The sequence below is a fragment of the Bacillus sp. JJ864 genome, from assembly GCF_036963045.1.
In the GTDB taxonomy this organism is placed as follows: Bacteria; Bacillota; Bacilli; order Bacillales; family Bacillaceae_G; genus Bacillus_A; species Bacillus_A pseudomycoides_C.
Genome location: NZ_JBALLY010000057.1, coordinates 1 through 57,671, shown reverse-complemented (window position 1 = coordinate 57,671; position 57,671 = coordinate 1). Strand labels below are relative to the sequence as shown.

Here is a 57,671-nt window from a genome sequence, read left to right as displayed (position 1 = left end):
GGTTACGATGAATATATTAAACAGCACAGCAAATAAATACGATATTGATACATAAGTCACTCTTTTTTTCTCTTAAAAAGAAAGAATTTTTTAATATAAATAGTAGTTTTTAGGGCATATGAAGAGTTCATTTTTTACCATTTTATTAATATATTATACAAAGGAATTATTAATATATTTATAAGAATATATATATGAATGAAGGGGTGTAAATGGCAAGAAGGATTTATAAAATGTATGTGCCGAGATTTAGAACGATTTCTGTTAATGGAGCAGTTTTAGATGTAGATGTGTCTCAAGAAGAATTTGCTAATGAGTTTTTGAAGTGGGTAGAGTCAAAGGATTGGTCATTTATCGGGGTAACTGAGGAGATAACGGAAGAGGAAGCGAAAAAAAGATTTATGGATCTTTTAAGTGATGAGGAAGATAAGGAGGAGTGATTCCTCCTTTTTTTATTCATTGTTTTTCTGTCTTTTTTTGTAAAATTATGATATACTGAAAAACGGTGAATAAAAGGTAGTGTCGTATTCCTTTTGATTTTTATAATAGAAAACGTATATATATAGAGTTAAGAAAAGGGAGAAGTGTATGTTTAATTGTAAGAAAATTTCGGCTCTTATTATTGCGAGTTTGTTATTTTTACTTGCGCCTGTTAAGTTGTATGCCGAGAATGTACCAGCGCCGGAAGTGTTCGGGCAGTTTGCGGTAACAATTGATGCGAAAACAGGTGATGTTTTGTATGACAAGAATGCGCATCAGCATGCTTTTCCAGCTAGTATAACGAAAGTGTTAACAAGTATTTTGTTGATGGAGAATGTGCAGCCTGGAGAGCAAATTGCTTTTTCTCAAAAAGCTCTTGAACAGGAGAAAAGTAATTATCAAATTGAATTTCAACAAGGTGAAACGATAGATCGTGATACGGCGCTTATGATCTTGATGGTGCTGAGTGCAAATGATGTAGCGTACGCGATTGCGGAGCATGTGGCAGGAAGTCCGGAAAATTTTGCGAAGATGATGAATGAGAAGGCAGTGCAGTTAGGTGCAAAGGATAGTCATTTTGTTACGCCAAATGGGCTTCATGATCCAAATCATTATACAACAGCGTATGATATGGCCATGATTACAAGAGGTGCGATGAAGCATCCGGAAATTATGACGGCAATGAATACGAAGCGAACAAATGTTACAACGTCAAGACAAAGTGCTTCTATTTTTAATAAAGGACAATATTTTGAAAATCCAAATTGTATTGGCGGGAAAACTGGTTTTACAAATGAGGCGCATAATACACTTGTACAAATGAATGAAAAAGATGGGAATCGTATTGTGAATGTCGTAATGGCTTCACAAAAACCAGAAATTTATGAAGATATGAGAAAGCTTGCTGATTATGCATTTCCACAGTTTGCAAAACAGCAAGTGTTAGATAAGAACAATTGGACAAAGCAAATGCTTTACTTGAATAAATCAGTAGATGGTGAGTTGGAGCGAAGCGTTGATCTTGTATTAAAGCAAGGTGAGGCTAAAAATGTCCAAGCTGTTTTTAAAGAAAAGCATGTTGATGAGGCGAATTTATATCAAACAGGTCTTCGCCGCGGTGATGTGGTTGGGACTGTAGATCTGAAAAAAAATGATCAAACGATAGAAAGTATTAATGTTCTTTCGAAAGAAAATGTTGTGTTTGAGAAGCCGAAAGAGAATAGTATAACAAAATCTACTTTTTCGTATGAGATAATGGCTGGTATTGGTGCGGCTATTCTTATTGTCTTTAGTATTGGGGTATTTCTTTGGAATCGTAAAAGACAGAAGATGTTGTCGCGATGAAAATAGGCAAATTCATTTTGCCTATTTTTTATTGTATTTTTTGAATATTCGTTATAATATAGTTGTGAGTTCTTTAAAAAGAACGTCGAATATGAATGTTTTTTGCGATTTGCTTATATAAAGACGAAATAAAAGAAAGGAAGGAAACAGATGAAGTTAGTATGGAAAGTGATTAGTAATATCATTTCTTTTGTTTTGTTTACGATTATGGTTGTTTTAGCGTTTGTTGTTATTTCGTCAAAGGCGAGTGGCAGTGATCCAACGGTGATGGGATACCAATTCAAGGCGGTATTATCAGGGTCGATGGAACCTACGTTTTTAACAGGATCTGTTATTGCAATTGAACCGACAAAAGATGGTTCAAAGTATAAAAAAGGCGATGTTATTACGTTTAAAGAGAAAGATAACAAGATTGTGACTCACCGCATTATTGATGTGAAAAATATAAATGGAAAAGTGGCCTATGAAACAAAAGGGGACAATAATAATGGACCTGATTTAAACCCGGTTCTTGCTGAAAATGTAATTGGGAAATATGCGGATATTACTGTTCCGTATGTTGGTTATTTATTAAGTTATGCAAATTCGAAAGCCGGGGCAGCATTGTTATTAATTATTCCAGGTGTTTTATTGTTAGGATATTCTGCGGTTACTATTTTTGGAGCAATACGTAACATTGATTCTGAAAAGAAAAGTAAGTCTTCCGATGCAGGGCAATCAGTATAAAGTGGTTATACTCTTCAGTTATTGAAGGTTAACAAATATATGTAGAGCTTAGGGGGAAATTGGAATGACATTAAAAAAGAAGTTAGGAATGGGCGTAGCGTCAGCAGTACTTGGAGCAGCACTAGTTGGCGGAGGAACATTTGCGTACTTTAGTGACAAAGAAGTGTCAAATAATACGTTTGCAGCAGGTACGCTTGATTTAGTAGCAAATCCAACGACAATTGTTAATGTAGACAATCTTAAACCTGGTGATACAAATAAACGTGATTTTAAATTAGAGAATAAAGGTTCTTTAGATATTAAAAAAGTACTACTGCAAACAGATTATAGTGTAGTAGATATAAAGGGAGACAATAAAGAAGATTTTGGTAAACATATTAAAGTTACTTTCTTGAGAAATATTGATAAACATGAAACAATCGTAAAAGAAACAACGTTAGATAAATTAAAGAAAGACACGCTTACAGCTGTAGATAATGATCTTATTGCTTGGTTCTGGGATGAGAAAGGTATTTCTGCAGGGAATTCTGATAAATTCACTGTGAAATTTGAATTTGTTGATAATGGTAAGAATCAAAACGAATTCCAAGGCGATAAACTTCAATTGAAGTGGACGTTTGATGCGCAGCAAACTGCTGGTGAAGAAAGATAAAGTTTAAGGAATTCACAAGACTATCTTTATTAGATGGTCTTGTTCTTTATATAGAATGTTATAATTCTTTATAAGGAATGTAAATTCATCTAATGGCAGGTGTGTATATGAAAAAATCAACAAAGAAAGTAAGGAATATACTTATATTACCATGTGTTTGTTCTATAGCTTTTTATATGGGATCTCAAGTTGTGACACATACGGAAGCCTCTTATGTGAATCAACAAAAAGTAGAGGCAACATTATCAACTGCGATAGTTTTTCCAAAAACAATTGAAAAGTTAACAGGGGAAGCAAAACAACATAAAGAAGCGATTTTTAATCATTTCAATGCGATCAATCATGCAGGAAAGGGAACTGCTGCAGAATTAGAAGGTAAGCTCGTTGCGTGGAAGCAGCACCGCGAAGCAATCAAGACGGAAATCGCAGCGCTGCAAGCTAACTTTACGGAGATCGAATCCTATTATAAAACAGCGGTAGAAGATGTAAAGAAAAATAAAGAGAGTTCTGCACAAGAAGTATTAAAATATGTACAAACTGGTTTTAATGAAGTGCAAAGTATTCGCAGTGAAGTTGAGAAACAAGCAGTTTTACAAAAAGTAGATGAACGTATTGGGGCATTAGAAAAACAAATAAATGAAGAGAAAAAGAAACAAGCAAACAGTGTTCAAATCATATCACCTGTACAACCTTCAAATTCTTCTCAGCAAACAGAGCAGCCTCCAAAACAAGAAGAGAAAAAGCAGGAGAATCATTCAAATGAAGAGCAGTTGAAACAAAAACAATCAGTTACCCCACCAGCACAGCCTGAGGAAAAGAAAGAAGAATCAGCTGTGGAAACAAAGCAGTAACACATACTCGTAAGGAAAGGCTAAATAATAGATTTCACGAGAATGTAGATACGACTGAAAATATCTTCCAAGATGAAAACAGAATTTAAATGTACATTTCATACATCATAAGATACAGGCAAAGATAGCGTTTTTAATCGAAAAGGCGAGTCGCCTTGCCTTTTCTTATTTCATATTTTATGAGGGATGATTATGAAACGGAAAAAGCTGTGGTATATCGTGATCGTATATTGTATAGTTGCATTCATCATTGGAATTACAACAAGTATGGAAAAAGTGCTCGCTAAGGAGCGTAAGGAAATTGATTTAAGTTTAACACCAAAAGAGATGCTATTTGATGTAACGAAGGATATGAAGCCTGGGGACTGGGCGAAGCGGAGCATTCGTGTGAATAATGAAGGGGCATCGGAATTTTTATATACGATGTCTGCTGAGTTTACAGAAGGCTCGAAAAAGCTATATGATGGATTAACATTAGAGGTAATGGATCAGCAAGAACATGTTCTTTATAAAGGGAGTTTAAGTGGTTTTACAAAGCTAACAGGACGTACATTATCTGCAGGGCAGAGTGAACAGTTACAATATATTGTGCGCTTTCCTGAGGAACTAGGAAATGAGTATCAAGGATTAGAAACACAAGTTAAGTTTGTATTTTATGCTGAAGAAGACGGTAGTCATATTGGAGAACCGAAAGATTCTAATGGCAGTACGAATGGAAATGATTCAGCATCTCATATAAAACTATTACCGCGTACAGGTGCTGATTATATGTATTATTCCATCTTAATCGGAATTGGAATGATGATGATGGGATTCTTTGTATACGGAAAACGAATGAAGCGAAAATAAAGGAAAGTATTATATATGTATAAAAAAAGAGAAATTGTAAGGAAAGTGACGAAAAAGACAGAAAAGTGAATTAAAACGTTAAAAAAACAGAAAATACAGAACTTTTTGAGGTTTTATTTTTACGCTTCATGTTCTTTATAATGAACGTAAGGGACTTAGTAAAGAACATACATAGAGCTATTTGGGTAGCAGACGTGCAACGGTTATGTCGAAACGAAGCAATTATTTTATTAGTTACATCTCTTATCTACATAAGAGCTAACAATAAAAAGAAAATTGGGGGAATTTAGAATGGGTCTTAAGAAAAAGTTAGGCATGGGAGTAGCATCAGCAGCATTAGGGTTATCTTTAATCGGTGGAGGAACGTTTGCATACTTTAGCGATAAAGAAGTATCCAACAATACATTTGCGGCAGGTACGTTAGATCTTGCGCTTAATCCAAAAACTATCGTTGATATCGACAACTTAAAACCAGGCGATTCCGTTAAAAAAGAATTTTTATTACAAAATAAAGGTTCATTAGCAATTAAAGATGTAAAGCTAGCGACTAAATATGCAGTAATCGATAGCAAAGGCGATAATAATGGTGAAGATTTTGGTAAGCACATTAAAGTGAAGTTTATCTGGAACTGGGATAAACAAAGCGAGCCAGTTTATGAAACAACGTTAGCTGACCTGCAAAAAGCAGATCCAGATGTAGTTGCAAAAGATGTATTTGCTCCTGAATGGGCTGAAGAAGGCGGCTTAAAAGCTGGTACAGAGGATTACCTATGGGTGCAATTTGTTTTCGAAGATAATGGACAAGACCAAAATATCTTCCAAGGCGATAAATTGAATTTAGAATGGACTTTCAATGCTTCACAAACTGATGGTGAAGAGAAGTAAGCAATATAATGAAAGCGGAGGATTTCCTCCGCTTTTTATAATACAAATAAAAAGAGCACCTTCATAGAAAGTACCCTTTCCGCATCATTTTTGTTTCTGTTTCCACTTATTAAAATCTAAAAATTCACGAAATTCCTCTTTTAAACATAAAATATTGGTTAGCTCTGTGATAATTGATTTCCATGTCTCAAAACGTTAAATACTTCCGCACTGCTCATACTCATATCTAAAGCTTATTACAATAAATCAATCCATTCTAAAACAAGTACTTCTTTGTTATCCGTTTGTACAAATGACGCCCCTTATTTTATCAATACTTTCTAAAAATTATTTAATTTATATATATAATCATATAGAAAAAACGTAATTTTTCAAAAATATTACAAATTGAGACGGTATATTGCAAAATAATAGAATTTTCTTTATTATCGAAATATTGGTACGTATTTTAATTTGGGGAGGAATAGGGATGAAGAAAAAGCCTTTTAAAGTGCTGTCTACGCTTGCGGCGACAGCTGTACTTAGTTGCACATTTGGGTTTGGTAGTCAATCTGTTTATGCGGCAACACCGTCTAATGTAGGAGCTTTAAGTCCAATCGACGATCATTTAATTCCAGACGATCGTTTAGCAGACGCGCTCAAGAAACGCGGTGTAATTAGTGAATCTGCGTCGAAAGAAGACACATTAAAAGCTGTTGAAAAATACGTAGAGAAGAAAAAAGGCGAACATGCTGGAAAAGAACCAGCAGCGGGAGATAGTGTTACGCAAGAAGCGTCTGACTTTTTGAAAAAAGTGAAAGATGCAAAAGCGGATGCGAAAGAAAAAGCAGATCAACCTGCTGGAGGGCCAGCAGCTGGGCAAGCTCCGGTTAAAGGGGGATTAAACGGAAAAGTACCAACAAGTTCAGCGAAGCAAAAAGGATATAATGGTGATGTTCGTAAAGATAAAGTACTTGTATTACTAGTAGAATATGCTGATTTTAAACATAACAATATTGATCAAGAACCGGGTTATATGTATTCAAACGATTTTAATCAAGAACATTATCAAAACATGTTATTTGGTGATGAGCCATTTACACTCTTTGATGGTTCAAAAATTCCAACATTTAAACACTATTATGAAGAGCAATCTGGTGGTAGTTATTCGGTCGATGGAACAGTAACAAAGTGGTTAACAGTTCCAGGTAAAGCAGCGGATTACGGTGCAGATGCTGGCGATGGCGGTCATGATAATAAAGGACCAAAAGGACCACGCGATCTTGTAAAAGATGCATTAAAAGCAGCTGTAGATAGCGGTATTGATTTATCTGAATTTGATCAATTTGATCAATACGATATCAATCAAGACGGAAATAAAAATCAGCCAGATGGTCTTATTGATCATTTAATGATTCTTCACGCTGGAGTTGGGCAAGAAGCAGGCGGTGGTAAATTAGGTGATGACGCAATTTGGTCACATCGCTGGAATCTTGGAAAACCATATCCAATTGATGGCACAAAGGCAAAGGTTGATAACTGGGGCGGTAAAATGGCTGCATACGATTATACAGTTGAGCCAGAGGACGGAGCAGTCGGCGTATTTGCACATGAATATGGTCATGATTTAGGTCTTCCAGATGAATATGATACAAAGTATTCTGGTGCAGGTGAGCCAATTCAATCTTGGTCTATTATGAGTGGCGGCAGCTGGGCAGGTAACATTGCGGGGACAACACCAACAAGTTTCTCACCGCAAAATAAAGAGTTTTTCCAAAAAACAATTGGTGGGGACTGGGCAAATATTGCTGAAGTCGATTATGATAAGTTAAATAAAGGTATTGGTTATGCAACGTTCTTAGATCAAAGTGTTACGAAATCAGCTCGTCCTGGTCTGATTCGCGTTAACTTACCAGATAAAGATGTAAAAGGTATTCAGTCTGCATTTGGTAAGAAATATTACTATAGTACAAAAGGCGATGATCTTCATACAACATTAGAAACGCCAGTGTTTGATTTAACAAACGCGACAAATACGAAGTTTGATTACAAATCATTGTATGAAATTGAAACAGGTTATGACTTCCTTGAAGTACATGCAGTGACAGAAGATGGTAAGAAAACGTTAGTGGATCGAATTGGTGAAAAGAATGTGAAAAATGGTATGGACACAACAGATGGTAAATGGGTAGATAAGTCATATGACTTAAGCCAATTTAAAGGTCAAAAAGTAAAACTAGTATTCGAATACATTACAGATGGTGGTTTAGCACCAAACGGCTTTACTCTTGATAACGCAATATTAACTGTTGATGGAAATGTTGTGTTCTCTGATGATGCAGAAGGCGAAGCGAAATTGAAATTAAACGGTTTCGTTGTATCAGATGGTTTTGATAAGAAAAAGCATAACTACTATTTAGAGTGGAGAAACTACGCTGGTGCAGATGAAGCATTAAAACATGGTCGTGGTCCAGTGTACAATACAGGTCTTGTTGTATGGTATGCAGACACTAGTTACACAGATAACTGGGTTGGTGTTCACCCTGGGGATGGATTCTTAGGTGTTGTTGATTCTCATCCAGAGGCAATTGTGGGAACGTTAAATGGCAAACCATCTGTTGCAAATAGCACACGATATCAAATTGCAGATGCTGCGTTCTCCTTTAACCAAACGCCAGCGTGGAAAGTTGTATCTCCATCACGCGGAACATTTGATTACAAAGGGTTACCAGGTGTAGAAAAGTTTGATGATTCTAAAACGTATATGAACAATTTAATCCCAGATGCAGGACGTAAAGTACCGAAGCTTGGATTGAAATTTGAAGTAGTTGGACAAGCAGATGATAATTCTGCAGGTGCAGTTCGTTTATATCGTTAATAATGGAAAAGCTGTTGAAGGGGATTCCTTTCAACAGCTTTTTTTTGTGTCTGAACATCTTTTTTATCTGTCCACACTGATAAAAAAGATGTTGGTTTTTCAATTTGCATTTATATATAAATAAAAAGAGCACCTTCATTGAAAGCACTCTTCCCGCATCATTTTTGTTGTTGTTTCCACTTATTAAACTCTAAAAATTCACGAAATTGCTCTTTTGAAACACCGGAATGCATGGCCTCTTTAACGAGTTTGATCCAATCAGAGTCCATTGTATGTTCCTCAGTTGGTTCATCATGAAGAAGTACATCAACAGGAACGTGCAGAACGTTAGAAATCTTTTCGAGAAATTGGATCGAAGGATTTTTTTGTAAGTTTCGTTCAATGGAACTAATATATGACTTTGCAACGCCTGCTTTTTCGGCAAGTTCTGTCAAGGAGATGCCTCTTTGTAGACGCAGTCGTTTTATACGTTCTCCAATCATATTAGCGCACCTTTCTTACTGTATGTATTCGACTTAAGATGTAATTTATTATAACACATTTTTCTCTAAAAAGAACAATGTCGGTTAGTTCTGTGAGGGTTGATTTCCGTGTTTCAAAAAGTTAGATACCTCTGTACTGGTCATATTCATATCTAAAGCTTCTAATAATAAATCAATCCATTCTGAATCAAGTATTTCTTTGTTATCCGTTTGCACAAATGACGCCTCCCTAATAATTGCGATTATAAAAGCTAGAAAACTAATTCATTAACACTATTATAATATGGAAAAAAATCACGTTAAAATAATGTAAAATTTGTATATTTTTAGAAAATTTATCAAGCAAGACTAATATCTTGCAATTACATACAGAAATTTTAATAGTTTTATCAACTTTTATCAATATTTTCTGAAAACATTACTAAATCCGAATATATATCAATCCAAAACAAAGGATTTTTTAAAAAATATTACAAATTAAGACAATATATTGTAAATTGAGTGAATCTTTTTTATTATCTAAATATTGGGACGTGTTTAATGTTGGGGAGGAATAGGGATGAAGAAAAAGAAAAAGCCTTTTAAGGTGCTGTCTACGCTCGCGGCGACAGCTGTGCTTAGCTGCACATTTGGGTTTGGCAGTCAATCTGTTTATGCGGCAACGCCGTCTAATGTAGGAGCTTTAAGTCCAATTGATAAAAATTTAATTCCGGAGGATCGTCTAGCAGACGCGTTGAAACAACGTGGTGTAATTAGTGAATCTGCATCGAAAGAAGACACATTAAAGGCTGTTGAAAAATACGTAGAGAAGAAAAAAGGCGAAAATGCTGGAAAAGAACCAGCAGCAGGGGACAGTGTCTCGAGAGAAGCTTCTGACTTTTTGAAAAAAGTGAAAGATGCAAAAGCAGATGCGAAAGAAAAAGCTGATCAACCTGCTAGTGGTCCGGTAGCTGGACAAGAGCCGGTTAAAGGGGGATTAAACGGCAAAGTACCAACAAGTTCAGCGAAGCAAAAAGGATATAATGGGGATGTTCGTAAAGATAAAGTTCTTGTATTGCTAGTAGAGTTTGCTGACTTTAAGCATAACAATATTGATCAAGTACCAGGTTATATGTATTCAAATGATTTTAATCCAGAACATTATCAAAACATGTTATTTGGTGATGAGTCGTTTACACTCTTTGATGGTTCAAAAATCCCAACATTTAAACAATATTATGAAGAGCAATCTGGTGGTAGCTATACAGTCGATGGGACAGTAACAAAGTGGCTGACAGTTCCTGGTAAAGCAGCGGATTATGGTGCAGATGCTGGCGATGGCGGTCATGATAATAAAGGACCAAAAGGACCTCGTGATTTTGTAAAAGAGGCATTAAATGCAGCTGTAGAAAGTGGTATTGATTTATCTGAATTTGACCAATACGATCAATATGACAATAATGGAGATGGAAATAAAAACGAACCAGATGGTCTTATTGATCACTTGATGGTCATTCACGCTGGAGTTGGTCAAGATGGAGGCGGTGGTAGATTAGGTGATGACGCAATTTGGTCACATCGCTGGAACCTTGGAGCACCATATCCAATTGATGGAACGAAGGCAAAGGTTGATAAATGGGGCGGTAAAATGGCAGCATACGATTATACAATTGAGCCAGAAGACGGAGCAGTTGGTGTATTCGCACATGAATTTGGTCATGATTTAGGTCTTCCAGATGAGTATGATACGAAGTATTCTGGTGCAGGTGAGCCAATTCACTCTTGGTCTGTTATGAGCGGCGGCAGCTGGGCAGGTAGAATTGCAGGTTCAACGCCACCGAGTTTCTCCCCGCAAAACAAAGAGTTCTTTCAAAAAACAATCGGTGGAAACTGGGCAAATCTTGTAGAGGCTGACTATGATAAATTAAATCGCGGTATCGGTTTTGCGACGTTCTTAGATCAAAGTGTAACGAAATCAGCTCGTCCTGGTCTGATTCGCGTTAACTTACCAGATAAAGATGTAAAAGGTATTCAACCTGCATTTGGTAAGAAATATTACTATAGTACAAAAGGTGATGATCTTCATACAACATTAGAAACGCCAGTATTTGATTTAACAAATGCAACAAATGCAAAGTTTGATTACAAATCATTGTATGAAATTGAAACAGGTTATGACTTCCTTGAAGTACATGCAGTGACAGAAGATGGTACAAAAACGTTAGTGGATCGAATTGGCGAAAAGAATGTGAAAAATGGTCTAGACACAACAGATGGTAAATGGGTAGATAAGTCATATGACTTAAGCAAATTTAAAGGTCAAAAAGTAAAACTAGTATTCGAATACATTACAGATGGTGGTTTAGCACCGAACGGCTTTACACTTGATAACGCAACATTAACTGTCGATGGAAATGTTGCATTCTCTGATGATGCAGAAGGCGAAGCAAAATTAAAATTAAACGGTTTCGTTGTATCAGACGGTTTTGATAAGAAGAAGCATAACTACTATTTAGAGTGGAGAAACTACGCTGGTGCTGATGAAGCGCTAAAATATAGCAGCGGTGTACCGTATAATACAGGTCTTGTTGTATGGTATGCAGACACTAGCTTCATAGATAACTGGGTTGGTATTCATCCAGGCGAAGGTTTCTTAGGGGTTGTTGACTCTCACCCAGGGGCAATTGTTGGAACGCTAAACGGCAAACCAACTGTTAAAAATAGTACACGATTCCAAATCGCAGACGCTGCGTTCTCCTTTAACCAAACGCCAGCATGGAAAGTTGTATCTAAAACACGCGGAACATTTGATTACAAAGGGTTACCAGGTGTAACGAAGTTTGATGATTCTAAATCGTATATGAACGATTTAATCCCAGATGCAGGACGTAAAGTACCGAAGCTTGGATTAAAATTTGAAGTAGTTGGACAAGCAGATGATAATTCTGCAGGTGCAGTTCGTTTATATCGTTAATGATGGAGAAGCTGTTGAAGGGGATTCCTTTCAACAGCTTTTTTTATAGGAACATATATTTCAAGTAATTAATAAAATTTTACATATCAGTTCATTTTTAATAAGAATAAACAAGAAATGTATTATAATATATGATGAAGTAAAGGGGGAAAGCTTTATGACGATTGTTTCTATTGTGGAACGACAAAAATCCTACTTTTATAGTGGGAAAACAAGAGGAATAGATGAAAGAAAGAAACAGTTGCGAGCGTTATATGAAAGTATTCAGCGCTATGAGTCTGAAATTTTTGAGGCGCTAAAGCTGGATTTAAATAAATCAGAGCATGAATCGTATACAACAGAGATTGGCTATACATTAAAAGAAATTTCTTTTATGATAAAAAATCTTTCGAAATGGAGTAAACCAAAGCGCGTGAAAACGGCAATGACTCATATTGGATCAAAAGGGAAAATTATTCCGGAGCCGTATGGCGTAACGTTAGTAATTGCCCCGTGGAATTATCCGTTTCAACTGGCAGTTGCGCCGTTAGTTGGAGCGATTGCGGCTGGAAATACAGTTGTCTTAAAACCTTCAGAGTTAACACCAAATGTTTCGAGCATTCTTGCAAAAATGTTAACGGAGTTATTTCCACCAGAGGTTGTCGCTGTAATAGAAGGCGACGCCCAGGTGAGCACAGCTTTGCTGAAAGAGCCGTTTGATTATATTTTCTTTACTGGTAGTGTGGGAGTTGGGAAAATTGTTATGGAGGCAGCTGCAAAACAATTAACGCCTCTTACACTTGAGCTTGGTGGCAAAAGTCCGTGCATTGTACATAAGGATGCAAAGCTTGATGTTACAGCGCGGCGAATTGTCTGGGGGAAATTTTTAAATGCGGGGCAAACGTGCGTGGCACCTGATTATGTATACGTTCATTCTTCAATTAAAGATCAATTTATAGAAGCGATGAAAAAAGCTGTGCATGAACAATACGGAGAGAAGCCATTACAAAATGAGAAATATGTTCGAATTGTGAGTGGGCGGCATTTCGAAAGATTATGTTCATTTTTAAGAGATGGTCAGGCTGTCGTAGGTGGGAATTATGATCAAGATAAACTGTTAATTGAACCAACAGTACTTACAGATGTATCATGGAATGATACTGTTATGGAAGATGAGATTTTTGGGCCCATTTTACCACTATTAGAGTATGAGAATATAGAAGATGTGATAGCAACTGTTCAGCGTCATCCGAAACCGCTTGCACTATATGTTTTCTCTGAAGCACGAGATGTGCAAAAGCAAGTAACGCAATCCATTTCCTATGGAGGCGGTTGTATTAATGATGTTGTATATCATCTAGCAACGCCGTATTTACCATTTGGCGGTGTTGGCCAAAGTGGACTGGGGAGTTATCACGGAGAGCAGAGTTTTCAAACATTTTCACATTATAAAAGCATTTTGTCTCAATCGACAGCATTTGATATGAAAATCCGCTATTCTTCTACAAAAAGTGCTTTAAAATTCATCCGAAAATTGTTAAAATAATGATGGTGTTTATCAATTGGTTCGTCCGTATGATAAAAGCCCCTTCAACACGAAGGGGTTTTTCTATTCAAGGTGTGTATCGCGCGAAATTAAACCGAACATATTACATAAAGTGAAGCTTCTATCAGTGGTGGGCATCCACCATTGGTCACGTTCAAATTACGTGATCAAACATCATTTTTGTTTAAATTGAAACAAAGTTATTGTATATAGAATACTTGGTTATTTATGAATATCAAAAATATGAGGTAGATAGGAAGAGAAGATGAAAAATATTATTAAAGTCGAAGCAGTAGAAAAACATTTTGGGGATCAAGTTATTATTCCGCCGCTTTCTTTAGACATTAAAGAAGGTGAGTTTGTAACGATTCTTGGTCCGAGTGGTTGTGGGAAAACGACGTTACTTCGTATGATTGCTGGTTTTGAAAAACCGACAAAAGGTGTAATTTCGCTTGATGATGAAACGATTAACGATTTACCCCCGTATAAACGTCATATGAACTTAGTGTTTCAGCATTATGCACTGTTTCCACATATGACTGTTGAGAAGAATATTCGCTTTGGATTGAAGATGCAAAAGGTTTCTGAAGCAGAGCAAAGAGAACGTGCTGAGGAAGCGATGCGTTTAACACAGTTAACAGAATTCCGTAATCGGAAACCATCTAAACTTTCTGGTGGGCAACAGCAGCGCGTGGCGATTGCACGTGCAATCGTGAATAATCCTCGTGTGTTGCTATTAGATGAGCCGCTAGGAGCACTAGATTTTAAGCTTCGAAAAGATTTGCAGCGTGAATTGAAAAACTTACAACGTAATCTTGGTATTACGTTCATATATGTGACGCATGATCAAGAAGAAGCGATGAGTATGAGTGATCGCATTGTGGTTATGAATAAAGGTAACATTGAACAAATTGGAACGCCAAAAGAAATTTATCATAAGCCAAAAACGTTGTTCGTTGCGACGTTTATTGGAGAAAATAATATTGTTCAAACAGGGGAAACATACGTAGCAGTACGCCCGGAAAATGTGAAAGTACGTTCCGTGGAAGATTCGTCTAATGAGGGATATCACTTTGGTCATATTGAAGATATTGAATTTGTCGGAAATATGGAGAAGTTATATATTCGCGATGAGAAAACAGGCGAGTTGTTTATGGCCTATCAAAGTGCAGAAGAAGCGATGCAGTGGAACATTGGTGACAATGTGTCTGTAGGCTGGGAAGAAGAGGATGAGGTGACCTTAAATTGAAAAAAGGGAAATTACTTGCATTACCGACAGTTGCCTGGTTGCTGATCTTCTTCTTAGTACCTCTCTTGTTTGTGTTAGCTTTTGCATTTTTACAGCGCGGGACGTATGGAACAGTTGAGATGAGCTTTACGTTAGAAAATATTAAACGTGTATTTGATTCGCTCTATATGGAGACGTTATGGGAAACAGTAAAAATTGCTGTTATTACAACGGTACTTTGTTTATTGATTGGATATCCGTTCGCCTATACGGTGACGATTGTTGATCGTAAATGGCGTTCTCTTTTACTGCTTCTTGCAACAATCCCGTTTTGGATTAACTTTTTAGTCCGTTCTTATGCTTGGATTGTTATTTTACGTTCACAAGGGCTTGTCAATACGTTATTGCTGAAATTAGGTATTATTAGTGAACCTTTAAACTTACTATACAATACACCATCTGTTATTTTAGGGATGGTATATTCACTCTTACCATTTATGATTTTGCCTGTATACGCAGCGATTGAACAACTTGATAAGAGAAAATTAGAAGCGGCATATGATTTAGGAGCAACACCGCTCAAAGCATTTTGGCATGTAACAATTCCAATGACGATGTCGGGGATTGCGACAGGGTCGATTTTAGTATTTGTGTCATCTATTGGTATGTTCGTTGTATCAGACGTAATGGGTGGTTCGAAAGTTGCATTAATCGGAAATGTAATTCAAAATCAGTTTTTAGGTGCACGCGATTGGCCGTTTGGATCAGCGTTATCTATGATTGTTGTGTTATTCTCCGTTCTGTTAATTTACTTATATTATCGGGCTACGAAAGTATATAACTATGGAAACGGAGGGGAATAAACGAAAATGAAAAAGTTTTTAGTCACTTATTCTTGGCTAATTTTATTGTTTCTTTATTTACCAATGATGGTACTTATGATGTATTCGTTTAATGACTCACGTATTAATGCGGAGTGGCAAGGTTTTACGCTTCATTGGTATACAGATTTATTTCAAAAACAGGATGTAATTGATGCACTTATAAACAGTTTGACGATTGCAGTTGTCACGACAATTGTCTCCACACTGTTAGGTGTGTTATTTGCACTTGCTTTGCATCGGTATAAATATCGTTTTGAAGGTGCAATTAATGGACTTGTATATTTACCAATTCTCATTCCAGATATTTTAATGGGATTATCACTTTTAATTTTATTTAGTCAACTTGGTATTGAACTTGGGCAATTGACAATTATTATTGCTCATATTACATTTAGTATTTCATTTGTCGTTGTCGTTTTATCAGCAAGACTTTCGGGTATGGGACGCGATTTAGAAGAAGCAGCAAATGATTTAGGCGCAACGCCGTGGCAAACGTTTCGTTATGTCACGTTACCAGGGCTAGCACCAGGTATTATTTCAGCGGCATTATTGACATTTACATTATCGATTGATGACTTTGTTATTAGTTTCTTCGTATCAGGACCAGGCTCAACAACATTGCCTCTGTATATTTACAGTATGGTGAAACGTGGTATATCGCCTGAAATTAACGCATTGTCTACCATTTTGATTGTTGTAATTGTCGGATTAATGATTGCTTCTGAAATGTTCCGTAGCAAAGGTACAGATGGAGAGGAAAATACAGGCGGCCATCTTCCGTTATAAAAAATGAACGAGTAAAAGATGAATGATTAACTTCAAACTAGGAGGGAATGCAAATGAAATGGATGAAAGTAGTTGCAAGTACAGCACTTACTTTCGGAGTTGCTGCTGGAGTGTTAGCTGGATGCGGCGAAAAGAAAGAAGAATTAAATATTTACAGCTGGGCTGATAACTTTGATGAGCAGGTCATTAAAGACTTTGAAAAGCAGTATAACGTGAAAGTGAATTATGATAAGTATGCAAGTAATGAAGAGATGCTTGCGAAATTACAAGCAGGCGGTGCAAAATATGATTTAGTTCAACCGTCTGATTATATGGTAAAGACAATGACAAAAATGGATTTGTTAGAGCCATTAGACAAAAAGAACATTCCGAATGTAGAGAATCTCGTTTCAAACTTTAAAACACCTCCGTTTGATCCAGAAAATAAGTATTCGATCGTGTATACATGGGGTGTAACGGGCATTGCTTATAATAAAAAATATGTGAAAGAAACGCCAACAAGTTGGACTGATTTATGGAATGAAAAATATAAAGGCCACGTCGCATTATTAAATGATTCTCGTGAAGTACTTGGCATGGGGCTGAAGAAAAATGGGTTTTCAAATAACTCAACAAATAATGCGGAGTTAAAAACAGCTTTTACTGATCTTCAGAAATTATTACCAAATTTATTAGCGTTTGATACAGATAATATTAAACAAAAATTTATTACAGAAGATGCATGGATCGGTACTGTATGGTCCGGGGACGCGGCATACATTGCAAAAGAGAATAAAGATGTTGGATATGTCGTTCCAAAAGAAGGCGGCACAATTTGGGCAGATACGTTAGCAATTCCAAAAGGTGCAAAACATAAAGAGCTTGCAGAGAAATTTATTAACTACTTAATGGATCCAAAAGTCAGCGTGAAAAACTATGAATCCATTGGATATAGTAATCCAAATGAAAAGGCTCGTCCTCTTCACAGTAAAGATTATCAAGACAATCATATGATTTTCTTATCAAAAGAAGAGCTAGATCGTACAGAATGGCTTGTTGACTTGGATGGAAAATTAAAAGATTACGATCGTTACTGGACTGAACTGAAGACAGGAAAAGAAAAATAATAAAAAAGCGCGATTTCTTAGCGGAAATCGCGCTTTTTTATAGTAGGAGGAATGGAATGTTGAAAAAGAAATTACATATGTATGAGATTGTATGTACCGTGCTTTTGCTTTGTGCATTTAGCATCATTGCGTGGAGAGTACATTCTGGCGGTGTAACGACAATTGATGAGTATGTGAAAGGAATGGTAACAGGACTTCAAACAGAATCATCACTTACGTTTTTTCGTTATGTTACAAAACTTGGTTCTGCAATTGGGATTGTAAGTGTGTTAGCAGTGAGTTTGTTCCTTTTTTGGAAGAAACGTTATTACGTAGCAATGGTAATATATCCTCTTGCTATTCTTAGTACACACCTTATTAATAAAGGAATTAAAGGGATTGTGAAAAGAGATCGGCCGACTATTAACGAAGCGCTAGATGCGCTCGGATATAGCTTTCCAAGTGGACATGCGATGTTATCGATTGTTACGTATGGATTTCTTGCCTATATCATCGCAGCGAACGTAAAAAGTGCAGCGGTAAAGTACTTTGTAACGATCGTAGCCATTGTACTTATTGTTTTAATTGGATTAAGCCGTATTATTTTATCTGTGCATTATCCAACTGATGTTTTAGCAGGGTATTGTATGAGCGGTGTCTTACTTATTGTCGCTATTTATTTACACCGTTTCTATTCCGCACGTTTTCAAGCAAACGAAGAGCGTTAAAAAAAGCTATCCTTTTTTGATGAAAGGATAGCTTTTTTCATGAACGAAAGAGTGGATATGATACACTAAGAGAAAGAATATGAGAAGAGGAGTAGGTGAGACTCTGTGAAAACAACTGTACATAAAGTAGATATGTGGGGAAAAATTGGCGCTTTGTTATATCGATTTCGATATACAACGATTGCGCTATTAATATTGCTAGCTGCGCTACTTGGGATATTTGCACCGAAGCTTCCTGGTGTATTAGGCGGAGATGGATTTCAAACACAGGGTGATTATCAAACGACAAAAAAGATACTCGATAAAGATTTTAAACAGTCACAAGATGCATTGTTACTCGTCTTTCAAAAAGAGAAAGGTGTATCTCAGCAAAAATTTATCGAGAGAATTGATGAGGTTGTAAAAAAAATTCAAAGAGAAGAAACGTACGAGTCTTTTCATCAACCGATCGAAAATAAAACAATGCTGAAGGAAGATATTGCTTATGCCACAATTTTATTTTCCGGGAAAACAAGCAAAGAGCGGATGGAAAAAACATTAGCCTTTGCAAAGGATATTCAAAAAGAAAGTAACGGGGAGATAAAAGTATCTCCAACTGGATATCCAGTTATTAATGATGAAATCAATACGAGAACACAAAATGATTTGAAAGTAGCAGAAATGATTGGGCTACCAATTGCATTTTTGGTGTTATTACTTTCTTTTGGCAGCTTCTTTGCATCGATTTTGCCTATTTTAAACGGAGCATTAAGTGTCATTAGTACGATGGGGATTTTATATTTTGTCGGAGAACAAAAAGAACTTTCTATTTTTGTGCTGAACGTAGCGCCGATGATTGGGCTTGCTTTATCCATCGATTTTGCTCTTTTATTTGTGAATCGTTTCCGAGAAGAGCTTGCACACCGTTCTGTTAAAGAAGCAATTATGGTTACCTATCAAACGGCGGGACGCGCCATTATTTTTTCAGGTTTATGTGTATTTGTTGGTTTGTCTGGTTTGTTCTTTTTCCAAATTGATTATATTCAATCTGTCGCCATTAGCGGGATGATTGTCGTAATCATGAGCATATTATTTTCATTAACGATGCTTCCAGCGTTGTTAGCTTTAATGGGGAAACGTATATTAGGAAAGAACCAAAATGTTCAGCGCACAGCACCAATGTGGCGTAAATTTGCACAGTTTGTAATGAAATATCCAATTGTAATGACGATTGCAGTATTTACATTTATTATTATTTGTTTATTGCCGCTTCGTGATGCAAATTTACAGTTCCCTGGTGTAGAAGCATTACCTGAGAAAAGTGAGGCACGCACTGCCTTTGAACATTATGAAGATGCATTTAATAAAACGGTAAAAACCCATGCAGATGTGATGCTTGTCGCTCTGACAAAAGGAAATGTAACAGAAAAAGAAAATTTACAAACATTGCAAAAGGTTGTGCAGAAACTAAAGAATGATAAAGATGTATATGAAGTGAAAAGTTTATATGAACAACTTGGAAATATGACTGCAGAACAGTTAACAGCAACGTTGCAATCACCAAATCGTGCACAAATAGAACCGGCATTAGAGGCGTATGTGAAAGGGAATAAGACAACGATTGGAATTGTTTTAGATACAAAACCAAGAACAGAAAAAGCAAAGCAATGGGTCCGAGAGTTTAAAACAAACTATAAAACGGAAGATATAACATATTATTTAGGCGGAATGACAACTTTCCAACAAGAATTAGAAGATGAAATTAAAGATAAAGTTGTTGTTGGTATGTCTGTTATTTTTGCGTCAACGTTTTTGATTTTATTACTAGCGTTTCGTTCGCTGCTAATTCCAATTAAAGCAATTGTGATGAATGTGCTTAGTTTAAGTGCAACCATAGGCATTGTCATTTGGCTTTTTGAAGGTGGGCATTTTGGGTTAGAACAAAGCTCAGTATTATTTGTATTGCCGATTTTTATTTTTGGGTTAGTATTTGGGTTAAGTATGGATTATGAAGTATTTCTTATTTCACGTATTCATGAATTATACGGAGAGACGAGAGATAACGACTATGCAACGTTAGAAGGATTAGTGTCAACAAGCCGGATTATTACGTCAGCTGCGTTAATTATGATTGTTGTTACTGGTGCATTTGCTTTTACTGATATTTTGCCAGTGAAACAGATGGGACTTGGCGTTGCGCTAGCCATATTCCTTGATGCAACTATTATTCGATTAATCCTTGTACCAAGTTTAATGAAAATGTTTGGTGAGTGGAACTGGTGGCTTCCATTCAACAAAAGGAAACAGAAAAACACGCATTAATAAGGTGTAGCTCTCATCTAGTAGGTGAGAGCTACTTGTATGAATAGCTTGCCCCCCTTTTAGCGAATAGTATGAGATAAGGAGATTACATATAAGAGTGGGGGAAGGCAATGTTTCGTTATTTTAAATTTAAATTGAATGATACTGTACAATTTGCAGAAAATGATGGGCATATGTACCGCATTGTCGGCTATCGGTTAGAAAGAGGTTTTTATTCAAAAGAGACACATATTATTTATGAATTACTGCGCGAGTTCGATGGATATACACTTGATGCAGAAGAAGGTGAGCTTATGAAAGTGATTCAAGTAGAAGAGGAGTATTATAAAATTCGTGATATGGGAGAATACCGCTATCCTGTTAAACTAAAAACACCTCTGAAAAAAAATAATCATAAAGCAATAGACCAATTATTAGATGCTTACAATGACTACAAGCGGTTAGCTGAATTTTTTCAAGATTTATCATATGAAAGAAAAGCGGAAGAAATGTTGATGGAAATGAAAAGGCTTCGTGCGTAAAGGGAGAGGCAGTTCAATTACGAACTGTCTCTCATTATGCATGAGAAGCGATTTTCCGTTACAATAGGGAGATGAATAGAAATAAGGTGATGATATGAAAGTGAAGAAAATGGGAGAATGGTGTGAAATTACGGTTCCTTCTGAATGGGCGGGACGAACGATAGATTCTATTTTGAAAGAAGAATGGCAAGTTCCGAAAAAATTATTACACAAATATCGTATGGAAAAAAGTATTCTTGTGAATGGAGAAGGAAAACGGTGGAGTGAACAACTTCAAAAAGAAGATAAATTGCAAGTTCATATGTTTATGCAAGAAGAGTATGATGTAGAACCGGAGTTTTATGATATAGAAGTTATATATGAAGACGATCATGTATTAATTGTTAATAAACCCATTCAAGTAGACACACATCCTGCAAATAAAGGCGGAACAGGTACATTAGCAAACTATGTAGCCTTTCATTTACAAATGCAAGGAATTGAAACAAAGGTGCGTCATATTCACCGATTAGATAAGGACACGACAGGTGGAGTCGTCTTTGCGAAACACGCTTTAGCGGGTGTGATTATGGATCGATTATTAACAGAGCGTAAAATTAAGAGGACATATATGGCACTTGTTGAAGGGAAAGTACAAAAGAAGCGAGGGACAATAGATGCTCCAATTGGACGAGATCGTCATCATGCATCAAGGCGTCGTGTTTCTCCAAAAGGTGACCGTGCTGTAACACATTACGAGGTCGTGCAATATTCGAAAGAAAATAACATAACACTTGTTAAAGTTCAATTAGAAACGGGAAGAACGCATCAAATACGCGTTCATATGAGTTATCTTGGTCATCCGCTTATTGGCGATGTATTATATGGCGGTAAGACGAGGCTGCTGTCTCGTCAAGCATTGCATGCTGCTCATATTACAATGTTACATCCAATTACAAAACAGCAAATGGAAGCAGATATCTCTCTTCCTCACGATTTTTCTCGTGTTTTACATTCTTGTATGAATACAAAATAAATAGAGCCTTCTTAGAAGGCTCTATTTATTTGGTTGCTTAATGCACTAGAAAGCAAAGAAGTTAGATTCGTTTAACAACATAAATCGTCGCTAAGCAGAACAAAACATAACCGCTACTTGCTTTCTCCTTTTGTCTTAAACCTTGCATGTGGCAGGAAAAGGCCCTGACCGCTACTATGCATGGCCAGATGCTCTTGCCCATTTAAAAAAGTTTTTTATGTTGGTTTTTCATTATGTATTTATAAAAATAATCAATGGGGAGAACCCCATTGATTAAAGTCTTACTTCGACATAAATTCTTGTGTCCAGTAGTTTCCGTTTTCTACGTAACCAACACCGATATGTGTGTATCCGTTATTTAAAATATTTGCACGGTGACCTGCACTATTCATCCAAGCTTGTACAACTTCTTCAGGAGTACGTTGTCCTTGTGCAATGTTTTCACCAGCAGATTTATATGAAATGCCAAACTGTTTCATCATATCAAACGGAGAACCGTATGTTGGGCTAGTGTGATCGAAGTAATGATTTTTTTGCATATCTTCTGATTTAATACGAGCTACTTTACTTAACTGAGCGTCTACTTTTAATGCCGGTAAACCTTGTTTAGCACGTTCAGCATTTGTTAAATCAACAACTTTTTGTTCAAATGCGCTTAATGAACCTTTTGACTCTTCAGCAGGCTTATCAGCTGGCTTAGTTGTTTGATTATTGTCGGCAGGTTTATTAGCCGGTTTGTCAGCTGGCTTAGTTGCTTGATTGTTGTCGGCAGGTTTATTAGCCGGTTTGTCAGCTGGCTTAGTTGCTTGGTTGTTATCAGCCGGTTTGTCAGCTGGCTTAGTTGCTTGGTTGTTGTCAGCAGGTTTCTCTTCTGGCTTAGCTGCTGAGTTGTTATCAGCTGGTTTTTCTTCCGGCTTAGTTGTTTCATTGTTGTTAACTGGGTTTGTAATTACAATATTCCCCCAAGGAGTTGTAATTGTTGTGTATGTCGGTTGGCCAGGAATAACGCAGTTTCCTGGTTGGAAAGCACCTACATTCCATTTTGCATATGAATTAAAAAGAGATGTGAAGAAAGATTGAAAGTCTTGTTGATTCATATATTGCATAAATAATGGAGAATACGAAATATTTTGAACTTTTGGTGTTGATGGTTGCATTGTTTCTGCTTTCGCAGTATGTGTTGTTACTCCAAGAGTAAGAGCAGTTGCTGCTACTACAGATAGTAAAGCACGTTTTTTCATTATAGTTGTCCCCCATGTAAATATAGATTTATGATCAAACAGATTTGTTTTTGCCTGCCTGTTTGATTGACACAATCATCGTAGCACAGATTTTGTCGAAAAAATGTTGGAAAAAAATTCATAGGTTACAAGATTGCCTTTTTTATCCTAACTAGTCAAAGGGAACAAAATAAGGAAATATTAGATGTCATAAGGGATAGTTAATATTTTAATAGAGGAAGAGTAACAGCAATAATTTACTATATTTTCTATATTGAAAGGAGGGAAATAGGATAACACTAACGTTTATAGGAGAAAACAGAGGAATATTATGGATTGTTTTTAACGCAATTGTAATCTTTTTGTCGTTCTTTTTTATTATACAGTAACATATTTTTAATGTTGTAGACTATAAAAAAGACGGGCGTACCTTTAATCGAGAAAGGTACGTCCGTTTTTCATGTTGAGAGGACTGGGATTTTGTCAGCCACCTGTAGTGCGCTTTTTGTGTCGAATATCGTCGAAGTGTCTTTATATTGTGTCGAAGCGCCGATATATTCCCCAAAACGGTCGATATATCAGTGGAAATATAAGAGGAAGCTGCTATGCTAAGCGAAACGAAATATGATTTGCGCTCACCCCCTAAAAAAGGGTTTTCTATTTCTAATTTTCAATATACATTTATATATTATATGTATATATCCATTTGAATTTTCGATATAGAAATCACTGCTATGTAGAATACAACATGACCTGTACTCGCTTTCTCCTTTTGTTTAAAACCTTGCATGTGGCAGAAAAAGGCCCTGACCGCTACTATGGCATGGCCAGAAGCTCTCGCCCACCTAAAAAAGCGGGTTTTTAATTTCTATTCATATATTATATAGTAAGAAAAAAGATTTCACACTTTCCTCACAATTATTTGCTATTTTACAAGTATAACGAAACTGTCCATAATGGAGGTAATCTTTTGAAAAGGTGGCTTATTTCACTTTGTATCGTACTATTACTTACAGGGTGTAAGGGAGGGGCATATCAATCTATTGATCCGAAAAAACCTCTTCTTATAACGACAAATATAAAAGAAGGAAGTATCAGTTTTATTGATACGGATACGAAAAAAACAATTACAACGTGGCATTTAAATGAAACAATTACGGGGACAACGTTGTTACCAGATAAGAATCGTTTACTTGTATATGGAAAACAGCTTGAGTATATATATGTATATTCTTTGAAAGATGGAAAGCAACTTGAAAAATGGAATACAGGAAAAGGCATAGCCAATATCTTATTATCTGAAAGTGGAAAAGAGTTATTTGCGGCGGATCAAAATCAGCAAAAAATTCGTGTGTTTACAACCGATGGAAAAGAAACAGAGAGCATTTCGGTTGGAAAGGGTCCGCTGACGATGGTTCAACAGCATGATATGTTATATGTTCTTAATTTTTATGATACGAAATTGTCTAGTATTGATGTGAAACAAAAGAAGGTTGTGAACTCTTTTATGATTCCACCAGCTTCAACAGGTGCTTTTCTTAGCGGAGATGGAAAGGACATATTTATTGGCGGGCATGGTGACGGGAAACAAGTAAATGAAAAAGTGCTCGAGTATTCTGTACAAGATGGGCAGATGTTACAATCGTTACATGCACCATTTATGCCGGTCAGTCTGTCTACAGATCAGCGATTTATTTATGTACTTAGTCACGGGTCGAACACGCTGAGAAAATTTGATGGAAAAACATATAAAGAAGTAGGATCGCTAGAAGTAGGCTCGAATCCATTTGCATTTTGGCAAATTGGTAGTGAAGGGTATGTTGCAAGCTACGATAGCGATGAAGTGTATGTTTTAGATTTAAATGAAATGAAAATAAAACAGACAATTTCCGTTGGGAAAGGGCCATTTCAATTTACGCAAAGAGTAGGGGAGAAGAAATGAGTAAGTATAAAGTACTACTTGTTGATGATGAAAGTGATATGAGACAGCTTGTCGGTATGTATTTGGACAACTTCGGTTATGAGTGGAAAGAAGCTGAAAATGGAAAACAGGCGCTGCACATGCTTGAAATAGACAACTTTGATTTTGTTATTTTGGATATCATGATGCCAGAAATGGATGGGATTACTGTTTGTAAAGAAATTCGAAAAACATCCGATATTCCGATTATCTTTTTGACAGCAAAAGGAGAGGAATGGAATCGCGTAAACGGATTGCGTACAGGGGCTGATGATTATATTGTTAAACCATTTAGTCCAGGAGAATTGATTGCACGTATGGAAGCAGTGTTAAGGAGATATACGAAATATGAAGAACAAGAGGAAATAGAATTTGGACCAGTTGTTATTAATGAGAAAAGTCGCCGCGTTGAAATAGATGGGGAAGGTATTTCATTAACTGTGAAAGAATTTGATTTACTTTATTTTCTTTGTCAACATAACGGCCAAGTATTTAGCCGGGAGCAGTTGCTTGAAAAAGTTTGGGGATATGATTACGCCGGTAGCACTCGAACAGTTGATACGCATGTGAAAACAATGCGCTTAAAGCTTGGGGAACGTGGAAATTGTATTCAAACTGTTTGGGGCGTAGGCTATAAATTTGAGGTGTAAAATGTTTACGATGGTACAAAAGTTATGGCTTACCATTGCGTGCGCGGTTTGTATAACAGTTTCGTTTTTATATTTTGTTTCATTATATTCGTATGAAAAATTATATGTTCAAAATATTGAAGATACATTAAAAGCAGAGGGAAACCGCCTTGTTGCGCAATATAAAGCAGATGAACCTATAGATGTATTTGAGGAAAGAGTAAAATCATTCGATAAAATTGCGAGTGCTGATGTATTGTTTGTGAATAATCCACGCGATTTAAGTGCATGTCTTCCATTTGATGTTCATTACAATTCAATTATTAGCGAGGATGACCGGCAATCATTGTTAGAAGGAAAGACGATTACAAAGATGGGATATGAAGAGCATTTTCAGCGTAACATTATGGGTGTTGTTATTCCTGTACTAGACAATAAAAAATTGGTCGGTATTGTATATTCTTATATTCCTTTAAAGAGCATTAAAGATTTAATTTATGAAATGGGACTCATTTTAGCTCCTCTAGCTCTTGTCATGATTGTGTTAACTGTATGGATTGGCCGAAAGATTGTCATTGCCATTACAAAGCCTCTTTCACAAATGGAGCGGGTTGCGAATCATATGGCAAAAGGAGATTTTTCGCAGCGAATTACAATTTCATCAGAAGATGAAATCGGTCGGCTTGGTAAAGCATTTAATAAGATGGCAAGTTCACTAGAAGAAGAGGATGTGCAGCGAAAAGAATTTTTAGCAAATGTGTCACATGAACTGCGAACGCCCCTTAGTTATATTAAAGGATATAGCGAAGCCATTATTGACGGCGTAGCAAAAGGAGAGCAACAGTTAAAATTTACCGGGCTTGTTCATAAAGAAGCAGGACGCATGCAACGTCTTGTTCATGATTTATTGGATTTAGCGCAGCTTGAAGGAGAACGTTTCCCTCTTAAAAAGCAGCCTATTGTATTTGCACAGTTAATTGAAGATGTACTAGAGACATATGAATTACAAGTGACAGAAAAACAAATTACATTGCAGACAACTCTTGATCCAGATGTCATTGTCAACATTGATGAAGATAGGATGCAACAAGTGCTTCATAATATCATAGATAATGCGATTCGCTACACAGGTGAGAATGGGACGATACATGTCCAATTAGAACAACAAGCAGGGCAATGTAAATTGCAAATGAAAGATACCGGGATTGGCATTGGCGCTGAACATCTCGAAAAGTTAGGAGAACGTTTTTACCGAGTGGATAAAGCGAGAAGTCGTCACAACGGTGGAACGGGGCTAGGACTTGCGATTGTAAAACAAATTGTGCACATTCACGATGGAACGTGGCAAATTGAAAGTGAAGAAGGAAAAGGAACGACGATTTTGATTTATCTACCGGTTATTTCTTCATAATCATAATGAAGAGATATGGCTTTCCTTCCTTGAAGTAGTGAGATAACTTTTTTTGTCTATTTTATGAACAAAATGTTTGTACTTCTGTGCGTTTAGTTCTAAAATAGATAGGGATGCTATTTTCTGTATAAAGTGAAACTTTAGTTATCTCTTGCCTATCTTTTTTTATTTCTCAGAATCTTGAGGTGAGAGCTTTACTGCCCGTTAGCGCGGGATAAATTGTTGTCATTGTTGTTTGGATGATACTGGGGTGATACAACTGGAATACAAATCTATTAAACCAAAAAAAATTTACGAAGAAGTATCGGAAGCCATTTTAGGAATGATTAAAAATGGTACATTAAAGCCTGGTGACAAACTTCTTCCTGTTCATCAATTGGCAGAGCAGTTCCAAGTTGGCAGATCTGCTGTGCGCGAAGCGTTAAGCGCATTGCGAGCAATGGGCTTAATTGAGATGAAACAAGGTGAAGGTACGTATGTGAAGAATTTTAATGCCTCTGCTTTAACATCGTCATTAAATACAACGTTGCTAATGAAACAAGAAGATATTGTGAATTTATTGGAAGTGCGAAAAGTGCTTGAAGTAGGAGCAGTTGGTGCAGCAGCAGTAAAACGCACAGAAGAAAACTTACACAATATGCAGCGTTGGTTAGATGAGATGCAAAAAGGGGTCGGAGATGAACGAGCTGGTGAAAAAGCAGATTTTCATTTCCATATGGCAATTGCAGAAGCTTCACATAACAATATTTTGTTAGAGTTAATGAACCATGTCTCTGAAATGATTGCTGAAACAATCGGTGAAACAAGACGAATTATTTTATATGGTGAACAAACAACAGCAGAACGACTTCTAGAAGAGCATCGAAAAATTTATGAAGCAGTGTTAGAGAATGATGTTGCAGCAGCGCAGCAAGCGATGCAAGATCACCTAACGAAAGTAGAATGTATGGTCACAGGCATTGAAGAAACAAATTCGTAATTTTATGCTTTTAAAACTTTATGTATTTGATAAAATAGAGAAAGCATAAGAAAGCGTTTTCTAAAGGAAGAATAGGAGCAGTTCATGTCTCACTTCTTTCTTTTTTAACAAGTCATCTGATGACCATATGAATGTTGGCTGAGTTGAAATGAGGGGGAACTATAATATGAAAGTTACATTGTTTGTTACATGCTTAGTCGATATGTTTGAAACAAATGTCGGCAAAGCGACGGTTGAAATTTTAGAGCGATTAGGTTGTGAAATTGAATTTCCGGAAGCGCAAGTTTGTTGTGGGCAGCCTGCTTACAATAGCGGCCATGTAGAAGCGGCAAAAGAAGCAATGAAGCATATGATTAGCACATTTGAAAATGCTGAGTATATCGTTACACCTTCTGGTTCTTGTGCGACAATGTTTCACGAGTATCCACATGTATTTAAAGATGATCCAGAATGGGCACCGCGTGCGCAAAAAGTAGCTGAAAAAACATATGAATTGACACAATTTATTGTTGATGTGTTAAAAGTTACTGATGTTGGTGCTCGTTTGGATGGTGTAGCAACGGTCCATAAATCTTGTCACATGACGCGTATACTAGGAGTAAAAGAAGCTCCAGGTATTTTATTATCAAATGTGAAGGGCTTAGAAGTGAGAGAACTGCCAAATGTACAAAATTGTTGCGGTTTTGGAGGAACGTTCTCAGTAAAAATGACGCCAATTTCTGAACAGATGGTAGATGAAAAAGTTGATAGTGTCATGGAAACAGGTGCTGATTATTTAATTGGAGCAGATTGTGGGTGTTTGTTAAACATTGGCGGACGTATCGAGCGCTTAGGAAAAAATGTGAAAGTAATGCATATTGCTGAAGTATTGAATAGCCGCTGATGAAGGGGGAAGTAAGCTATGTCTATGAAAACAAGTGATAAAAAATTTAATGATCGTGTTGGTGAAAATCTTCAAGATTCGTTTATGCGCGGGGCAGTATCATCTGCACAAACACGTTTATACACAAAACGTTTAGAAGCAGCTGAAGAGTTAGGTAACTGGGAAGAGTGGCGTGAGCTTGGTGAACAAATTCGTCAGCATACGCTAGAAAACTTAGATTATTATTTAATGCAACTAAGCGAAAATGTATCAAAACGAGGCGGCCATGTTTTCTTTGCGAAAACGAAAGAAGAGGCAGCTGAGTATATTAAACAAGTAGCTGAAAAGAAACAAGCGAAAAAAGTTGTGAAATCAAAATCAATGGTAACAGAAGAGATTGGTATGAACCATGCCCTTCAAGAAATCGGTTGTGAAGTCGTTGAGAGTGACTTAGGAGAGTATATTTTACAAGTAGACAATGATCCGCCATCTCATATTGTTGCACCAGCACTACATAAAAATAGAACGCAAATTCGTGATGTGTTTAAAGAAAAATTAGGATATGAAAAATCCGATGATCCATATGAGATGACGAAGTTTGTTCGTAAAATTCTTCGTGAAAAATTTATGGATGCAGAAATCGGAGTAACAGGATGTAACTTTGCGGTTGCTAACACAGGTTCTCTTTGTTTAGTAACAAATGAAGGGAATGCAGACCTTGTTATGTCTATTCCGAAAACACAAATTGCGGTAATGGGTATGGAACGTATGGTTCCAACGATGGAAGAGCTTGATGTTCTTGTCGGTTTACTTTGTCGTAGTGCTGTTGGTCAAAAATTAACAAGTTATGTAACCATAGCGGGACCAATTCAAGAAGACGAAATAGATGGACCAGAAGAGTTCCATTTAGTTGTTGTAGATAATGGCCGCTCTGAAATTTTAGGTTCTGAGTTCCGTCAAGTACTGCAATGTATTCGCTGTGCGGCATGTATCAATGTATGCCCGGTGTATCGTCATGTTGGTGGTCACTCTTACGGATCTATTTATCCTGGACCAATTGGTGCGGTATTAACACCGCTTTTAGGTGGCTATGATGATTATAAAGAACTTCCATATGCATCTAGTTTATGCGGAGCATGTACAGAAGCTTGTCCAGTAAAAATTCCATTGCATGACTTGTTATTAAAACATCGCCAAGTAATTGTGGAAAAAGAAGGACGTGTACCGCTTGCAGAAAAACTTGCGATGAAGATGTTTAGTATGGGCGCTTCTTCTGCGGCTTTATACAAAATGGGATCGAAAATGGCGCCAGCTGCAATGAGCCCATTCACATCCGGAAACCGCGTTTCTAAAGGTGTGGGACCGCTGAAAAATTGGACGGAAATTCGCGAATTCCCAGCGCCAAGCAAAGAAAGATTCCGCGATTGGTATAAAGAGCATAAGAAAGGCGGGAATAACTAATGGCAGGAACGATTCAAAACCGCGATTCATTTTTAGAAAATATCGCAAAACAGCTTGGACGTGAACGCAAAACAGAAGGGGTACAGCGCCCTGAATGGAAAAACAATATTAATGTAGAAACGTTAAATGATTACTCACAAGAGGAATTATTAGAAGTATTTAAAAAGCAATGTAACAACATTCATACAACTGTTATTGAAACAAATCGAGCTGAATTAAGTGCTGCAATTAAGAACGTTATCACGGAAAACGGCGGCGGACCAATTATGTTATCTCAAGATGAGCGTTTTGAAGAGTATGGACTTGGGCAATTGTTTGAAGCGGAACTTCCAGGTGAAAACGTAGAAGTAAATACTTGGGATCCAGCGAAGAAAGAAGAAAACATGAAGTTAGCGGAAAAAGCAAATATCGGAATTTCGTTTAGTGATTATACATTAGCGGAATCAGGTACAATTGTTGTGCAAAGTCATAAAGGAAGAGGACGTTCACTACACTTTTTACCGACTGTTTATGTAGCGATTATTCCACGTGAAACAATCGTGCCCCGTATTACACAAGCGGTACGTGATTTAAATACACGTGTGGAAAATGGAGAAGCACCAGCTTCTTGTATTAATTTTATTACAGGGCCAAGTAACTCTGCTGACATTGAAATGAACTTAGTTGTTGGTGTACACGGACCATTAAAAGCATTTTATTTTGTTGTATAAATGGAAAAACAGGCCTAATAAGGGCCTGTTTTTTTATGGAGAAAGATACATTTTTGAAAATACAATATGTTACCTTTTCTTGTTATACTAAGCGCGAAAGGAGAGGATGGAATGCTATTTTATGTATATGCTTTTTTCACTGGTTTGATATTAGGCTCATTCTATCACGTTGTTGCTTATCGTATTCCGCTCGGATATTCCATTATAAAACCACGCTCACATTGTTCTCATTGTTCCCACGTATTACAACTAAAAGAGTTGATTCCCATTTTATCATTTTGTATCCAAAAAGGAAGGTGCACGCATTGTAATATAAAAATCTCATATTTGCATCCTTTATTTGAAGGCATTGCAGGGGTATTGTTTCTTCTCGCGGCAGTTTCTGTTGGTTTCAACGAGCAGCTGATTATCGTGTGGACGCTGTTATCACTTCTTTTCATTGTTTCCATTACAGATCTTCTTTATATGGTAATTCCAAATCGAATTTTATGCTTTTTTACAGGACTATTTCTAATAGAACGTTTTTTTATACAGCCATCGCTATGGTGGGATGGATTGTTAGCAGCAATGGTTATGTTTATGCTCTTATATTTCATTCAAGCTATTTATCCAAAAGGAATTGGAGGAGGGGATGTGAAACTATTTACTTTACTTGGGTTTGTCGTTGGAACAAAAACGATACTGTTGTCACTTTTTTTCTCATCCTTATTTGGTCTTTGTTTTCTTATCATTTTTATTGCGCTTAGACGGATGACGTATAAAGAACCACTTCCCTTTGCGCCTTTTATTGCACTTGGTACAATATGTACATATAGTATGTAGAGGAGGGGAAAGATGAATGTATATATGGATGATCAAAGACCGTGCCCAGCTGGTTTTACACTAGCGACGACAGCCGAACAAGCACTGGAGCTCATTCGAAATAATAAGGTACATACCTTATCGCTCGATTATAATATGGGATTTCGTCAGAGAAATGGGTTGTATTTCGTAGATGCATTTTGTCAGGAACGATTACATGTGGAAGAAATTCATTTTCATACGAATGATCCGATAGGACAACATTATATGTTAGATCGGATCCAAAAAGGAAAAGAGTCTGGGGAAATTTCTTCATCTATTATGATTAAACGTGTTGGAAGTTACTAAAAAAGCATGCATTCCAATCAATTTGGAATGCATGCTTTCGACGTGTGCTTTATTTTACATGTGCTGGTAATGGAATGATTTCTTCAGTTTGTGCGGAATCGATTTCTGCTTTTGCAGATTCTGTTTCACTTTTTGTTTTAGTCAAATAATGATATACCATACCAACAAATACAGATCCACCAATTATGTTACCGATTGTAACTGGAATTAAGTTATGAATTGCATTCGCAAAAGAAATTGTATCAGGATGTGGAACAAGTAGAGCAATTGAAAATAGTGACAGATTTGCGATGCTATGTTCATATCCTGATAAGAAGAAAGCAAATACAAGAAACATCATTACAAGTATTTTAGCTGTATCTCCTTTTACTTGAGATGGAAGAAAACATGCAAGACAAACGAGCCAGTTACATAAGATAGCTTTGAAAAATAAGTGCATGGTTGATGCGCCCATCTTTCCTGCGACAACTTCATTTAATAAGTGATTGTGACTTATCGTTTCAAAAATACCAGTTGCATAAAAGAGCGCTGCGAAAAATACTGCGCCTACTAAGTTTCCTACATAACAAGCACCCCAGTTGCGAAGTGTATCAACAACAGTTGTTTCTTTTCGTAAAGTTGAAATGGTGAAATACATTGTATTTCCTGTAAATAATTCAGCTCCGCCATATATGATTAAAATAAGTGCGACTCCAAAAAACGCAGAAGATGCTAAATATGTTGCAGGTGAATGTGCATCATGAAAAAAATTCCCTAACTTAAAACATACTACAATAACAAATCCGATATAGATACCAGCTAGCGCTGCTCGAAGAAAATATTCCATCGGATTGTTATCTAGCATTTTTGCTTTTTTCTTTGCAAGCTGTACAACGTAATCTACTCCTTGTTCTAGCATAAAACATTACGCTCCTTCAATACATCGATTATAAATACTCTTTATATGAATAAAGTACACCTATTTGCTCTTACTTTCAATAAGTTTGTGCAACATTTCACAAAAAGGACATCTTTTTTGGTGAAAGCGCTAACAATATGTTGTATAATATAGTACATATTCAATAATTGAGAAACCTCACCAATTTTTGAGAAAAAGAAAAAGCGCTGAAATTACAGCGCTTTTTCGTTATATTGTTTCGAATCCTGTTGTACGTTTGGGTTTGTTTCTTTTGATAAGAACCAACCACCTGCACCAATTGCAAGCAATACACCCCAGAAAATCAATTTCCAAGTAGTTGATTCTGGGAATTCATGTGGAATGACACCTAATGCAGGATGAGCTAACGTATAAACTGCTAATTTCACACCAACCCAACCTACAATCATGAATGCAGCAGTTTCTAATCCAGGTTTACGTTTCAGTAAGTTTACGAAAGCGGATGCGGCAAAGCGCATAATGATTAATCCAATCATACCGCCTGCGAAAATAACAGCAAACTGTCCGATATCAAGTTCGCCGATTGTACCAAGGTTTGTTTTCGGTAATGTCATTGCTAATGCAACCGCTGCTAAAATAGAGTCAACAGCAAACGCAATATCAGCAACTTCTACTTTGAATACAGTCCACCAAAAGTTTTCTTGTTTTTTCTCTTTTTCTTTTTTTTCTGTTTCTTGATGCGTTGCATTCTTTTTAACATACGTTTTTACAAGGTGATTCACAGCGATAAACATTAAATAAACAGCACCAATTGCTTGTACTTGCCATACATCGACAAGAAATGAAATCATAAACAATGATCCAAAGCGGAATACAAATGCTCCTGCAAGTCCGTAAAATAAAGCTTTTTTCCGTTTTTCTTCCGGTAAGTGTTTTACCATGATTGCAAGGACAAGTGCATTATCCGCTGCTAAAATTCCTTCCAAAGCGACTAAAATAAGTAATACCCAACCATACTGCAATAATAAAGATAGTTCCATTTACATTCTCCTCTCGTTTGTATAGGCGCTAAACAAAAAAAGAAAATTCCCCATTGTTTAGCTTCCCAAAAAATAAGCTCTATTAACGGCGGAGGAATTTAGAAATGAATGCAAAAAAGACCTCTGCCGTTAATAGGCAAAGGTCTTGCTAGACATATGTAATAAAATATGCCAACAAAGCCGGAGGAACATGGTTCCACGTAATGACGACTTTGTTTCAGAGAATATTTTCTCTGACGCTACTCCCCTTTGGAAATATGCTATTACGTACAGTATATAAGTAATACTATAGTGTGTCAACCTGTTAAAAGGTTTTTGTGTGAATATTTCATTTCTTATACTTTCTACGAGGAGAGGGAAGTGCTCATGAGTAGTTTGTTTTGTTATCTTTAAAATGAAAATAGTAAAGAGGCAGAGAATATCTGCCTCAAATCCATTGTTTATTTTATTTATTATCCACGTAACTGTTGTTGTGCAAGGGAAACGAGACGTTTTGTTACTTCGCCGCCGACAGATCCATTTGAACGAGCAGCTGTGTTCGATCCTAGATTCACGCCAAATTCTTGTGCAATTTCATACTTAAACTGTTCTAGTGCTTGTTCAGCACCAGGAACAAGTAATTTATTTGTTTTCGCCATAGTATAGTACCCCTTTTTTCATTTTCAGCTTATAGAAGCTGATGTTGTTATTGTATGTGTTTGAATTTCACTCATACGCGGAAGTAATCGGAGAGACTAGCAGTTCTTGGATGAAATGAAAAAGAGTAGCAGCGCTACTCTTTTTTCATAACGGTTGCTGTACCTTCTACAACAACTTTATTGTATTGATTATATATGTTTGTTTGTAAGGTAATAAACCTTTTATCATCGCGTTTTTCAATGACTTCAGCGATAACACGTAGTGTATCTCCGATTTTTACAGGGGCACGGAATGCGATATTTTGTGATAAATAAATGGTATTTTTTCCAGGAAGCTTTGTGCCAAGTATTGTTGAAATAAAGCTAGAAACGAGCATACCATGAGCAATGCGTTCTTTAAACATCGTTGTTTTGGCAAAAGAATCAAGGAGATGAATGGGATTTACATCGCCCGTAAGTTTTGCAAACGTAATAATATCTTCGTTTGCAATCGTTTTTGTTAAAGAAGCTTGATCCCCTATGTGAATGTCATCATAATAAAGCTCATGAACAGATTCTGCTTCTCGAAAAGGATTCATTTCTTCCTCCTTCTTTTCCATGTTGAAAAATGTAAGCCATCCAGATGCAACGGGAGAAAGAAAGGAAAGAGTATTTTTTGCAGTTAGTTGCCACATCTTTCTTACTTCATGGAAGTAAATAGATTTTTTGAGTTTTCCTCGAACTTTTTTACGAGGTCTAGTTGCATGGATTTGAATTCTTCTAAAAAACTTTCCATTTGCTTTTGAACCTCTTCACGTTGTTGTTGTTGTTGGCTAATTAGTTGCTTCACTGCTTCTTCGAACTGTTCGCTTGTTTGTGAAAGTAAAGATAGAGATGTTTTTGTTGGAGACACAGTGATTTGCTGCATCTGATTGGAAAGTTCATTCCATTTTTCGTGCCATCCATCCATTTGTTCATTAAAGGAATTTCCGGCGAATTGCTTTACATATTCAGTATATTGTGTGTTTGCTTGTGCTGAAAATTGCTGGATTTCTTTTTCGATTTCTTGTGTACTTTCTGTTAATTTATGCAAAGCTTCCTGCTGATGTTTCAACGTTTCTAATGTAAGTTGTTCCATTTGTTTTCCCGCTGAAGAGAAAAGGGAAAGAGAGTGTGACCAATTTTTCCAGAATGCATCAACAAGTTCGTGTGGTTTCGTTTCCATGACTTGACCTCCAAATAAAATTTTTACATATTGTGAACGCAGATTAATCTGCTGTATCACCAGAAGATGATGAAGATTTCTCATCCTTTACTGAAACCGTGGAAAATGGGAAGAATGCATTTGTGTATAGGTTAAAAAATGTACGCAGCATCTTTTGGTATTGTTCAAAAGACGTAGCGCAAGAAGTTAAATATTCCTCTCCATATTCCGTTAAAGAATAAATTCGTTTTGCTGGACCTCCTTCACTTGTATCCCAAGTGGAAGATATGAGGTTTTCTTTTTCTAACTTTCGCAAAGTCCTATATACATTACCTTGATCAATAGAAGAAAAGCCAATATCCATTAGCATTTGAATGAGTTTGTAACCGTGAAGACTCCAGTCTTTAAGACAGAGAAGTAGGAATGGAACTAAGAAGTTTTTTGGCATGGAGTTTGGTTGTTTCGTTTGGGACGTTTCCAAACTTTCTTTTTTTTCTGGTTCATTTTGTAGCATGATTGTGCATCACCTCATGAATCAGTTAGTTGGGAATTTTTTCTTATATGTGCAATTTACACCTATCTGTATTTTTTGTCAATTCATTTTTTTTGAAAATAGAAAAAATAAATACACTCTTGAACTTTTAGACAGAATATTGGAAAATAATGAATAGATTGAATTATTTCAATTGTTTTATTGGTTTTAATAACGAAATGAAGGAGTGTAGGAGAAGTGATTGAACAAAAACTCGATCCACTGCAAGCTTGGAAGGAAGTTTACGAACAGACAGAAAAGTTTTGGGGAAAAACGCTTAATGAAACAGTCAAGACAGAAGAGTATTCTGCATGGATGGGAAGCGTTTTAGATTTGAACTTGTTTTATCAAAAGATGATGAATGATGCAACGAAAGGGTATTTAGAGAAAGTGAATATCCCAACGCAAGAAGATATTGCACGAGTTGCCTCTCTTGTTATTAATTTAGAAAACAAAGTTGACAATATTGAAGAGTTTTTGGAGGAAAATACAGAATCCCTTGGACAATCGCCTACAATAAAACGTGATGTAACAAAAGTGAAACAAGATATTCGAACACTAGAAAATAAATTAGATAAAATTTTAGAGCTATTAGAAGGACAGAATGGAATATTAGAAAAACTACAAGTGCCAGCTGCACAAGTGAAACAAGATCCAAAAAAATAATTTCGTTAAATATATATTCGTTCTGAAAGCGGAAGGGAGAACCTCTTTCTAGAGCGATATATTATTTATAAATGTATACATGCATTATGCGGTGTACATCTAGGCGAAATCCATCCATCATGTAGCCGCAAATAATAACAAAGGGGGAGCACAAAATGGCTCAATTACATGGAAAAGTAGCAATTGTAACGGGTGGAGCAAAGGGGATTGGAAAAGCAATTACAGTAGCACTAGCAGAAGAAGGGGCAAAGGTAGTAATTAATTACAATAGCAGTAAAGATGCTGCGGAGAACCTTGTGAATGAGCTCGCAAAAGAAGGACATGATGTGTATGCTTGTCAAGCAGATGTTTCTAAGTTAGAAGATGCAAAACGTCTTATAGAAGAAACAGTACAGCACTTTGGAAAAGTAGACATTTTAGTTAATAATGCTGGAATTACGAGAGATCGTACATTTAAAAAGTTAAATCGTGAAGATTGGGATCGCGTTATCGATGTGAATTTAAGTAGCGTATTTAACACAACAAGTGCGGCACTTCCATACATAACGGAAGCTGAAGAGGGACGAATTATTAGTATCTCTTCTATTATTGGTCAAGCTGGTGGATTTGGACAAACGAATTATTCAGCTGCAAAAGCTGGTATGATTGGATTTACAAAATCATTAGCATTAGAACTTGCAAGAACAAATGTAACAGTAAATGTGATTTGCCCAGGCTTTATTGATACAGAGATGGTAGCGGAAGTTCCAGAAAACGTTCGTGAGCAAATTGTATCGAAAATTCCGAAGAAACGTTTCGGTCAAGCTGATGAGATTGCAAAAGGTGTTGTATACCTTTGCCGAGATGGTGCGTACATTACAGGTCAGCAATTAAATATTAATGGCGGTTTATATATGTAATCTAACAACAAAGAAGTGCATGTCTATGATGGGTATGCACTTCTTTCTTTCTAAACGGAATAAAAATATAAAGGAGTTGTGAACATGACAATGCCCAGAGCAGAATGGGAAAAGCAATTAGAGTTGTATCCAGAGGAATATCGAAAAGCATATCGACGCTTTAGACGAGCGAGTGAAGTATTACTTCGTGAACCAGAGCCGCAAGTAGGTTTAACGCCGAAAGAGGTGATTTGGACGAAAAATAAGACGAAGTTATATCGTTACATTCCGAAGAAAGAAAAGACACATTCTGTTCCTATCTTGTTAATTTATGCTCTTATTAATAAGCCTTACATTATGGATTTAACACCAGGGAATAGTTTAGTGGAATATTTAGTGGACCGTGGTTTTGATGTGTATATGCTAGACTGGGGAACGTTTGGTTTAGAAGATAGTCATTTGAAATTTGATGATTTTGTTCTCGATTACATTGCAAAAGCTGTGAAAAAGGTACTGCGTACAGCAAAGGCAGAAGAAATTTCTTTGCTTGGTTATTGCATGGGAGGAACATTAACGTCTATTTATGCTGCACTTCACCCACATATGCCGATTCGTAATTTAATTTTTATGACGAGCCCATTTGACTTCTCTGATACAGGGTTATATGGACCGCTATTAGATGAAAAATATTTTAACTTAGATAAAGCGGTGGATACATTTGGCAATATCCCTCCGGAAATGATTGATTTTGGAAATAAAATGTTAAAGCCAATTTCAAATTTTGTCGGTCCTTATGTAGCACTTCTTGATCGTTCAGAAAATGAGCAGTTTGTAGAAAGTTGGAGATTAGTTCAAAAATGGGTTGCAGATGGGATTCCGTTTCCGGGTGAAGCATATCGTCAATGGATTCGAGAATTTTATCAAAAAAATAAGCTAGTGAAAGGTGAGCTTGTGATTCGCGGCCAACAGGTGAAGTTGGAAAATATTAAGGCAAATGTATTAAATATTTCTGCGAAACGTGATCATATTGCACTTCCATGTCAAGTGGAAGCTTTATTAGATCATATTTCGAGTGTTGATAAGCAGTATGTTTGTATTCCAACGGGGCATATGTCAATTGTGTACGGCGGAACAGCGGTAAAGCAAACATATCCAACAGTTGGGAATTGGCTTGAAGAACGCTCAAACTAGGAATTGATATGGAGTAAAAGCGAAGTAATCCAGTTAGTGAAAACTAGCTGGATTTTTTTGTGGAAAAGAGGGATAGTGTGAGCTTACAGCTTTTACATTAAGACGGTGTTACATTCACTTACCCGAGTATTGTTGGTCATGGCTGCGTCATCACCGCTTACTGTTCGAACAGTAAGAATTTTACGATTTCAACAAGTGAAAGGAATACCTATTCCTTGTTATGAAATGTTGGAAAATGATATGATATGTGGTGTGCTCATTATTCGTAGTAGTTCGGATTTTAAAGTATTTTACGCAAAAAAGTTAAAGAAGTGATGGAATGAAAGTTATTAGAAATTGGTTACAACGTTTAAGGCCAGTACAGCTCATCGCTGTATTTTATGGCATCGCTGTAATTGTATCAGTTATATTATTAAGCATGCCATTTGTTTTAAAACCAGGAGTGAATTTGCCATTTATCGATGCTTTATTTATATCTGTTAGTGCAGTAAGTGTAACAGGGTTATCTACTGTGTCAATTCCAGATACATTTAATACAGCAGGTATTGTGATATTAGCACTTGTTTTACAATTAGGTGGACTTGGCATTATGGCGCTTGGTACGTTTGTTTGGATGATTACAGGGAAGAAAATAGGTTTGCAGCAGCGGCGATTAATTATGGCAGATCAAAATCAAGGGAATTTAGCTGGACTTGTTCATTTAATGCGCTCTATTTTAATATTAATTGTTTCGATTGAAGTGCTTGGTGCCCTTTTATTAGGAACAAGATTTTTACATTACTTTCCTAGCTGGAAGGAAGCATATTTTCATGGTTTTTTTGCAGCTGTTAGTGCGACAACGAATGGTGGATTTGATTTGACGGGCCAATCGCTTATACCGTATCAAAAAGATTATATCGTACAAATTATTCATATGTTTCTCATTATTTTAGGTGCAATTGGTTTTCCAGTGTTAATTGAAATAAAGCAATATATTGGTAAAAAGAAACATGAATTATTTCGATTCTCGTTATTTACAAAACTTACAACGACAACGTTCTTTTCTCTAGTTATTGTTGGAACGATTGTTATTTTTTTATTGGAATGGAATCATTTTTTGCACGGCAAATCGTGGGATGAAATGCTGTTTTATACATTGTTTCAATCTGTTACAACAAGAAGTGGCGGCTTAGCAACGATGGATATTCAAGAATTTTCACCTCCGACACTTTTCTTTATGAGTATATTAATGTTTATTGGCGCTTCTCCAAGTTCTGTTGGTGGCGGCATTCGTACAACAACATTTGCCGTTAGTATCCTCGTATTGTATAACTTTGCAAAAGGTAGTAGAAGTGTACGGGTATTCGGGAGACAATTACATGAAGAAGATATTGTAAAATCATTTGTTGTTGCATTGATGGGTGCATTGCTATGTGCGGTAGCGATATTTATTTTATGTATAACGGAACCATTTCCATTAATGAACCTCGTCGTAGAAGTGTGTTCAGCATTTGGAACAACAGGATTATCAACAGGAATTACATCAGAACTCACAACAATTGGAAAGTTAATATTAATTGTGCTGATGTTTATCGGGCGGATTGGTATTTTAACGTTCATATTGGTGATTGGGGGAAGAGAGACACCGCCTCGATATAAATATCCGAAAGAACGGATTATTATTGGATAAGAAAAGCGATTCTATTTTGTAAAATAGAATCGCTTTTCTGTGTTAATCATTAATACCAAACTGTGGATGCATAAAAACATCTTCTGCATCATTATTATTTTTAGATAGTAATTCTTGATTTTCTTCAGCAATCCAACCGATATCATTCGTTGGATGCACCCATTGGTCTCCGGCCATAATAGCAGGATCGATATCATCGCTCCAATTATTTAGGGGGCTATTTTCTGAATTATATTGGCTATCACCAATAATCACGTCATATTCATTGATGAATGGTTGTTGCATTGTGATGCCAGTTCCTTTAAACGAAGGGAAATTCATTTGATGCGGAATCGTTTCATCAAGAATCGGAGAGTCGATAGGTTGCTTTTTCTTCACATTCATCGCTCCTTGTTTATTTAAGTATCCATTTTAATTTTTTAACATATAAGGCAGCCATGCAGAATATAGCCTCATTTGTACTTGCTTTGGCCTTTTGTTTTAAACATAGCACGTGGAAAAAACGGGACCTGACCGCTTCTATCACGGCCAGATGATCTCGCCCATCTAAAAAGAAAGGAGTTTTATGTTAGGTTTTCAACTTGTATTTATATAGAAAGGTGTATAGACCTTCCTATTTTATAGCATTTCCTCACATTGTGTATTCACAACTTGTTAACAGTTACCATTTATAGAGTGGCGTTTTAGTGTTCATATTAGTATTACAAGCATTATATTAAAGTCCTTCTTTCTCTTTAGGGAGGACCTATAGTGTTTCCAGATGCTAGGCTTAAAAACAAAAAAATGAAAAAACGAAAGTTCACTTTATATAAAGAAGTAAGGAGTGTTTCATATGGTAAAACGAAAAGTAAAGTATAACGCGGCTGCAACGAATAACCAAACTCCAAAAGAAAGCTTGCCGGATGCGGAATTTGCAGTTGAGTATGAAAATGAAAGTGTTGCAAAATATGCAAATCGTAATTCAAAAAAAGGCAAGAAAAAATGAGGCGTTTTTACAAACGTCTCATTTTTTTCTGATTGGTTCTCGTTTTTTATATTTATTTTATTGTTGATAATTCGCTGACACTAGCTGCGTATAATTCACATTGTGTCGTTTTCGGATTGTAGTAGGCAATAAGGAAAGAAGGATTTGAAATCACTTCCCCGTGCTTCATGTAATGGTGGTAATCAAATGGTATATGCTCTACAATCGTGTGTTTATACAAGTCTTTTTCTGCCAATTGAAGAGCAGTAAATTTCTCTCCTAGAATGTTTGGATGTTCTAGAATTCCTTTATAGTAGGCATTTACCTCTTCTTTCTTCCTTTGTTCTGTTGTCCATGATTTACGCGGACGATATTTATGATTTTGTAAATAATCGATTGTCATTAACCCTTTAATGATATGGAGATTCGCAGTTTTTCTTGATTGTAAAAACTGATACAGACGTTGGAATAAATCTTCTAGTTGGTGTCCAATTCGTATCCACCCTTGTGTATCCCAGTAAGAGCCAAACTCTTGAAAGAAGTCAAAAGGTGTATCAAATGCATGGGATACGATATATGACACAGTGTTGTCCGTACGATGGGCATTCCAATATTTTTCTAAGACATCTTCAACTTGTTTAATTCGAATAATATCATCAAATGATAGTACATTATTTCCAAGCATTTCATACGGTGCATTCTCCATGTATATATATTGATGATCATTTGCTCGAAGGCGAAGTCCTGTACCACGCAGCAATTTTAAAAAGCCAAGTTGTAATTCTTCTGGTCTTAATGCAAAGACATCATTGAATGTTTTTCGGAAGGATTGATAGTCCTCTTCAGGAAGTCCGGCAATTAAGTCTAAATGTTGATCGATTTTCTGTCCATCGCGAACCATTGTAACGGTTCTTGTCAATTTTTCGAAGTTTTGACGTCGTTTTACAAGGTCGTTCGTTTCATCATTTGTAGATTGTACACCGATCTCAAAGCGGAACAAACCTGGAGGAGCATGTGTATTTAAAAATTCAATGACCTCAGGTCTCATAATATCGGCTGTAATTTCAAATTGAAATACAGTTCCATCTACGTGCTCATCAATTAAAAATTGAAACATTTCCATTGCGTAGCTACGACTAATGTTAAAAGTACGATCGACGAATTTAATAAGACGTGCACCATTTTGCATTAAATAGCGAATATCTTCTTTAATGCGTTCACGATCGAAGTAACGGACGCCGATCTCAATAGAAGATAAACAAAATTGACAGCTAAACGGACAACCACGGCTTGTCTCAATATAGGTAATGCGTTTACTTAAATGTGGTATATCTTCCGGAAAACGATATGGAGATGGTAATTCTTTTAAATTTAGTTTCTCGCGTTGTGGTTTGATTACATAGTTGCCATCATTTTTTCTGAATCCAATACCGTCAAGGTTTTCAAATTGTTGTGTACCTTGTATTTCAAATAGAAGATTTTTTACAGCAATTTCTCCTTCACCGATAATAATAAAATCAATTTCAGGAACACGTTTGAGCCAATAGGGCACATCGTATGTAACTTCTGGACCGCCAACAAAAATAATAAGATTTGGATTAATCTTTTTAAGCATTTGAATGACTTCAATTGTTTCTTCTATGTTCCAAATATAACAGCTAAATCCTATTACATCAGGTTTGCGCCTATGTAAATCTGTAACGATATTCATGGCAGGATCGTTAATCGTATATTCAGCCATCTCGAGATCAAATTCTGGCTGGGCATATGCCTTAATATAACGAATTGCTAGATTTGTATGAATGTACTTTGCGTTTAACGTGCTAATAATAATGTTCATATTTTTACCCTCAACTTTAATTTAAAATTACATTGTTTAGTATAGGCATATATATGGGGAAAAACAACATTAACAAGAAGATGAATTTACAAAAAAAGGACACTTTTTCTCTTATTGCTCATATAATTTACCAATAGAAAAAAAGTTGGTTAAAGGAAAGAAGGGAGCAGGGGTGAAGAGAAGAGTGTATGAGAAGATCATTTTATATGCATATATACTGCGGAAATTACGCATTATTAATGAACAAGAGAAGAATGCTATGCTGCAAATTATGATAAATAAAAGAGCTCTATAATAGGGCTCTTTTTATTTGGATAAAGTTTAGGGAACACGGCAAAAGCATATTGACAAAAAGGTGTTCTCATGTGATAATTCAATTAAATTTTTCGAATTATCAAAAAATATTGCCTTTACATAAAAATAGAAGATAACAATACGGGGGTGACAATGTGTTATTGTTTTTGAAAAAATGGAAGGAATTACGGGATATTAAGATGGAATTGGCTCTTCGCGATTGGTTTTATGGGACAAAAATTAGTTTATCGATGCGTACGTCCGAAGATCCGCTTACGTTTTTAGTTAATATAGAAGGAAAAGATAAAGGACTATTTATAGAAGATGATTTTATTGTAGTTAATAGTACTTGTGAACCGGTATTTGCGTTCGATGAGAAACCGGCTTCTGAATCATTTATGCACGCAGATATTTATAAGAAAAGTCAGGCGGAATGTATTTTACAAGTACAAACAGTTGATAGTCACCTAATGTCGGAATTATATGAAAAAGAAGGAGAAGTAACCTTTGAACAGAGAAATGTAGAACGTGTTTTTGGAAAAGAAGGAATTACAAGTATTACAATTCCAATCGTAGAAGATGAAAGTAAATTTGCGAATTTGTTAGAAGAGAGTGTGCCTTGCTTTACAAAAGGAGGCGGAGCTGTGCTTGTTCACAATTATGGATTAATTGTTTGGGGAACATCGCCAGAAGAAACGAAAAAATGGTTAGAGGGATTAGAGTACTTAATGAATTACCACGTAAAATTGTTAATGATTAAAGGAACAAAAAGTTCGGTGATGTAATCCAAGGATCTCTTTAGGTAGAAGTACCTAAAGAGAATTACAAACAGTTAGGAAGTAATCAAAAAAATGAAAGCGTTTTACTTATGAAGTTTTACTCATAAAATACGGCTCTCCTTATTATATATAGATTACATGTCGTCATGTGGGGAGGAACGTATTTTGCGAGTTAAAAATCATTTTCTTCTGAAGCAACAAGTTGTAACCTGCTTCGAAAACGAAGAGGCGGAGCGAGCTTTAGAGATAATGGAACGCAGTGGATATAGAGCGATTCCTGTTTTAGCAGAGGACGGTAAGACATTTAAAGGGATTATTTATAAAGTGGATGTGTTAGAGAATAGGTGTAAGGAGCAAGAAGAAAAGAAAGAAAGTGTTTCTGAGCTAATGAAAGGTGAGCAGGCTTTTATTTTTGAACGTGATTCTTTCTTTAGAGCTTTTTATACGATTCGTAGATTGCCTTTTTTAACTGTACTAAATGATTATCATGAGTTTATAGGCATTTTAACACATTCTAATATTTTCGATGTGATTGAAGACTCGTTTGGAATGCATACAGGTGGATATATATTAACATTAGCGACGCATGAGTCGAAAGGAATCATTAAAGAGCTTGGTAGATTATTAAAGCTATATAATATCGGTGGGTTATTTACGTTAGATAATGGAGATCAATATATTAGACGCGTTATCGTTAATTTAACAGATGATTTGAATCAACAAGAGTTAGAAGCATTAATAGCAAAATTAGAAAAAAGGGGTTTTCGAGTTAGTCATGTAGACCGAATTTAGAAATAGAGAGGGGCAGAAGCCTCTCTCTATTTTTGTGAAGAAATGGGCGGGGCTGGCGCTACAAGATCAGATAAGAAGATAAAATCAGCTTTTTTTTGAATTTTAGGAATATAAGATCGAATGACAGAAGATGTAATTTCTCCTGGAGGACCAACGTGACCAATAGCTACCATAACAGGTTCAGTTCTTACTTTTTGTAAGAGAATATTTGCTTGTTTTGATACGTGAGCCGAAGTATATAGATCATCAAAAAATAGTTTGTTTTCGACAATAGGTACACCAATCTCTTCCCCGATTTTTTTGACAACGCTGTACGGGCTTGTTTTACTATCTAAATAAAAGAGACCATGCTCTTTACAAACTGATAGTATAATGCGCATCACTCTTTCATCAGCCGTTGCTTTTGAACCCATATGATTGTTCATTCCAATTGCGAATGGAACCTCTTCAATTGCCTGTTTGATACGACTTCTAATTTCAGCATCACTTAAATCGGTTGTAATAGCTTTTGGGCCAAGCCATTCTTTTTTTCCTTTTACCGGTTCCATTGGCATATGAATAATCACTTCGTGTCCTTTTTGATGAGCTGATGTTGCATCTTGTTTTGTAGATGGAAGAAATGGCATAACTGCAACAGTTAACGGGATAGGCAGTGAGAGCATTTTTTCTGTGCCCTTCATATTATTTCCAAAGTCATCAATGACAATCGCTACTTTATTTGTGTGAGCGTAGGTTGGCACAGAACAAGTTACGATTGGCAGTAGGGCGGTAAGGAAAAAGATTATTATATATTTTCGCATGTACAAGTCTCCCTTCGGATCATACAAAGCATCCATATTTTCATCTACTAACGGTAAGTTGAATCAATTGAGCTCAGTGGTGTGGTATAAATGATAATTTATTGTTATCGTTTACGTTTTGAATGAATTTAAACGCACAAAATGTCGAAAATAAAATTGTGAAAAGTAGGAGTTCTTTGTTTGAGAGGGATTTTCATTAAAATAAAACAAAAAAAATGTCTATTATTGCGAATGTATTTACAAAGATAGAATAATTTGTAATAATTCTCAAGGTGAGGATAAAGATTTGTAAATTATAGGGAGAAAATGTTTAATTTTCTGAACGTTCGTATGTAATAAGGAGAGAAACAGAAAGTTTCATTCTTAATAAGAATGGAATACAGATTATGAAAGGATATCGAGGGGGATACGCATGTTTGTAGTAAAAAGAAAATCTACAATGGACAAGCTTTTGTATGATATTCATGTGAAGCGTGAAGAAATGATTCATTTAGGACTTACAAGTGGATTTAATAGCTTGGAGACAATTCAAGTAAGTCAAGAATTGGACATGCTTATTGTGAAATATCAACGTTACAAAGAGAAAAAGGTGTCGAAATGGTTGTTAATGATAAAAACATCATTTTTAAAAATCGCACACAATGAGAAATCGAATGCGTTTTGGACAACATTTATGAAGTAATCATCCCATGTGAGAGAGGGATGATTACCGTGAATTGAGCGGGAGAATAATGCATACTGTTGTTCCAATATTTTCTGTACTTTCGATCGTAATTTGACCATTATAAATTTCAATGATTCTTTTGCATACGACAAGGCCTAGTCCCGTTCCTGTATCTTTATTTGTGAAAAACGGATGGAAAATATGCTTTTGAATGTGTTTTGGAATTCCTTTTCCAGTGTCTTTGATTTGCAATTGTGCCGTACTTTCGTTTGATTTGATTGTAATCGTCAATGTATCACCAAGTGACATTGCTTCAAAAGCATTTTTTGTAATATTTAAAATAACTTGTTTAATATGATCGTTTGAACAACAAATTGGAATGGGTTGTTCAGGCATACGTATGGAAAGTTGAACGTTATGTAAATTTGCCTCGGATTGAATAATTAACGAAACTTCTTTTACAATATCTCTTAAATCGTATGTTTTTTCAATAATAGCAGTTGGTTTCCCAAGAATAAGGAATTCACTGACAATCTCATTAATCCTTTCAATTTCTTTCTCAATAACATACAAATAAAATTGGTCTTTTTCATTTGTATGTGTTTCTTTCAAAAGAGTAATGAGTCCTTTAATACCTGTAAGAGGATTGCGGATTTCGTGAGCTGTGCTTGCAGCGAAGGAACCGACTAATTCAAGTTTTTGTACTTCATTTTGTTTTCTTTCTAATCTCGTTTGTCTTTTTAGAAGAATGTATTTGATAACTAAAAATAAAATAGTCATAAGAAATAATGTTATTAAACAATCCATACAGACGTTATGACATAAAATGGTTTCTTCAATAGGTAATGGATAAATAGCAACGCTCCACGGCAATCTTGTTAATGGAACAGTAATTTGTTGTGTGTTTTTTGGGGAGAATTTGGGATTATTATCGTGTAAAAATGTAACTCCATACTTATCCAGTACTTCAAAGTGATATTCTGGTTTGATTGCATTTAAAGACGTTGCAATATAGTCAAACCGCAGGCTTGCTAATAGCAGCCCAGAAATATCTTTGTTTTTATTGAAAACAGGAGTGGCAATCACAATCACTTTATGGCCAGAAGCACGATCTGTAATTGCGGATGAAACCATCGTCTGTTTATTTTTAAAAGCTTCTTTTGCATAAGGACGATCAGTAATATCGATAGGATCTTTTAATCCCGATGATGATAATGTAACTTTCAAATCAGCATTTGCATAATACAGGCCATCAAATCGATCGTCGGTTTCATCTGTACTATGTAGAACATGTTGTATTTCAGTATCATCTTGCGCTTTTGCGCTAATAACCATCGCCAGCATTTCTAATGCAGATGTTGCTTCTCCTAGATAACGGTCTAAGTAGTCTCTATATAAAAATACGACCATATGAGCGGCTTGTTTATTTTCTTTTTCCATTGTATATTTTTCGTACAAAAACAAGATGGAACTAATACAAAGGGTTGGAAATATGACAAGCAAAATATATAAAAATGTGTTGCGTAGTTTTACATTCAAAATTGCTTCTCCTTCTGTTTTTAATTTTATTATATAAAAACATTCTGAAATGTGTAGTGTTTTTGCAGTTTTTTGTTGTAATATGTTGAAATACAGAAGTGTTGTTTAAATTTGATATAATCTCTCTATTTGAAAAGAGGCTTAGTAAAGGGTGGGAGTGTTATGACATCTCAGTATGAAGAGGCAGATGTTTCGAAATCATTAAAAGTATTTATCGCTTTATCACGCGTGCACCGCTCTGTTATGGATACGGCCAATAAGTCTATTCAAAGCAATGGATTAAACCCAACCGAGTTTGCCGTACTAGAATTGTTATACCATAAGGGAACGCAACCATTGCAGCAAATTGGGGAAAGAATTTTAATTGCAAGTGGTAGTATTACATATGTTGTTGATAAATTAGAGGGAAAAGGACTTGTTGAGCGAAAACCTAGCCATAATGACCGTCGTGTCATTTATGCTCAATTAACAGAACAAGGGATACAATTAATTTCTAGTATCTTTCCAAACCATGAGAAAGTCATACATGAATCATTTCATATGTTATCAAATGATGAAAAAGATCAACTCTTAGTGTTGTTAAAAAAGATAGGTAAATATGAGAAATAATAAAAAACTTTGAATGTATAGTTCAAAGTTTTTTTATTATTTTTGCTATCCGTGAGCAGAAAAAAAGCTCCTTATATATAAGATTAAAAAACGACATCCCCCCCTTTTTTTAGAGGGAGACGAGAGGATCTGGCCGCGCATAGAAGCGGTCATGATGTATGTTGGATAGCAGCGATTTGTATGTCGGAAAATTAAAATGAATATATAGTACGCACGGCAATAAGTAGGATGAAATTTACTGATGAATAAAGGGGATTTACGAAATATATGGAATTATAGTAAGGGAATGTTTTTTAGAAAAGAAAGGGGCTAGTTCTATGTCATTTGAGAATTATGAATACAAACGTCCGAATATGGATGAAGTGAAAGACAGATTTGCGGAGACTTTACAACAGTTTAAGAGTGCTAAAACAGTGGAAGAACAAAAAGAAGTAATTGCACAGGTTAATGAGATTCGTAATGATTTTAGCACGATGTATAACATATGTTATATTCGTCATAGTGTAGATACGATGGATGAATTTTATAAGGAAGAACAAGATTTCTTTGATGAATATTCACCAATTGTGAAGGGATATGTAACAAAATATTACGAGGCATTAACACAATCTCCATTTCGAAAACAATTAGAAGAATATTATGGTATACAGTTATTTGCACTTGCAGAGGCTGAAATGAAAACATACTCTGATGATGTAGTAGCAGATTTACAGTTAGAAAACAAGTTGTCTTCTCAGTACACACAGTTATTAGCGGCAGCTAAAATTTTATTTGAAGGAGAAGAACGAACGCTATCACAACTTGTTCCGTTTATGGAGAACAGAGATCGTAATATGCGTAAACAAGCAAGTGAAGCATATTATGGATTTTTAGCAGAGAATGAAGAAGAGTTAGACCGTATTTATGATGAACTTGTTAAAGTAAGAACGACAATTGCGAAGAAACTTGGTTTTAATAATTTTGTTGAGCTTGGATATGCAAGAATGTATCGTACAGACTACAATGCAGAGATGGTTGCGAATTTCCGCAAACAAGTACTTGATTATATTGTTCCTGTTGCAACTGAACTTAGACAAAAGCAACAGACTCGTATTGGAGTAGAGAAGCTTGCTTATTATGATGAAAATTTTGAATATCCATCTGGTAATGCAGTGCCAAAAGGTGATGCGGATTGGATTGTGAATCACGGCAAAACGATGTATAAAGAACTGTCAGAAGAAACAAATACATTTTTTAATTTTATGTTAGAAAATAATTTATTAGATCTTGTTGCGAAAAAAGGAAAAGCTGGCGGAGGCTATTGTACATATATTGAAAATTATAAAGCACCGTTTATTTTCTCAAACTTTAACGGAACGTCTGGTGACATTGATGTGTTAACGCATGAAGCAGGACATGCTTTTCAAGTATATGAAAGCCGCCACTATGAAGTTCCAGAGTATAACTGGCCGACATATGAGGCGTGTGAAATTCATTCTATGAGTATGGAGTTTTTTACATGGCCATGGATGAAATTATTCTTTGAAGAAGATGTAGAGAAATATTATTTCTCACATTTAAGTTCGGCGCTACTGTTTTTACCATATGGTGTATCTGTTGATGAATTCCAGCATTTTGTATATGAACATCCAGAAGCATCACCAGCTGAGCGAAAAGAAGCGTGGCGTAATATTGAAAGAAAGTACTTGCCACATCGTGATTATGAAGAAAATGATTATTTAGAGCGCGGTGGCTTTTGGCAACGTCAAGCGCATATTTATAACTCACCATTTTATTACATTGACTATACGTTAGCACAAATTTGTGCATTCCAATTTTGGAAACGTTCTAGAGAGAATCGTCAAGAGGCATGGGAAGATTATGTTCATCTTTGCCGTCAAGGCGGTAGTAAATCATTCTTACAATTAGTTGAAACAGCTAATTTAACATCACCATTCGCTGATGGATGTGTGAAAGGTGTAATCGATGAGATTCATGGTTGGTTAAATGGAGTAGACGACACAAAATTGTAAAAAAATATGCATTGGTTTTTATGAATTTACAATCGACAATTATTGGGAAAAATGAGATAATAAAAGAAAATTTAGAATAATTAAATGAATGAGGTGTTTCTTAAAAAGAAACGCCTCTTTTTAACCAAATAAGGGGGGAGAAATATGATGCAATCTTATGCAAATATGAATATGGAAACGTTGTTACGTGGAATGGCATCTACGAGACAGAAACTTTTATCAGAAATTGAAATGTTAACTGATACAGAAATTAATATGAAACCGCGCCGTGATAAATGGAGCATTATGCAAGTGTTACATCACCTTCATCTTGTTGAACAATCTGTTACATCTGCTATTGTATATGCGCTTCATAAAACTGAAAGAAAAGTTGTCCCACCAAAAGACCTTCAAACTACAATCGATCGAACAAGAAAGAGAGAAGCCCCTCAACAAATGCAACCAACAGAAACGTTAATGAAAAAAGCACAAATGATACAATTGCTGCAAAGTTCAAGAGAAAAGCTTTTACATGTTCTTCATAGCATTGTAAATGAAAAAGAACTATTTGAAAAATCGCTCAAACATCCTGTATTTGATGAGCTTAATTTATATCAATGGGTGCAATTCTTAGACTTACACGAACAGCGTCATCTTACACAGTTAAAAGAAGCAAAACATGCAATTTTACAAAGATAAAGTGAAAAATCCATCAGCTGATTTACTAGCTGATGGATTTTTATCGTTTTTGCATCATTCAGTATATGTATATTCCTACTTCATATGTTGGAACATATATAAGGACATCTGAAAAGGAGTTGAAATAATGGGAAATAAAAAACGGGAGCAAGAAAGGCAATGGAAAGCACGAAAAGAACATCAACAGCCGCATGGGAAAGTGAAGACTTTTGCGGAACTTGTAGATGAAACAAAAAAAACGTGATGCACCTGCATCACGTTTTTTTTGTTAAGGGAAATATAAGAAGAAAAGTTGTCCCAATATTTTTCTTACTACTGATGTCAATTTTACCATTCATTGCTTTTATAATACTAAAGACAACCATCATTCCAAGACCTGTTCCTTTTTCTTTTGTAGAGTAGAAAGGGGAACCGAGACGTTTTACTTGTTCGGTACTCATGCCGATTCCGGTATCTTGAATATGTAATTGGATATGTTTATTAGCAGGTGTTACAGTAAATGTAAGGTCACCGCCGTTTGGCATTGCTTCAATACAGTTTTTTATAATGTTTAAAAGGCATTGATTGAGCTTTTGTTTTTCTCCCATTATATAAAATGTTTTACTTTGTTTCGTATAATGGATACGAACGTTAGAAAGGTTTGCTAATGGTGTCATGAGCGTAATTGCATGAAGTAATTCTTCTTCTAACTGTAATAGTTGTACTTTTTCAATACTTGGTTTTGCGAATGTTAAGTAGTCTGTTAATACATGATTTGCTTGGTCAATACCGCGCATAGCGATGTCTAAATATAACAGTTTTTCTTGTTCTGAATAGCTTTTTGATTGTAGCAATTGAAGAAATCCTCTTGTTGATGTAAGTGGGTTTCGAATTTCATGTGAAATAGAAGCAGCCATCTCACCGATGAGATGAAATTTTTCGGCGTTCACAAGTTCTTTTGCAAGGCGGACTTGTGATTGTAAAACTTCCATTAAGTATAAAATTAAAATCGTTCCTATAATTGTGCATAACTCATATGTAACAAGATAAGGTGTATAGTCTTTTGGATTTGGAACGATAGATAGAAAATAGGGAATCCAGCCAATGCCGTATATGAGGCTGTAAAAAAAAGCTAAATACATTTTTGTTTTGATTTTCCCTTTTATATATACTTTGTATGTTGTAAAGAGAAAAATGTACAAAATGATAGAGGCAATAAGAGAAGGTATGAAGCCACTGCCGCCAATAAAAAAACGATAAAGGTTCATAACACCTAAAATTGCACCACCCGCCATTGGTCCTCCAGATAATGTTCCGACAACGAGCACGACATGTCGGAAGTCAAATTGAAAACCGTAATCAACTTTTGCAGCAAATGACATACAAACAATACTGGTAATACTGCAAGAGAGAATAAATACAAATGAATTGAGCTTTGGAGAGCGATTTCCTTTTTCGCTCCAAAATAAATGATAAATCAACATTGTAACTAAAATAAATAATATATTTATGAAGAGGTACATAATAAAAAGCTTCAGCTTTAAAACCTCCTTGTAGCGAGAAATAAAAGTTTGCTATATAAAATAATCATACTATTAATATGGAAGAAAATGAAATATTATTTTTAGAAAAAACAGAAAAAATAGACGTTTTTCACTCGTATACTCGGTGTGTTACAATGTAAGGTGCAAATTAAAGAAGACAATCCATGCATAGCATGGGAGAGGTTCGCGAACTCCCTCTATAAAAAACTAAGAAGAGAACAATGTCCTTTTTGATATTGTTTTGTTTTTTTAGTATGACAGTTCAAGAACGCTCTTTCTTCTTGGAATCGAAAAAAGAGGAGAATGAGTGAAATGAAAAAGGAAAAAGCGGTTGTTGTTTTTAGTGGTGGTCAAGATAGTACAACATGTTTATTTTGGGCACTTGAACAGTTTGAAGAAGTAGAAACAGTGACGTTTAATTATAATCAACGTCATAAACTCGAAATTGATTGTGCTACGGAAATCGCAAAAGAATTAGGTGTAAAGCATACTGTACTTGATATGAGCTTGTTAAATCAGCTAGCTCCTAATGCATTAACGCGTACAGATATGGAAATTACACATGAAGATGGCGAGTTGCCGTCGACATTTGTGGATGGACGTAACCTATTGTTTTTATCGTTTGCGGCTGTGTTAGCGAAACAAGTAGGGGCACGCCATATCGTAACAGGTGTGTGTGAAACAGACTTTAGCGGCTATCCAGATTGCCGTGATGTGTTTGTGAAATCGTTAAACGTTACATTAAATTTATCGATGGATTATCCATTCGTTATTCATACACCACTTATGTGGATTGATAAAGCAGAAACGTGGAAACTGGCAGATGAACTTGGAGCTTTTGAATTTGTCCGTGAAAAAACGTTAACGTGCTATAACGGAATTATTGGTGATGGCTGCGGTGAATGTCCAGCGTGTCAGCTTCGTAAAGCAGGACTTGATAAATATGTACAAGAACGTGAAGGAGCGAAAGCATAATGACACAAGACTTCTTTGGATTTCGCATAGTTGAAAATTTACAAAAAATAGATCAGGACATCGAGCGCAAGCAACTGAAGTATCATAATAAGCGTGTTATGGTTAGTAAAGAATTTACGTTTGATGCTGCCCACCATCTGCACTGTTATGAAGGGAAATGTAAAAACCTTCATGGACATACGTATAAAGTAATTTTTGGAATTAGTGGTTATGTCAATGAAATTGGTTTAGCGATTGATTTTGGTGATATAAAAGAAATTTGGAAAAATGAAATTGAAATATATTTAGATCATCGTTACTTAAATGAAACACTTCCAGCTATGAATACAACTGCTGAAAATATGGTTGTATGGATTTTCGAGAAAATGGAAGAGGCACTAACAAAAGGTGATCGACAAAATGAATATAAAGGGGCGCGTGTTGAGTTTGTGCGCTTATTTGAAACACCAACAAGCTATGCAGAAGTAAGACGGGAGTGGATGATGGGTGAGTAACATTCCTGTTTTAGAAATATTTGGACCGACAATTCAAGGAGAAGGAATGGTTGTTGGACAAAAAACAATGTTTGTTCGTACAGCAGGTTGTGATTATAGCTGTGCATGGTGTGATTCTGCATTTACATGGGATGGTTCTGCGAAAGAGCAAATTCGTCAAATGTCGCCAGAAGAGATTTTTTCTGAACTAGTGCAAATTGGTGGAGAAAATTTCTCACATGTAACCATTTCTGGTGGAAATCCTGCATTGCTGAAGCATTTAGGAGAATTGACCTCTTTATTAAAAAAGAACGGCATTCGTACAGCAATTGAAACGCAAGGAAGTAAATGGCAAGATTGGTTACTTCATATAGATGAGGTGACAATTTCGCCGAAGCCGCCGAGTTCAAAGATGTCAACGAACTTTAGTATGCTAGATTCAATTATCGAACGGTTAGACGGAAAAGAGTTTAGCTTAAAAGTGGTTGTATTTGATGATCAAGATTTTGTATATGCAAAAGAAGTGCATGAACGTTATCCACACGTTCCGTTTTTCTTACAAGTTGGAAATGATGATATGAAGACGACGGATGATGCTTCGTTAATTCAGCGTCTTCTTATGAAATATGAGTGGCTTATTGATAAAGCTGTGCAATGTAAGGAAATGAATGATGCAAAAGTATTACCGCAGCTCCACGCTTTAGTGTGGGGAAATAAACGCGGTGTATAAGTGAAGGGAGATTTTTAGATGACTGGAAGAAAAGATGAAGATTTAAAAGATGTAACATTATTAGGAAATCAAAATACAAAATATTTATTTGAATATAGCCCAGAAATTTTAGAGACGTTTGATAATAATCACCCAAATCGTGATTATTTTGTAAAATTTAATTGTCCAGAGTTCACAAGTTTATGTCCGAAAACAGGTCAACCAGATTTTGCGACAATTTATATTAGCTATATTCCAGAACAAAAAATGGTAGAGAGTAAATCTTTAAAGTTATATTTATTTAGTTTCCGTAACCATGGAGATTTCCATGAGGATTGTATGAATGTTATTATGAATGACTTAATTAAACTGATGGATCCACGCTATATTGAAGTATGGGGCAAGTTTACGCCACGCGGTGGTATTTCTATTGATCCATATTGTAACTATGGACGTCCTGGTACAAAATATGAAAAAATGGCTGAATATCGTTTAATGAATCACGATTTATATCCAGAAACAGTAGATAATCGTTAAGAAAAGAGGGGGCTTGCCCCCTCTTTTCTAGTATTCTATGTATGTTGTGTAATAATTGTATAGTTTTTATGATTGACAACAGTAAGAGGTTCCATATCTAAATCTCTAAAATTATCCATAATTGTTACATCAACGATAACGGAGTTTTTATTTACTTTTTGAACGCGCCCTTGTAAACCGTTTTTAAATTCAATGATATCTCCAGCTTCTGCGATTTTCATAAGCAACTCTCCTTGTTACATTTTTACGAAAAAGAGAACAAGTTTCATTCTTTTTGTATTTCCTTTTATTTTGAACGATATTTTCTATTTTGTAAATGTTTCCATGAAATTTTTTTGAAAAAAATACTAATTTTTAACAATGAATTTATAGTAAGATTCTCACATTTATTGTAAGGTGAATATAGGAGTGTTATGAAACGGAGACGATAAAATGGTATTTGAGATTGTGGGGAGCTTTATAGCTATTGTGTTGTTTTTATTTGCATATACAAAATTAAAAGTGATTCGTGAACATGGAACATACATATACTATGAGGGAACTGATAGCAATTCTTCTTTTTCTAGTCATGAAGATGGAAGTACTGAATAATATAAGTGTGTTTCTATAATAGAAAAATGTTGAACGGAGAGTGAGAAAGATGCAAATTTCTTTCATACGTCATGGAAGCTCTAGTGTTCAAAAGAAAGCGATTACAGTACAGGAATTTCAAGGGTGGCAGCAAAGATACGAGAATGAAGATATTATGAGAGAAATGGAAATTCCAATTGAAGCGATGGAAGTCGTTGAATCTTCTAAATTTATCGTATCGAGTGATCAAAAAATAGCTGTTCAATCAGCAACGATGTTGACTAGTAATGTTATGTTTATACAGAATTCACTTTTTCGTGAAGCTGTTGTTCCTTCTCTTTTACATGCCCCGAACTGGATAAAGTGTAAACCGGAAGTATGGATGTTTTTGGGCAGGGCATTTTGGACGATTGGTTATTCGAAGGATGTTGAATCCTATGTAGAAGTACAAAGAAGAGCGAAACAAGCGGCCGATGTGTTAGTTGGATATGCAAATGTATATCAGCGGGTTACCCTTGTTGGGCATAGTTATTTTAATACGATGATTGGGAAAGAGTTACGTACGCGGGGGTGGCGTGGACCACTGCTATTTCAAAATAAACCGTGGGGATGTACAGTTTATACTTTTCATGAAGTAATGGAAGGAAATGCATTTGTAACATATACTTAAAGGTGTCATACTCTATGTATAATACAACGGCACAAT

General features: G+C 35.9%; 62 protein-coding genes and 1 riboswitch (1 of these 63 running past the window's edge). Of the genes, 47 read left to right on the top strand and 15 right to left on the bottom strand.

What is annotated here, in order from left to right:
* The 9 genes from V7024_RS10690 to V7024_RS10650 all read left to right on the top strand — a co-directional run.
* Positions 1-36, top strand: the final stretch of a protein-coding gene (locus V7024_RS10690) for a hypothetical protein (RefSeq protein WP_335519392.1). It extends 507 nt beyond the left edge of the window; 36 of the gene's 543 nt are visible here — the last part of the coding sequence; its start codon lies off the left edge, out of view; it ends in the stop codon at positions 34-36.
* Positions 37-212: 176 nt separating this feature from the next.
* On the top strand, positions 213-440 hold the full coding sequence (locus V7024_RS10685) for a hypothetical protein (RefSeq protein ID WP_335519389.1): 228 nt from the start codon (positions 213-215) through the stop codon (positions 438-440).
* Between the two features lie 148 nt (positions 441-588).
* A complete protein-coding gene (locus tag V7024_RS10680; protein ID WP_335519386.1) occupies positions 589-1,824 on the top strand; it encodes a D-alanyl-D-alanine carboxypeptidase family protein in 1,236 nt (411 codons plus the stop codon).
* Positions 1,825-1,974: 150 nt separating this feature from the next.
* Entirely contained in the window at positions 1,975-2,550 is a 576-nt protein-coding gene (gene sipW / locus V7024_RS10675; protein WP_098915664.1) for a signal peptidase I SipW, read from the top strand.
* Positions 2,551-2,614: 64 nt separating this feature from the next.
* Positions 2,615-3,202, top strand: a complete 588-nt coding sequence (locus V7024_RS10670; RefSeq protein ID WP_335519381.1) for a CalY family protein — start codon at positions 2,615-2,617, stop codon at positions 3,200-3,202.
* Positions 3,203-3,309: 107 nt separating this feature from the next.
* Positions 3,310-4,053 (top strand): DUF4047 domain-containing protein, encoded by a 744-nt coding sequence (locus V7024_RS10665; RefSeq protein ID WP_335519377.1) that lies wholly within the window; start codon positions 3,310-3,312, stop codon positions 4,051-4,053.
* Positions 4,054-4,245: 192 nt separating this feature from the next.
* Positions 4,246-4,902, top strand: coding sequence for an LPXTG cell wall anchor domain-containing protein (locus V7024_RS10660; protein ID WP_335519374.1), 657 nt, complete (start codon positions 4,246-4,248; stop codon positions 4,900-4,902).
* A 291-nt stretch (positions 4,903-5,193) separates the two neighbouring features.
* Positions 5,194-5,787, top strand: a complete 594-nt coding sequence (gene calY, locus V7024_RS10655; RefSeq protein ID WP_335519371.1) for a biofilm matrix protein CalY — start codon at positions 5,194-5,196, stop codon at positions 5,785-5,787.
* Between the two features lie 469 nt (positions 5,788-6,256).
* Complete coding sequence (locus V7024_RS10650; RefSeq protein WP_335519368.1) at positions 6,257-8,644, top strand: immune inhibitor A domain-containing protein; 2,388 nt, start codon at positions 6,257-6,259, stop codon at positions 8,642-8,644.
* 158 nt (positions 8,645-8,802) lie between these two features.
* Here V7024_RS10650 and V7024_RS10645 read toward each other — a convergent pair whose 3' ends face one another.
* Together V7024_RS10645 and V7024_RS10640 are read right to left on the bottom strand one after the other, a co-directional pair.
* Positions 8,803-9,126: a helix-turn-helix domain-containing protein gene (locus V7024_RS10645; RefSeq protein WP_335519365.1), complete on the bottom strand. Its 324-nt coding sequence runs from the start codon at positions 9,124-9,126 to the stop codon at positions 8,803-8,805.
* Positions 9,127-9,210: 84 nt separating this feature from the next.
* The gene (locus V7024_RS10640) at positions 9,211-9,342 is read right to left on the bottom strand and encodes a DNA-binding anti-repressor SinI (protein WP_154713316.1); all 132 of its coding nucleotides are present in this window, start codon (positions 9,340-9,342) and stop codon (positions 9,211-9,213) included.
* A gap of 343 nt (positions 9,343-9,685) precedes the next feature.
* Between V7024_RS10640 and V7024_RS10635 the strand changes: the two genes are divergently transcribed.
* The 10 genes from V7024_RS10635 to V7024_RS10590 all read left to right on the top strand — a co-directional run bounded on the left by V7024_RS10635 (position 9,686) and on the right by V7024_RS10590 (position 22,152).
* Positions 9,686-12,079 carry an immune inhibitor A domain-containing protein gene (locus V7024_RS10635; protein ID WP_335519362.1) on the top strand — a complete coding sequence of 798 codons (2,394 nt, stop codon included), beginning with the start codon at positions 9,686-9,688 and terminating at the stop codon, positions 12,077-12,079.
* A 157-nt stretch (positions 12,080-12,236) separates the two neighbouring features.
* Positions 12,237-13,604: an aldehyde dehydrogenase gene (locus V7024_RS10630; protein ID WP_335519359.1), complete on the top strand. Its 1,368-nt coding sequence runs from the start codon at positions 12,237-12,239 to the stop codon at positions 13,602-13,604.
* 265 nt (positions 13,605-13,869) lie between these two features.
* Positions 13,870-14,853, top strand: a complete 984-nt coding sequence (locus tag V7024_RS10625) for an ABC transporter ATP-binding protein (RefSeq protein ID WP_335519356.1) — start codon at positions 13,870-13,872, stop codon at positions 14,851-14,853.
* On the top strand, positions 14,850-15,695 hold the full coding sequence (locus V7024_RS10620; protein WP_335519353.1) for an ABC transporter permease: 846 nt from the start codon (positions 14,850-14,852) through the stop codon (positions 15,693-15,695). The genes V7024_RS10625 and V7024_RS10620 overlap by 4 nt, the downstream gene beginning before the upstream one ends.
* 6 nt (positions 15,696-15,701) lie before the next feature.
* The gene (locus V7024_RS10615) at positions 15,702-16,502 is read left to right on the top strand and encodes an ABC transporter permease (RefSeq protein WP_098915638.1); all 801 of its coding nucleotides are present in this window, start codon (positions 15,702-15,704) and stop codon (positions 16,500-16,502) included.
* Between the two features lie 53 nt (positions 16,503-16,555).
* A complete protein-coding gene (locus V7024_RS10610; RefSeq protein ID WP_335519347.1) occupies positions 16,556-17,608 on the top strand; it encodes a polyamine ABC transporter substrate-binding protein in 1,053 nt (350 codons plus the stop codon).
* 59 nt (positions 17,609-17,667) lie between these two features.
* Positions 17,668-18,315, top strand: coding sequence for a phosphatase PAP2 family protein (locus V7024_RS10605; RefSeq protein ID WP_335519344.1), 648 nt, complete (start codon positions 17,668-17,670; stop codon positions 18,313-18,315).
* 105 nt (positions 18,316-18,420) lie between these two features.
* Positions 18,421-20,616, top strand: a complete 2,196-nt coding sequence (locus V7024_RS10600; protein ID WP_335519341.1) for an MMPL family transporter — start codon at positions 18,421-18,423, stop codon at positions 20,614-20,616.
* 110 nt (positions 20,617-20,726) lie between these two features.
* Positions 20,727-21,137, top strand: coding sequence for a histidinol dehydrogenase (locus V7024_RS10595; RefSeq protein WP_335519338.1), 411 nt, complete (start codon positions 20,727-20,729; stop codon positions 21,135-21,137).
* A 94-nt stretch (positions 21,138-21,231) separates the two neighbouring features.
* The gene (locus V7024_RS10590; RefSeq protein WP_335519335.1) at positions 21,232-22,152 is read left to right on the top strand and encodes an RluA family pseudouridine synthase; all 921 of its coding nucleotides are present in this window, start codon (positions 21,232-21,234) and stop codon (positions 22,150-22,152) included.
* A 281-nt stretch (positions 22,153-22,433) separates the two neighbouring features.
* Here the strand turns inward: V7024_RS10590 and V7024_RS10585 are convergent, their stop codons facing one another.
* Complete coding sequence (locus V7024_RS10585; RefSeq protein ID WP_335519334.1) at positions 22,434-23,393, bottom strand: CAP domain-containing protein; 960 nt, start codon at positions 23,391-23,393, stop codon at positions 22,434-22,436.
* A gap of 949 nt (positions 23,394-24,342) precedes the next feature.
* Between V7024_RS10585 and V7024_RS10580 the strand changes: the two genes are divergently transcribed.
* The 9 genes from V7024_RS10580 to V7024_RS10540 all read left to right on the top strand — a co-directional run bounded on the left by V7024_RS10580 (position 24,343) and on the right by V7024_RS10540 (position 32,533).
* Positions 24,343-25,314 (top strand): YncE family protein, encoded by a 972-nt coding sequence (locus V7024_RS10580; protein ID WP_335519331.1) that lies wholly within the window; start codon positions 24,343-24,345, stop codon positions 25,312-25,314.
* Positions 25,311-25,982, top strand: coding sequence for a response regulator transcription factor (locus V7024_RS10575; RefSeq protein WP_335519328.1), 672 nt, complete (start codon positions 25,311-25,313; stop codon positions 25,980-25,982). The genes V7024_RS10580 and V7024_RS10575 overlap by 4 nt, the downstream gene beginning before the upstream one ends.
* A gap of 1 nt (position 25,983) precedes the next feature.
* A complete protein-coding gene (locus V7024_RS10570) occupies positions 25,984-27,372 on the top strand; it encodes a sensor histidine kinase (protein ID WP_335519325.1) in 1,389 nt (462 codons plus the stop codon).
* 289 nt (positions 27,373-27,661) lie between these two features.
* A complete protein-coding gene (locus tag V7024_RS10565; RefSeq protein WP_335519435.1) occupies positions 27,662-28,351 on the top strand; it encodes a FadR/GntR family transcriptional regulator in 690 nt (229 codons plus the stop codon).
* Between the two features lie 166 nt (positions 28,352-28,517).
* Positions 28,518-29,234, top strand: coding sequence for a (Fe-S)-binding protein (locus tag V7024_RS10560; RefSeq protein WP_020061797.1), 717 nt, complete (start codon positions 28,518-28,520; stop codon positions 29,232-29,234).
* A gap of 18 nt (positions 29,235-29,252) precedes the next feature.
* On the top strand, positions 29,253-30,674 hold the full coding sequence (locus tag V7024_RS10555) for a LutB/LldF family L-lactate oxidation iron-sulfur protein (protein WP_335519321.1): 1,422 nt from the start codon (positions 29,253-29,255) through the stop codon (positions 30,672-30,674).
* On the top strand, positions 30,674-31,384 hold the full coding sequence (locus tag V7024_RS10550; RefSeq protein ID WP_335519318.1) for a LutC/YkgG family protein: 711 nt from the start codon (positions 30,674-30,676) through the stop codon (positions 31,382-31,384). Before V7024_RS10555 ends, V7024_RS10550 begins: the two co-directional genes overlap by 1 nt.
* A gap of 111 nt (positions 31,385-31,495) precedes the next feature.
* The gene (locus V7024_RS10545; protein WP_335519315.1) at positions 31,496-32,206 is read left to right on the top strand and encodes a prepilin peptidase; all 711 of its coding nucleotides are present in this window, start codon (positions 31,496-31,498) and stop codon (positions 32,204-32,206) included.
* 12 nt (positions 32,207-32,218) lie between these two features.
* Positions 32,219-32,533 carry a cyclic-phosphate processing receiver domain-containing protein gene (locus V7024_RS10540; RefSeq protein ID WP_335519311.1) on the top strand — a complete coding sequence of 105 codons (315 nt, stop codon included), beginning with the start codon at positions 32,219-32,221 and terminating at the stop codon, positions 32,531-32,533.
* Positions 32,534-32,582: 49 nt separating this feature from the next.
* Here V7024_RS10540 and V7024_RS10535 read toward each other — a convergent pair whose 3' ends face one another.
* The 6 genes from V7024_RS10535 to phaQ form a co-directional block, all read right to left on the bottom strand.
* On the bottom strand, positions 32,583-33,431 hold the full coding sequence (locus V7024_RS10535; protein WP_098915612.1) for a formate/nitrite transporter family protein: 849 nt from the start codon (positions 33,429-33,431) through the stop codon (positions 32,583-32,585).
* 212 nt (positions 33,432-33,643) lie between these two features.
* On the bottom strand, positions 33,644-34,450 hold the full coding sequence (locus tag V7024_RS10530; protein WP_335519307.1) for a TerC family protein: 807 nt from the start codon (positions 34,448-34,450) through the stop codon (positions 33,644-33,646).
* Positions 34,451-34,902: 452 nt separating this feature from the next.
* Positions 34,903-35,088, bottom strand: coding sequence for an alpha/beta-type small acid-soluble spore protein (locus V7024_RS10525; protein WP_090915256.1), 186 nt, complete (start codon positions 35,086-35,088; stop codon positions 34,903-34,905).
* A gap of 134 nt (positions 35,089-35,222) precedes the next feature.
* The gene (locus V7024_RS10520; protein WP_335519303.1) at positions 35,223-35,666 is read right to left on the bottom strand and encodes a MaoC family dehydratase; all 444 of its coding nucleotides are present in this window, start codon (positions 35,664-35,666) and stop codon (positions 35,223-35,225) included.
* A 101-nt stretch (positions 35,667-35,767) separates the two neighbouring features.
* Positions 35,768-36,292: a polyhydroxyalkanoic acid inclusion protein PhaP gene (gene phaP, locus V7024_RS10515; RefSeq protein WP_335519300.1), complete on the bottom strand. Its 525-nt coding sequence runs from the start codon at positions 36,290-36,292 to the stop codon at positions 35,768-35,770.
* A gap of 43 nt (positions 36,293-36,335) precedes the next feature.
* Positions 36,336-36,785, bottom strand: coding sequence for a poly-beta-hydroxybutyrate-responsive repressor (gene phaQ, locus V7024_RS10510; RefSeq protein WP_272187454.1), 450 nt, complete (start codon positions 36,783-36,785; stop codon positions 36,336-36,338).
* 216 nt (positions 36,786-37,001) lie between these two features.
* On the opposite strand from phaQ, the gene phaR reads away from it, so the two are divergent.
* From phaR to V7024_RS10490, 4 genes are all read left to right on the top strand, one after another.
* On the top strand, positions 37,002-37,469 hold the full coding sequence (gene phaR / locus V7024_RS10505; RefSeq protein ID WP_335519293.1) for a polyhydroxyalkanoic acid synthase subunit PhaR: 468 nt from the start codon (positions 37,002-37,004) through the stop codon (positions 37,467-37,469).
* Between the two features lie 155 nt (positions 37,470-37,624).
* Positions 37,625-38,368: an acetoacetyl-CoA reductase gene (phbB, locus tag V7024_RS10500; RefSeq protein WP_335519290.1), complete on the top strand. Its 744-nt coding sequence runs from the start codon at positions 37,625-37,627 to the stop codon at positions 38,366-38,368.
* Positions 38,369-38,452: 84 nt separating this feature from the next.
* On the top strand, positions 38,453-39,538 hold the full coding sequence (phaC, locus tag V7024_RS10495) for a class III poly(R)-hydroxyalkanoic acid synthase subunit PhaC (RefSeq protein WP_335519287.1): 1,086 nt from the start codon (positions 38,453-38,455) through the stop codon (positions 39,536-39,538).
* A 319-nt stretch (positions 39,539-39,857) separates the two neighbouring features.
* A complete protein-coding gene (locus tag V7024_RS10490; protein ID WP_335519284.1) occupies positions 39,858-41,207 on the top strand; it encodes a TrkH family potassium uptake protein in 1,350 nt (449 codons plus the stop codon).
* Positions 41,208-41,249: 42 nt separating this feature from the next.
* Here the strand turns inward: V7024_RS10490 and V7024_RS10485 are convergent, their stop codons facing one another.
* Positions 41,250-41,585, bottom strand: a complete 336-nt coding sequence (locus V7024_RS10485; RefSeq protein ID WP_335519282.1) for a DUF3905 domain-containing protein — start codon at positions 41,583-41,585, stop codon at positions 41,250-41,252.
* 454 nt (positions 41,586-42,039) lie between these two features.
* Between V7024_RS10485 and V7024_RS10480 the strand changes: the two genes are divergently transcribed.
* Complete coding sequence (locus V7024_RS10480; protein WP_196060650.1) at positions 42,040-42,192, top strand: hypothetical protein; 153 nt, start codon at positions 42,040-42,042, stop codon at positions 42,190-42,192.
* 52 nt (positions 42,193-42,244) lie between these two features.
* Here V7024_RS10480 and V7024_RS10475 read toward each other — a convergent pair whose 3' ends face one another.
* Complete coding sequence (locus tag V7024_RS10475; RefSeq protein ID WP_335519277.1) at positions 42,245-44,011, bottom strand: B12-binding domain-containing radical SAM protein; 1,767 nt, start codon at positions 44,009-44,011, stop codon at positions 42,245-42,247.
* A 172-nt stretch (positions 44,012-44,183) separates the two neighbouring features.
* On the opposite strand from V7024_RS10475, the gene V7024_RS10470 reads away from it, so the two are divergent.
* The 3 genes from V7024_RS10470 to cbpA all read left to right on the top strand — a co-directional run bounded on the left by V7024_RS10470 (position 44,184) and on the right by cbpA (position 45,876).
* Positions 44,184-44,306: a hypothetical protein gene (locus V7024_RS10470; RefSeq protein WP_335519274.1), complete on the top strand. Its 123-nt coding sequence runs from the start codon at positions 44,184-44,186 to the stop codon at positions 44,304-44,306.
* Between the two features lie 154 nt (positions 44,307-44,460).
* A complete protein-coding gene (locus V7024_RS10465; protein WP_335519271.1) occupies positions 44,461-45,090 on the top strand; it encodes a class II aldolase/adducin family protein in 630 nt (209 codons plus the stop codon).
* A gap of 159 nt (positions 45,091-45,249) precedes the next feature.
* Positions 45,250-45,876, top strand: coding sequence for a cyclic di-AMP binding protein CbpA (cbpA, locus tag V7024_RS10460; RefSeq protein WP_335519268.1), 627 nt, complete (start codon positions 45,250-45,252; stop codon positions 45,874-45,876).
* A gap of 26 nt (positions 45,877-45,902) precedes the next feature.
* Here cbpA and V7024_RS10455 read toward each other — a convergent pair whose 3' ends face one another.
* Positions 45,903-46,676: a divergent polysaccharide deacetylase family protein gene (locus V7024_RS10455; RefSeq protein WP_335519265.1), complete on the bottom strand. Its 774-nt coding sequence runs from the start codon at positions 46,674-46,676 to the stop codon at positions 45,903-45,905.
* A 412-nt stretch (positions 46,677-47,088) separates the two neighbouring features.
* Between V7024_RS10455 and V7024_RS10450 the strand changes: the two genes are divergently transcribed.
* Positions 47,089-47,358: an aspartyl-phosphate phosphatase Spo0E family protein gene (locus V7024_RS10450; protein WP_335519262.1), complete on the top strand. Its 270-nt coding sequence runs from the start codon at positions 47,089-47,091 to the stop codon at positions 47,356-47,358.
* Between the two features lie 24 nt (positions 47,359-47,382).
* On the opposite strand, the gene V7024_RS10445 is transcribed toward V7024_RS10450, so the two are convergent.
* Positions 47,383-48,879: an ATP-binding protein gene (locus V7024_RS10445; RefSeq protein WP_335519259.1), complete on the bottom strand. Its 1,497-nt coding sequence runs from the start codon at positions 48,877-48,879 to the stop codon at positions 47,383-47,385.
* A gap of 162 nt (positions 48,880-49,041) precedes the next feature.
* Here V7024_RS10445 and V7024_RS10440 point away from each other — a divergent pair, with 162 nt between their 5' ends.
* From V7024_RS10440 to V7024_RS10425, 4 genes are all read left to right on the top strand, one after another.
* Complete coding sequence (locus V7024_RS10440) at positions 49,042-49,488, top strand: MarR family winged helix-turn-helix transcriptional regulator (protein WP_335519255.1); 447 nt, start codon at positions 49,042-49,044, stop codon at positions 49,486-49,488.
* Positions 49,489-49,805: 317 nt separating this feature from the next.
* Positions 49,806-51,500 (top strand): M3 family oligoendopeptidase, encoded by a 1,695-nt coding sequence (locus V7024_RS10435; RefSeq protein ID WP_335519252.1) that lies wholly within the window; start codon positions 49,806-49,808, stop codon positions 51,498-51,500.
* Positions 51,501-51,644: 144 nt separating this feature from the next.
* Positions 51,645-52,178, top strand: a complete 534-nt coding sequence (locus tag V7024_RS10430; RefSeq protein WP_335519250.1) for a DinB family protein — start codon at positions 51,645-51,647, stop codon at positions 52,176-52,178.
* Positions 52,179-52,305: 127 nt separating this feature from the next.
* Complete coding sequence (locus V7024_RS10425) at positions 52,306-52,422, top strand: DUF6254 family protein (protein ID WP_090915292.1); 117 nt, start codon at positions 52,306-52,308, stop codon at positions 52,420-52,422.
* Positions 52,423-52,432: 10 nt separating this feature from the next.
* Here the strand turns inward: V7024_RS10425 and V7024_RS10420 are convergent, their stop codons facing one another.
* A complete protein-coding gene (locus V7024_RS10420; RefSeq protein ID WP_335519432.1) occupies positions 52,433-53,641 on the bottom strand; it encodes an ATP-binding protein in 1,209 nt (402 codons plus the stop codon).
* Positions 53,642-53,874: 233 nt separating this feature from the next.
* Positions 53,875-53,918, top strand: a riboswitch (PreQ1 riboswitch).
* An 86-nt stretch (positions 53,919-54,004) separates the two neighbouring features.
* Here V7024_RS10420 and queC point away from each other — a divergent pair.
* Genes queC through queF form a run of 4 tightly spaced genes read left to right on the top strand, consistent with a single transcriptional unit; the run spans position 54,005 to position 56,395 of the window.
* Entirely contained in the window at positions 54,005-54,676 is a 672-nt protein-coding gene (gene queC / locus V7024_RS10415; RefSeq protein ID WP_335519242.1) for a 7-cyano-7-deazaguanine synthase QueC, read from the top strand.
* Positions 54,676-55,170 carry a 6-carboxytetrahydropterin synthase QueD gene (queD, locus tag V7024_RS10410; RefSeq protein ID WP_090915295.1) on the top strand — a complete coding sequence of 165 codons (495 nt, stop codon included), beginning with the start codon at positions 54,676-54,678 and terminating at the stop codon, positions 55,168-55,170. The genes queC and queD overlap by 1 nt, the downstream gene beginning before the upstream one ends.
* Positions 55,163-55,879 carry a 7-carboxy-7-deazaguanine synthase QueE gene (gene queE / locus V7024_RS10405; RefSeq protein WP_335519236.1) on the top strand — a complete coding sequence of 239 codons (717 nt, stop codon included), beginning with the start codon at positions 55,163-55,165 and terminating at the stop codon, positions 55,877-55,879. The genes queD and queE overlap by 8 nt, the downstream gene beginning before the upstream one ends.
* A gap of 18 nt (positions 55,880-55,897) precedes the next feature.
* The gene (gene queF / locus V7024_RS10400; protein ID WP_035435424.1) at positions 55,898-56,395 is read left to right on the top strand and encodes a preQ(1) synthase; all 498 of its coding nucleotides are present in this window, start codon (positions 55,898-55,900) and stop codon (positions 56,393-56,395) included.
* Positions 56,396-56,430: 35 nt separating this feature from the next.
* Here the strand turns inward: queF and V7024_RS10395 are convergent, their stop codons facing one another.
* Complete coding sequence (locus V7024_RS10395) at positions 56,431-56,616, bottom strand: YkvS family protein (protein WP_335519233.1); 186 nt, start codon at positions 56,614-56,616, stop codon at positions 56,431-56,433.
* A gap of 211 nt (positions 56,617-56,827) precedes the next feature.
* Between V7024_RS10395 and V7024_RS10390 the strand changes: the two genes are divergently transcribed.
* A complete protein-coding gene (locus V7024_RS10390) occupies positions 56,828-56,986 on the top strand; it encodes a hypothetical protein (RefSeq protein WP_335519230.1) in 159 nt (52 codons plus the stop codon).
* 49 nt (positions 56,987-57,035) lie between these two features.
* Positions 57,036-57,635: a histidine phosphatase family protein gene (locus V7024_RS10385; protein ID WP_335519227.1), complete on the top strand. Its 600-nt coding sequence runs from the start codon at positions 57,036-57,038 to the stop codon at positions 57,633-57,635.
* The last annotated feature ends 36 nt before the right edge of the window (positions 57,636-57,671 follow it).

Coding starts and splice junctions, on each gene's coding strand:
- V7024_RS10480 (WP_196060650.1), top strand. CDS start 42,040: ATGGTAAAACGAAAAGTAAAGTATAACGCGGCTGCAACGAATAACCAA.
- V7024_RS10390 (WP_335519230.1), top strand. CDS start 56,828: ATGGTATTTGAGATTGTGGGGAGCTTTATAGCTATTGTGTTGTTTTTA.
- calY (WP_335519371.1), top strand. CDS start 5,194: ATGGGTCTTAAGAAAAAGTTAGGCATGGGAGTAGCATCAGCAGCATTA.
- V7024_RS10420 (WP_335519432.1), bottom strand. CDS start 53,641: ATGTTGATTTATCATTTATTTTGGAGCGAAAAAGGAAATCGCTCTCCA.
- V7024_RS10540 (WP_335519311.1), top strand. CDS start 32,219: ATGAATGTATATATGGATGATCAAAGACCGTGCCCAGCTGGTTTTACA.
- phaC (WP_335519287.1), top strand. CDS start 38,453: ATGACAATGCCCAGAGCAGAATGGGAAAAGCAATTAGAGTTGTATCCA.
- V7024_RS10660 (WP_335519374.1), top strand. CDS start 4,246: ATGAAACGGAAAAAGCTGTGGTATATCGTGATCGTATATTGTATAGTT.
- V7024_RS10385 (WP_335519227.1), top strand. CDS start 57,036: ATGCAAATTTCTTTCATACGTCATGGAAGCTCTAGTGTTCAAAAGAAA.
- V7024_RS10670 (WP_335519381.1), top strand. CDS start 2,615: ATGACATTAAAAAAGAAGTTAGGAATGGGCGTAGCGTCAGCAGTACTT.
- V7024_RS10435 (WP_335519252.1), top strand. CDS start 49,806: ATGTCATTTGAGAATTATGAATACAAACGTCCGAATATGGATGAAGTG.
- V7024_RS10570 (WP_335519325.1), top strand. CDS start 25,984: ATGTTTACGATGGTACAAAAGTTATGGCTTACCATTGCGTGCGCGGTT.
- V7024_RS10555 (WP_335519321.1), top strand. CDS start 29,253: ATGTCTATGAAAACAAGTGATAAAAAATTTAATGATCGTGTTGGTGAA.
- V7024_RS10615 (WP_098915638.1), top strand. CDS start 15,702: ATGAAAAAGTTTTTAGTCACTTATTCTTGGCTAATTTTATTGTTTCTT.
- queC (WP_335519242.1), top strand. CDS start 54,005: ATGAGTGAAATGAAAAAGGAAAAAGCGGTTGTTGTTTTTAGTGGTGGT.
- V7024_RS10665 (WP_335519377.1), top strand. CDS start 3,310: ATGAAAAAATCAACAAAGAAAGTAAGGAATATACTTATATTACCATGT.
- V7024_RS10585 (WP_335519334.1), bottom strand. CDS start 23,393: ATGAAAAAACGTGCTTTACTATCTGTAGTAGCAGCAACTGCTCTTACT.
- V7024_RS10545 (WP_335519315.1), top strand. CDS start 31,496: ATGCTATTTTATGTATATGCTTTTTTCACTGGTTTGATATTAGGCTCA.
- phaQ (WP_272187454.1), bottom strand. CDS start 36,785: ATGCTACAAAATGAACCAGAAAAAAAAGAAAGTTTGGAAACGTCCCAA.
- V7024_RS10525 (WP_090915256.1), bottom strand. CDS start 35,088: ATGGCGAAAACAAATAAATTACTTGTTCCTGGTGCTGAACAAGCACTA.
- V7024_RS10635 (WP_335519362.1), top strand. CDS start 9,686: ATGAAGAAAAAGAAAAAGCCTTTTAAGGTGCTGTCTACGCTCGCGGCG.
- V7024_RS10595 (WP_335519338.1), top strand. CDS start 20,727: ATGTTTCGTTATTTTAAATTTAAATTGAATGATACTGTACAATTTGCA.
- V7024_RS10685 (WP_335519389.1), top strand. CDS start 213: ATGGCAAGAAGGATTTATAAAATGTATGTGCCGAGATTTAGAACGATT.
- V7024_RS10530 (WP_335519307.1), bottom strand. CDS start 34,450: ATGGAACTATCTTTATTATTGCAGTATGGTTGGGTATTACTTATTTTA.
- V7024_RS10440 (WP_335519255.1), top strand. CDS start 49,042: ATGACATCTCAGTATGAAGAGGCAGATGTTTCGAAATCATTAAAAGTA.
- queD (WP_090915295.1), top strand. CDS start 54,676: ATGACACAAGACTTCTTTGGATTTCGCATAGTTGAAAATTTACAAAAA.
- V7024_RS10560 (WP_020061797.1), top strand. CDS start 28,518: ATGAAAGTTACATTGTTTGTTACATGCTTAGTCGATATGTTTGAAACA.
- V7024_RS10590 (WP_335519335.1), top strand. CDS start 21,232: ATGAAAGTGAAGAAAATGGGAGAATGGTGTGAAATTACGGTTCCTTCT.
- V7024_RS10520 (WP_335519303.1), bottom strand. CDS start 35,666: ATGAATCCTTTTCGAGAAGCAGAATCTGTTCATGAGCTTTATTATGAT.
- V7024_RS10610 (WP_335519347.1), top strand. CDS start 16,556: ATGAAATGGATGAAAGTAGTTGCAAGTACAGCACTTACTTTCGGAGTT.
- V7024_RS10645 (WP_335519365.1), bottom strand. CDS start 9,126: ATGATTGGAGAACGTATAAAACGACTGCGTCTACAAAGAGGCATCTCC.
- V7024_RS10395 (WP_335519233.1), bottom strand. CDS start 56,616: ATGAAAATCGCAGAAGCTGGAGATATCATTGAATTTAAAAACGGTTTA.
- V7024_RS10535 (WP_098915612.1), bottom strand. CDS start 33,431: ATGCTAGAACAAGGAGTAGATTACGTTGTACAGCTTGCAAAGAAAAAA.
- V7024_RS10630 (WP_335519359.1), top strand. CDS start 12,237: ATGACGATTGTTTCTATTGTGGAACGACAAAAATCCTACTTTTATAGT.
- V7024_RS10575 (WP_335519328.1), top strand. CDS start 25,311: ATGAGTAAGTATAAAGTACTACTTGTTGATGATGAAAGTGATATGAGA.
- V7024_RS10450 (WP_335519262.1), top strand. CDS start 47,089: ATGTTTGTAGTAAAAAGAAAATCTACAATGGACAAGCTTTTGTATGAT.
- V7024_RS10550 (WP_335519318.1), top strand. CDS start 30,674: ATGGCAGGAACGATTCAAAACCGCGATTCATTTTTAGAAAATATCGCA.
- V7024_RS10650 (WP_335519368.1), top strand. CDS start 6,257: ATGAAGAAAAAGCCTTTTAAAGTGCTGTCTACGCTTGCGGCGACAGCT.
- sipW (WP_098915664.1), top strand. CDS start 1,975: ATGAAGTTAGTATGGAAAGTGATTAGTAATATCATTTCTTTTGTTTTG.
- V7024_RS10430 (WP_335519250.1), top strand. CDS start 51,645: ATGATGCAATCTTATGCAAATATGAATATGGAAACGTTGTTACGTGGA.
- V7024_RS10680 (WP_335519386.1), top strand. CDS start 589: ATGTTTAATTGTAAGAAAATTTCGGCTCTTATTATTGCGAGTTTGTTA.
- V7024_RS10625 (WP_335519356.1), top strand. CDS start 13,870: ATGAAAAATATTATTAAAGTCGAAGCAGTAGAAAAACATTTTGGGGAT.
- queF (WP_035435424.1), top strand. CDS start 55,898: ATGACTGGAAGAAAAGATGAAGATTTAAAAGATGTAACATTATTAGGA.
- phbB (WP_335519290.1), top strand. CDS start 37,625: ATGGCTCAATTACATGGAAAAGTAGCAATTGTAACGGGTGGAGCAAAG.
- V7024_RS10455 (WP_335519265.1), bottom strand. CDS start 46,676: ATGCGAAAATATATAATAATCTTTTTCCTTACCGCCCTACTGCCAATC.
- V7024_RS10475 (WP_335519277.1), bottom strand. CDS start 44,011: ATGAACATTATTATTAGCACGTTAAACGCAAAGTACATTCATACAAAT.
- V7024_RS10490 (WP_335519284.1), top strand. CDS start 39,858: ATGAAAGTTATTAGAAATTGGTTACAACGTTTAAGGCCAGTACAGCTC.
- phaP (WP_335519300.1), bottom strand. CDS start 36,292: ATGGAAACGAAACCACACGAACTTGTTGATGCATTCTGGAAAAATTGG.
- V7024_RS10425 (WP_090915292.1), top strand. CDS start 52,306: ATGGGAAATAAAAAACGGGAGCAAGAAAGGCAATGGAAAGCACGAAAA.